Consider the following 56106-nt stretch of genomic DNA (forward strand, 5'->3'; position numbering starts at 1 on the left):
CCTGGCGGAGATCGTCGAACATCTGGCCGGGTCGGCGGAACGGCCCGACGCCCCTACCGACGCCCCTGCCGCCGACCTAGCGGATGCCGCTGAATGAGCGCGCCCATCCGGACCGGGAGTAATGATCGATGCCTGTGAACCCCGATATTGCCGCCTTCCTCGCGCTCGCAGCGGGTGGACGCGAGGACGGCAGGATGAAACCGATGCACGCCCTGTCGCCGGCGGAGGCCCGGCTCGCCTTCGAGCACACCTCCCGCATGATGGACCCCGGCGGCGAGCCGGTGGAGCGGGTGGAGGAGCTGTCCATCCCGACCCGCGACGGTGCCGTGCTGCCGGCCCGTCTCTATTCCGCCGACCGGACGGCGAGCCCGGCTCCGGTTCTGCTCTTCTTCCACGGCGGGGGCTATGTCGTCGGCAGCCTCGACTCCCATGACGGGCTGTGCCGGGCGATTGCGTCGAAGAGCGGGATTGCGGTCCTGTCGGTGGGCTATCGGCTGGCTCCGGAGCATCGCTTTCCCACGGCTTTCGACGATGCGCTGGACGCGCTGGACTGGCTCGGCAGGGCTGGTGCGGGACTGGGGCTCGACGGCGGTCGTCTGGCGGTGGGGGGCGACAGCGTCGGCGGCAGTCTCGCCGCGGCGATCAGCCTGAGGGCCGCCGCAGATCCAGGCCTGCCGCGCCCGCGTCTGCAGGTGCTGATCTATCCGGTGACCGACGCCACGGCCGACACCGCTTCGTTACGCCGGTATGGGGAAGGGCATCTGCTGGAGCGGGCGACCTTGGAGTGGTTCTATCGTCATTATGCCGGTGAGGAGGCCGACCGGCGGGACGGCCGCTTCTCGCCGCTGTTGGCGGAGCCTTCACCCGCTGTCGCGACCTCGCTGGCGCCGGCTCTGCTCGTGCTGGCCGAATGCGATCCGCTGGTCGACGAAGGGATCGCCTACGGGCACAAGCTGGCGGCGGCCGGCGCTCCCGTCGATGCGCGGATCTATGCCGGGATGACTCACGATTTCCTGCGGATGGGGGCCCTGGTGGATGAGGCGGAAGAGGCGCAGGATTTGATCGCCGATGCGATGCGCCGGCATTTGGCCGAGACTGGCTGACGGTCGTCACCAGCTGTAGGACAGGGTGGCCAGAACCGCACGGCGGTTGCCGTAGAAGACGGAGTTCTCGTAGAATCCCGGCGAGAAATAGCGTCGATCGAAAAGGTTGGTCGCGGTCACGGTGAGACCGGCGCCCTCGAGTGCCGGGCGGAGCCGTCCCAGATCGTAGCCGAGGCTGACATCGACCAGCATGTAGGAGGGGACGCGCATGCTGTTCGCGGCATTGTAGGTCGCGCCGACATAGCGCATCCCGATACCGGCGGTCAGACCGCCGGCCGCTCCCTCGTCGATATGCCGCCGCAGCCAGATCGCGGCGGCATGACGCGGCACCGAGGCCACCCGCTTCCCCGTCCTGTCGGTTCCGCCAGGGTAGGGCGTGTCGCGGGTGACCCGCGCGTCGGTGTAGCTGTAGGCCGCCGTCAGGTCGGTCGTGGCATCGAGAGCCGCCTTCGCCTCCAGTTCCACGCCGCGCGACCGCACCTCTCCGGTTTGGATGGAGTAGCCGGGATTGTCCGGATCGGCGGCAGTGAGGTTGCGCTGAACTGCACGGAACAGGGACAGGGTGAAGAGACCGTCGAAGCTCTCTGGCCGGTAGCGCAGCCCGGCTTCCAACTGTGTTCCCCGGCTCGGCGAGAAGGGGTGGCCCTGCACGTCGCTGTCGCTGTTCGGCTGGAAGGAGGTCGAGTAGCCGGCATAGGGCGTCAGGCCGCTTTCGAAGCGGTAGGCCAGCCCGACGCGTTTGGTGAAGGCCCGGTCGAACTGCGTTGTCTCCACCAGAGGACCATCGGACAGCCTGCCGACAGTCCCGGTACGGCTCCAGTCCAGCCGGCCACCGAGCGTCAGCCGCCAATTGCCGGCAGCGATTTCGTCCTGGGCATAGAGGCCGGTCTGGCGGATGCGGTCGGTCAGGTCGCGGGCAAGCGTCGCGTCCCAGCCATAGGAGCCGCCATAGACCGGCTCGAACACGTCGAGCGCATCGGCCACCGTGCCGTTCCGCCGCGTCTCGTGCGCCCGGTAGCGGCCATGATCGATGCCCGCCAGCAGGCTGTGGCGCAGCGGGCCGGTGGCAGCGTTGCCCTGCAGGCTGGTATCCGTCAGCAACGTCGAACTGGTCTTGGGCCGGTCCTGCAGCCCGAAGCGGTAGTAGCGGTCCGCTTCCAGCAGGCCCGACGACGCCCAGCTCGACAGATAGCCGACGCGGCTGCGGCTGTAGCGCAGGGTCTGATTCAGCGTCCAGTCCCCGGTCAGGGCATGCCGGATGTCGTAGCCGGCCGACAGGCTTCGCGAACGGTAGGAACTCAGCCCAGGATAGCCGAGGAACAGGCTCGAGCCCAGGCGGCCGTATGGATTGTCCAGCACCGTCCCCGCTGCCGGAAAGCTCTGCTCCGCCCCCATCTTTCGGAAATCGAGCCAGCTCGCGAGCAGCGTGATGTCGGTTTTTTCGCCAGCGGACCAGGACAGGGCGGGCGCGACATAGAGGCGGTCGTCCGGGGTGCGTTCGATCTGCGTGCCGCTTCGTCGTGACAGCATGGTCAGGCGATAGCGAAGCGTCCCCTCGGCGTCGATCCGGTCGCTGAGGTCGGCCGTGACCTGCCTCCGGTCATGGCTTCCGCCCTGCAGCTGGAGCCGATGGAGCGTGCCGCCGGTCGGGCGCTTGCTGATCAGGGCGATGGCTCCGCCGGGCGGCATGGCCCCATAGAGCGTGGAAGCAGGGCCTTTCAGCACCTCCACCCGTTCCACGCCGAAAGGCTCGTACTCCAGCCCATAGGGGTTGTAGCCGCTGCGCAGCCCGTCGATCATGACGGATTCCGAACTCTGGCGGAAACCGCGAACGAAGACGTCGATGGCACCCTGGCCACCGGGGTAGTCGATGGGGCGAACCCCGGCGCTGTAGGAGAGGGCGGCATTGATGTCCTGGACGTCGCGCCGGTCCAGATCCTCCCGCGTGACGATGGAAATTGCTTGCGGCGATTCCTCGATGGGCATTGCGGTTTTGCCGGCGCTGCCGCTGTGGCTGGGGAGCCGCGCTGCCTGTCCTGCGGACGACGGGCGGCCTTCCACGGTCAGGACCGGAAGAAATCCGGGGTTCTCCTGAAGCCGGCCGATCGTCACCATCCCGTCCCGCATCTCGAAGGCGAGGTCGGTTCCGCTCAGCAGGATGGAAAGGGCGTCCGCCGGATTCATCTTCCCCGACAGCGCACGCGAGCGGCGTTCGGCGAGAAGGTCGGGGCTGTAGAGAATCTGCAAGCCGGTCTGGCGGCCCAATCTGGTCAGCGCCTCCCGAAGGGGCAGGGCAGGGATCTCCAGCAGCATCTCCTGAACTGCCGGCTGTCCAATGTCGGACGGAGCGGGAGCCGGGTCGATGGAGGTCGAAAGGGCAGGGGTGGGCAAGCCCAGCGAGGCCGTCCAGAGCGCCGTCCAGCCGGCCCCGACCCTGCAGGCCGCCAGCCAGCCGAGCGTGGGAGGGTGGTGGCCGGCACCCCGGATTCGGGTGGTTGGGCGGAGCCCCGCGAGACGATCGGTCATCCAAAGCCCCTACAACGCACGCTGGAAACAGCACGGAGAAATTCTGCCGTTTCCTTGTTTGCAAATGATTGTCAGTTGCATTAGCCTGCGGCAGCTTGTCAAGCCAGAGGGATTGCAACCCCAACCGTGGCTTCACTCTGCACAAGGAACTTTCCATGCGACAGGTCGGATCCGTCGAAAGCCAGACCCTGTGCGACGTCTTCACCACGCACCGGCGCTCGTTGATCGGAGTAGCCGAGCGGATCACCGGTTGTCGCCACCATGCCGAGGATGTTGTCCAGGACGCCTTTCTGAAGCTTCTGGGTGCGGAATCGACCAGTTCCATCCGGGCCAAGGCGGGTTACCTGATGATGGTCGTCCGCAACCTGGCAATCGATCATTACCGCCGGAAGGGCATGGAGTCACGCTTGCTCGTAGCGGAGGAGGAAGGGCAGGCGGTAAGCACGCCGGAGGCGGCGTCGCCGGAAAGCGTAAACGTGAACCGTCAACTTCTGCAGACGCTCGAATCCGCTCTGGCCGATCTGCCGGAGCGGACCCGCTATGCCTTCGAGATGCACCGGATCCACGGCCATAGCCAGAAGGACATCGCGGCCACCCTCGGTGTATCGCCGACGCTGGTCAACTTCATGATTCGCGACGCGCTGATCCATTGCCGCAAGACGATGAAGCGAATTGACCCATTGTCCTGAACGGCGGCCCGGTGCCGCGCCGTATCCATCACCGCATGCCCGCAGCATCGACGAATTGCGGAAAGCCGTCGGCTCCATCTGCGACCTCCACACATCCGAGGAGTGCAGGAACCACCTCCGGCACACAACATATGCGTCAGATTAAACGCTCGAAACCTTAAACGCGCTTGGGCTGATCGCCCCGGTATTCGCCGGCCGGCCGGCATGCGCGTGTGCGGGCCCCGGCGTGCCCCGCGGTCTGCACCGCAGGGCGTGACGGGCAGGGGAGGCCCGGGCGGAATGCCGAGAGGTCAGAAGGTCATCGAGAGGGCCAGTTCCGCCGAGCGCGGACGGCCGAGCACCCAGCTGGTGTTTCCTCCGGCCACGGCATAGACCTCGTCGAACAGGTTGAAGGCGCGCAGGCTGAGCTTGGTGTTGTCGGTCGGCCGGTAATCCAGCCCGGCATTGACCACCGTGTAGGAGGGCCGGACGCTGGTGTTGGCGGCGTCGGCGTAGGTCTTGCCGACATACTGCACGCCGGCCCGCACCTCCCAGCCCGGCAGGAAGGACCAGTTCGCCCAGACATTGGCGGTGCGCTCCGGCACGCCGGTCGGCACGTTGCCGGCATAGGACACGGCGCGGCCCGACACCGTCTGGGTGAAGTCGTCATATTTGGCCCGCAGCAGCGCGCCGTTCATGTCGACCCGCACGCCTTCCCACAGGCCGAGCGACAGGGACGCTTCCAGCCCGCGCGAGGACTGCTGTCCGACCTGCACGGTCACCGCCGGCTGGTTGGGGTCGGTGGTCAGCAGCTTGTCCTTGACGATGCGGTAGGCGGCCAGCGTCCACTCGCCACGCCCTTCGAGGAAGGATTGCTTGACGCCGATCTCGATCTGCCGCCCGGTGGACAGATCGAAGTCCTTCTGCGTCGGCGACAGCGAGATCAGATTGCCGACCGGGTCGACGGCGGTGGCGTACTGGCCGTAGAGGGCCAGACCGGGAACGACCTCGTACACCGCGCCGGTCCTCCAGCTGGTGGCGCGGAAGTCCTTGGTGTAGGCGGTTCCCGCCGCCAGATCCCAGCGCTCGACGGTGGGGGCGTCGTAGCGGATGCCGCCGACCAGCGACAGCTGCGGCGTCACCGCCAGCCGGTCCTCGGCGAACAGGGAATATTGGCGGGTGCGCGACCGGCTGCGCGGAGAGGTGCCGGCGGTGTTGAGGAACAGGCCGGGCGCCGGGTCGAACGGATCGACCGTGCTGGACCCGCCATAGGGCGAGTTGTTGGTGTGCTTGAACTCGATCCGGTTCAGGTCGAAACCGCCGACCATCTCGTTCTTCATGCCGAAGACTCTGTTGCGCCAGGTCGCATCGAAGCGGTCACCGACCTGCCGCTGGTCGTGGTAGATCTCGATGTAGCTGCTGCGCTGGATGCGCCGGGTGGCCGCGGTCCAGGCGTAGCTCTCCACGTCCTTCCAGTGGCGGTGGCTGGTCAGGTGGTAGGCGGTGTTGCGCAATGTCAGCGCGTCGGACACCGCCCATTCGGCCTTGAGCTGGGTCCAGTTGTCGCGATAGCGGATGTCACTGTCGGCCACGTTGAAGTTGCGGTGCCGCAGCGCGCGGTCGAGGCTGCCCGCGATCAGCGGCGTTCCGAAATACTCCTGCGGCTGCTGGTCGCCATAGTCGTTGGACAGGGTGAGGGCCAGATCCGGTGTCGCCTGGAGCTTCACCGCGCCGGACAATGCGAGAAGTCTTCGTGTCGCCGCGATCGACCCAGCCGTTGGAGCGGTTGCCGCTGGCGTCGAGCCGGTAGGACAGCTTTTCCCTCAGCGGACCGCCGCTGCCGAAGGCGGCGCGCCGGGTGCCGTCGGTGCCGATGGCGACGGTCGCCTCGTTGCGGACATCGGTGGTCGGGCGCTTGGGCACCACATTGACCACGCCGCCGATGGCACCCTCGCCATAGAGGACGGAGGCCGGGCCGCGCAACACCTCGATGCGTTCGGCCGACCATGCGTCGAACGGAAAGGTGACGGTGCCCGACCCGACATAGAGCCGCGTCCCGTCATAAAGCTGCATCACCGAGCCGTGGCCGGCGAAGCCGCGCGTCGCCAGCGACGATCCGCCGTTGCCGGGAGCCGCCAGCGTGGTGAAGCCGGTGGCGTTCTGGGTGACGGCCTCCGTCACGCTGGTCTGGCCGCGATCGCGGATGGTCCGGCCGTCGATCACCTCGACGCTGGCCGGAGTTTCCAGCGGGGTCAGGCCGAGGCGGCTGCCGCCGGTGTTCGGCCGGTCGAGCGCCAGCCCGGCGGCGTCGTCCGCCGCCCGGCCGGTGACGGTGACCGGGTCCAGCGTCACCGGCGGTTCGGATTCGGCCGCTCCGGCCGCCGCGGGGCCGAAGGAGGCGGCGACCAGGAGCAGTGTCGCCAGGGAACCGGAGCGGTGGCGGTTGTGCCGGCCGGAAACGATGCGGGCAGGATGGGCAGGAAGCATGGACAAAATCCCCCAGGATGAAAAAGGACGAGAAAGGGCATTCCGCGAAGTCGGTGCTTCGCGGCTGACAGGTGTGCGGGGTGCTGGGTGGACGGCGCCGGCGCCGTTCGGTCGAGTTGAAAAGCCGGACGGCCGGCATTCAGGGAGGCAGGATCACCCCATGGGGGCGTCCTCCGCCTGCCCCACCGGGCGGTTGCTGTGGAGGATGTCGGCGGTTTCAGGTGTGTCGGACAGCAGGAGGCCGGTGACGATGCGGTCGATCTTCGCGGGCGTCAGGTCGCCGTACCAGACGGCGTCGGGCTGGACGACCAGCAGCGGTCCGCGGTTGCAGGGGTAAAGGCAGCTCGTCCGCGCGCACATCACCCGGCGTGGACCGGCGTTCAGGGCGCGGTGCCCTTTCATCACCGTGCGCAGATGCTGGTACAGCGGCTCGGCACCGCGATGCAGGCAGCGGGCACCGACACAGACGAAGACCTGACGGCCATGTTCGGGGATTGCCGACCAGCCGGGCTTGCCAAGGCTGGGCTCGGTCTCGCGAACGTCCTTCGCAAGGCTGTCCGACGGCCCTCCGGCGATGCAGGTGAGGGCGATGCGGTCGATGGCGGCGGGCAGGTCGAGCGCGCTTTCCACCGGCGGTGCCAGCCGGACGGCCATCGCCGTTCCGGCCGCCGCCGCCCAATGGCTGAGCGCGCCCGGCAGCCACGCCGACAGGCTGGGATCGGCCGGCACCATGGCGGGAATGACCAAGGCCTCGGCCACGCCCTCCCGCTCCAGAATCCGCGAGCACGCCGGGCAATGCCGGGCCGGACAGGTCGGCGTAAGCGGTCGCCACAGTAACGGCTTCGCCGCGCGCGGTGTGCCGGCCGGCCAGTGCCGTCGCGAGTGCCTTCAGGGCCTGCCCATGGTCGAAGGAGGCGCGTCCGTAGAGGACGATGGCGCGCCTGGACGGCGGGTTTGCCTGGGTCTGCGTCATACCGGGCTTCTCCGCCGCATCAGCCACAGGAAGAATGTGCCGCCGACCAGCGCCGTGACGATGCCGACCGGGATCTCGCGCGGGGCGAACAGGGACCGGGCAGCGACGTCCACCCACAGCAGGAGCAGCGCCCCGCCCAGTGCCGCCACCGGCAGCAGCGCCCGCAAATGGCCCCCGACGAGCATCCGCGCGATGTGGGGCACCACCAGCCCGACGAAGCCGATGCCGCCGCAGGCCGACACCAGCGCTCCGGTCATCAGGGCGGTGACGAGGAAAAGCTCCAGCCGCAGGCGCCCCGGATCGGTGCCGAGCGAGCGGGCGGCATCGTCGCCCAACGCCAGCGTGTTGACGGTCTCCGCCCGCAGCCACAGCCACAGCAGCCCGCCGACGACCAGTACCGCCGGAACGGGCAGGACGCTCCAGCGCGCGGTGCCGAAGCCGCCCATCATCCAGAACAGCGCGGCGTCGGCGCCGCGATCCGTCGCCATGACGATCAGGACATTGGTGACGGCGTGCAGGATGAAGGCGACTGCGACGCCGGTCAGCACCAGCCTTTCGCTGGTCACCACGCCGTCGCGCCCGCGTGCCGCGGCGAAGACGGCCAGCATCGCCGCGAGCGCACCGAGGAAGGCGGCGGCCGGCAAACCCAGCATTCCGGCGACCGCGCCGGCATAGAGCAGAACGGTCACCGCCCCCACCGAGGCGCCAGCCGACACGCCGAACAGATAGGGGTCGGCCAGCGGGTTGCGCGTCAGCACCTGAAGCACGGCCCCAACCGCCGCCAGTCCGGCACCGGCCAGCGCGCTAAGCAGCACGCGCGGCAGCCGCAATTCCCAGACGATGTTGCGCTCGGCCCGGCTGACGTCGGCGGGCGGGGCCAGCGCCGGCCACAGCTCGTGCACGACCACCGCCCAGACCTTGGGGATGGGGACGCGTGCGGCGCCGAACCCGACGGCAGCCACCGCAGACAGGGCCAGCGCGGCGGCCAGGATCAGCGACAGGCCCAGCAGGCGGGAGCGGTTCATGGCGTGAAGCGCTCCGGGTGCAGGGTCCGCGCCATCCGCTCCAGCGCCTCGACATTGCGGGTGGAGGGCGTCTGCTCGGCATAGGTCAGCACGATGAACTGCCGCTTGCGCACGGCCTCGACGTCGGCCAGCTGCGGTGCCGAGGTCAGATGGCGGATGGCGTCCTCGGCCGGGATCCGGTGCGCGCTGACGATGATCCATTGCGGATCGCGCCACACCATCTCCTCCCAGCTCACCCGGACATAGCTGTCAGGGATGTCGTCGAAGATGTTGCGCCCGCCGGCCAGAGCCATCAGCAGGCTGGTCATCCCTTCGCGCCCGACCGACAAGGGGGGCGCGTCTGTGTGGCACTGGTCGCAGTACATCACGCGCGGCCGGTTGGCGACGCCACCGACACGCTCCGTGATGGCGGCGACGCGGCGGCGGAAATCGGCGACCATGGCCTCGGCACGCTCCGTCACGCCGAAGATGGCGCCCAGCGCCAGCAGGTCGGCGTAGAGCGTGTCCATGCTGATCGGCTCGCGCGGGCCGATGCGGATGCAGCTTTCCCGCAGCGTGTAGGTCGCCACGCCCATTTCCGCCAGCCGGGCGGGGGTGAGGCCGCGCGCCTGATTGAAGCCATAGCTCCAGCCGGCGAACAGGAAGTCCGGATTGACAGACAGCACCGCCTCCAGCGTCGGCGCGCGGTCGGGCAGCCGGGGCAGCGCCGCGACCACGCCCGGCGGGGCGACCAGCCGGTGCTCCACCCCCTCGATGCCGGAAACGGCGACCAGGCGGTCGGCGAGGCCGAGATCCAGCATGGTCTGCGTCATGTTGGTGTCGTGGACCATCGGCCGCTTGGGGGCCGCGGCGAAGCGGGCGGTCTCGAAACAGTTGGCGACCTCGACCGGATAGGTTTGGGCGCAGGCGCCACCGGCTTGCAGGGCGAGGGCCAAGGCGAAGACCGTGGCGAGAGGCGGAGCGCCGCGGAGAAAGCGTCTCATCGTGCTGGCTCCGTAAGAGGCGACATCAGGGGCGACAGGTCGATGCGCAGCCGGCCGTCATCGGGGCGGCGGTCAACCGCCGCAGCGACGCGGTAGACGGCGGTCAGCCGGGCGGGGGTCAGTGCGTCCTCCGGCGCGGCATCGGCCTGGAGCCGGCCGTCGGCCAGCAGCAGGATGCGGTCGCACCAGCGGGCCGCCAGCTCGATGTCGTGCAGCGTCGCCACGACGGTGATGCCGAGCGCGCGCACGAGGTCGAGCACGGCGAAGCGGTGGTGGATGTCCAAATGGTTGGTCGGCTCGTCGAGCAGCAGGATGCGCGGACGCTGGGCCAGGGCGCGGGCGATCATCACCCGCTGGCGTTCGCCGCCCGACAGCTGTTCGACTGCCCGCCCGGAGAGCCCGGACAGTTCCAGCCGGTCCAGGGCGTCGGCGACGATGGTGCGGTCCTCCGCCCCGGCTGCGGCGAAGGGGGAACGGCGGTGGGCCAGGCGCCCCATGCCGACCACGTCGCGCACGGTGAAGCCGAGTGCTGCGGTCAAATCCTGCGCCTGGAGCGCCAGCTGGCGGGCCAGCTCGACCGGCCGCAGGGCGCGCGGATCGTCGCCGTCGATGAGAACCCGGCCGGCGGACGGGGTTTGCAGGCCGGCGAGGCAGCGCAGCAGCGTGGTCTTGCCCGAGCCATTCGGCCCGAGAATGCCGAGGATTTCACCGTCGGAAACCGAGAAACCGATGTCCGACAGGACCATGCGGCCGGCCAGCCGGCACCCCAGCCGCTCCACCGCGATGGTGGGGGGAGGGACCGATGCCTCTGTGGGGAGGGACGCTGACGCCATGCGTGCTTCCTGTCTTTGCGGACGGGGAGGCGTGGCGGACGTCTTGCGGAGCATGCGACGCGACCGGAGCGGAATCCGGGCACACGCATGGCAAGCGTTCCACCGGGACACCCCGCCCGAGGACGTTTCGTTGTGGTGCTGGCAGGTCTCCTGGCTTGCGGGTCATCGCCGTTCCGTCCGGCCTTCCCAGCGCCGATGGGCGCCAGTGGCTTGAAATGACGGTACGGCTCGCCGCTCACAGTTGCGGGGGCAGCCCCGGCCTCACCGCATTCCCCTTCGCAGGGTTGGCAGCTCACCGGGTTCCCTCTTAGCTTCCGGTGGCGAACCGCCGGAAGAACCAGAACCGGGACCATTCATGAGCGACGCGGCGCCCGGTCAAGCTTTGCGAACGAACAAAAGCATCGGAGAGTCCATATACAGAACGTTATGTTATAACATAACATAACGTGCCCTCATGCGGCCTGCAAGGAGAAGTTCGCCGGCGAATTTTGGGCCTGCGGGAAAATGCCGCTGATCCCGACTGCGGCGCTTCGGCTAATGTGCCGCACCCAATGCGTGCGGTTGCACGTGCGATGGGCAAGATGGATCGATGCACGGATCGGCATGAGCGCGACCCAGGACAGACTGCGACCCACGCGACGGGCCGGCCTTGCGGCCGGTGCGATTGCGCTGCTGTTGCAGGTCGTCGCCTGGGCCTGGATGCCCGCCGTCATCGCATCCGCCAATGCGGCCGAGAGCAGCCGGATCGTCATCTGCACGCCGGATGGGTTCAAGACCGTGGTTATGGACGACCACGGAATGGCAGGCGATCCGGCAGGCGACGAGAGCAATTCGGCGCAGAACGATTCGGGCCAAGGCGATCTGCTCCGAGGCAATCTGCTGATGTCGGGCGGCTCCTGCCCGCTCTGTCCGCTGATCGGTGGATTGGCGCTGCCGCCGCCGGATCTGCGGATGACGCGCTCGTCGGTCGGGCGCCACAGCCCCGAAGCCTTGCCCGGCGACGTGATCGCCGCCGGCTGGTTCCTCTCCACCCTCCAGGCCCGCGCGCCACCGGTCTGAGGCCGGAATCGCGGGTCGCCGCGCGGGATATCCGCGCGGCGACCCGCCCTTGCCGACCTTTCCTGTTCGCAGCCTTGCACACCCTTCGCACCGATGGCGCGGGGCCGTGTTCGGCTGGCCTCAGATCGAGATGTTCCATGATGTTGCGTTTCGCCGCGGCCGGCGCCCTGCGCGCCGCCCTGCTGTCCGGTGCTGCCCTCACCGCACTGTTTCCCACCGCTCTGTCCGCCCAGACCGTTTCACCGCTTGCCCAATCGCTTCCGGCGATTTCCGTGATCGCAGGCCCGGACGATGCCCTGGCCGCCGGCACCGCCCTGGGCGGGGATGGGCTGGCGGCCCGCCGGCCCACCACCGGAGACGTCGCGGCCCTGCTGCGCGGCCTGCCCGGCGTCAGCCTCTACGGCAATGGCGGCGTGTCGAGCCTGCCGGCGTTGAACGGGCTGGGTGCCGATCGCGTCAATGTGCTGGTCGACGGCGCGCCCGTCGCGCCCGCCTGCCCCAACCAGATGAACCCGGCGCTGTCCACAATCACGCCGACGCGCCTGTCCAAGATCGAGGTTCTGGCCGGGATCACGCCGGTCAGCGCCGGCGGCGACAGCATCGCCGGCACCATCGCCGCCGAAAGCGCGCCTCCGGTCTTCGCTCCGGCGGGGGAGGCGGTGCACACCGAGGGCAAGCTGTCGGCCTCCTACCGGTCGAACGGCCGTGGCGTGACGGGGGCTGCCGAGGCGTCCGTCGCCACCGACAGCCTCAGCCTGGGCTACAGCGGATCCTGGAGCCGGGCCGGCAACTACAAGGCCGGCGACGGCCAGACCGTCCGCTCGACCCTCTACAACGTGCAGGACAATGCGGTGACGTTCGGGGCGCGTCGCGACGGGCATCAGGTCACGCTGCAGGGCGGCATCCAGACCATGCCCTACCAGGGCTTTCCCACCCAGCGCATGGATCTGACCGACAACCGCACCGTCTTCCTGAACGGCCGGTACGAAGGCGCCTTCGACTGGGGAAATCTCGACGCCCGCGCCAACTGGCGGCGGACGCGGCACACCATGAATTTCCTTGAGGACAAGGGCGGCAGCGCCGGCGGCGGCATGCCGATGGACACGCTGACCACCGACGCCGGCTATTCGGTCAAGGCGACGCTGCCGCTGTCGGCGCGCGACACCCTGCGCGTCGGCAACGAGCTGCGCCACACCCATCTCGACGACTGGTGGGACCCGGTGGCCGGCAGCAGCATGATGAGTCCGCTGACCTACTGGAACGTCAAGGACGGCTCCCGCAACCGCCTCGGCACCTTCGCCGAATGGGAGGCAAGCTGGTCGCCGGCCTGGACGACGCTGCTCGGCGTGCGCAACGACGTGGTGTGGATGGACACCGGTGCCGTGCAGCCCTATTCCTGGCAGAACAGCATGGGCATGGGCATGGGCATGATGGCGATGGCCAACCCCGATGCGGCCGACGCCCGCGCCTTCAACGCCCGCGGCCATGGCCGCACCGACGTCAATTTCGACGCGACGGCCCTGGTCCGCTACACTCCCTCCGACACCAGCGCGATCGAAGCCGGCTATGCCCGCAAGACCCGCTCGCCCAATCTCTACGAGCGCTATGCCTGGGGCACCGGCGCGATGTCGAGCAGCATGAACGGCTGGTTCGGCGACGCCAACGGCTATGTCGGCAACCCCGACCTCAAGCCGGAGGTCGCCAACACCGTCAGCACCACCCTGTCGCTGCACGATGCCGCCCGCAAATCCTGGGAGGTCAAGCTGACCCCCTATTACACCTATGTGCAGGATTTCATCGACGTCGAGCGGATCGGCACGCTGAGCAACGGCTTCGTCAAGCTGCGCTTCGCCAACCATGACGCCATCCTGGTCGGCGCCAACCTGTCGGCGGCGGCCGGGCTGTACGAGGACGACAAGATCGGCTCCTTCCGCCTGTCCGGCGTGGTCGGCTGGGTGCATGGCCGCAACCTCGACACCGGCGATGCGCTCTATCACATCATGCCGCTGAACGCCCTGCTGACGATGGAACACCGGCTGGGCGGCTGGAGCAGCGCCGTCGAGGTGCAGGCGACCGCCCGCAAGGACCGGGTGGAAGCGGCGCGCAACGAGCCGAAGACGCCCAGCTATGCGCTGGTCAATCTGCGGACGGGATACGAGTGGGGCAATGTCCGGGTCGATGCCGGCGTCGAAAATTTGTTCGACCGTCAATATTCCCTGCCGCTGGGCGGTGTCGACTATGCCGATTTCCGGGCAGGGGGAAGCCGGGGCACGATCGGCGCGCTGCCGGGAGCGGGGCGGTCCTTCATCGCCGGCATGACGGTGAAGTTCTAAGGCGGACCGTCCGTCGCACCGCGCCTTACCCTGCCGAAGGTCCGCTCCATGCCCAAGCACCGGACGATTGCAGCCTTGCCCCGTCTCGCTGCGGAAACGGCCCCTGTTCCATCGGCCGCCCGGAGCTGGGCGGCGCGGTGGAGCCTGCCGTTGTCGCTCGCCTTGCACGCGGGGGTGATCGCCCTTGCGGTCGGTCTGCAATCACCGCCGGCTCCCCTGCCGGCGGTGATTGCGGTGGAGCTTTCCTTCGTCGCGGCTGCGGCAGAACCGGTGCCGCCGTCGGAGCCCGTTGCGGAAAGCATCAAGGCCGCGGAGGAGGGTGTCCGTCCGGAGCCGGTTCCGGACCCTGCGTCCGAGCCGCCGCAGCAACGGGAATCGGAGCCGCCTCCCGATGCCCCGATGCCACCGCTCGCCGACACACCAATCGCCGACACACCGGTCGCGGAGCAACCCGCGCTGGTCCCGGCGGAGCCGCTCAAGCAGGAAACCCCGCCGCCCGTCCGGCCGCCAATTCCGGCACGCCGGCCATCGCCCGGCCTCCCGCAGCGGACCCCGTCTCCCACCAGGGCCCTGCCGGCCGCACTCCCCCCGACGGACAGAGCCGGGCGCGCCGCTCAGCCGGCGGCGCAGGCGTCATCCGCACCGGCAACCCAACCAGCCGCTCCGGCGGCGGATTCGGCACCACCCTCGGACCCGCCTGCCAATTCCGACAGGCAGGCGGCCGATTACTTCGGCACGATCCAGGCCAGGCTGGCCCGTCACAAGATCTATCCGCAGGCCGCGCGCCTGAAGCGGGAGGAAGGCACCGTGCTGGTCCGCTTCACCATCGTCGCCGACGGCACCATCACGGGCTGGGCGATTGTCCAGGGATCGGGGCATGGCAGCCTCGACCGGGCTGCGGAGGAGATGATCCAGCGTGCGTCGCCGCTTCCCGCCATCCCTGCCGGATTGGGCCGCAACCGGATCGACATCACGCTTCCCGTTCGCTACGCGCTGCAATGAGCGCTTGCCGCTCACCGTGACAAAGCGGCCCGTCCGGCGCCGGTCAGGATCATGTCGTTCTGCGGGGCATGGACACGGGCGCACAGGACATCGCGGTGATGGCGCTCCAGCGGGTTGTCGCGTGACAGGCCGGGATTGCCGGTGACTTCCAGCGCCTTCGCCACCGCGTCGATGGCGTTGTTGGTCACCGTGTATTTCACCAGCAGGGCGTCGCTCTGCGAGGGCGGCGTGCCGCTGTCCACCGCCGCCGACAGGGAGCGCAGGAGGATGCGGTTGGTCAGCAGAAGTCGACTCGATCCCGCCCAGAGCCTCTTGCAGGCGGGGGACGGTGGCGAGCGACGCACCGTTCAGCCCCGTCGGCTTGCGGGCGTGCAGGAAGCTGACCAGCCAATCGCGGGCGGAGCGGGCGATGCCGTCATAGACACCGCTGAACAGGGCGGCCATCCAGGCGGTGGCGACCGCGTCGGGGGCGGCCCAGCCGGCGGGCGGGCGCAGCTCGCCGGCATGGTCGTCGGGAACGAAGACGTCGTGGAACACCACCTCGTGGCTGCCGCTGGCCCGCATGCCGATGTGGTTCCAGCTTTCCCGCACCTCGATCCCCTGTTCGGCGAGGCCGGTGCCGCGCGGGACCACCCAGGTGCCGACCAGCGGTTCCACATCGTCGGTGCGGGCCCAGACACCGAGCCAGGACAGCGCCGGAATGCCGGTGGAGTAGATCTTGGTGCCGGAGATGCACCAGCCGCCCGGCACCTTGCGCGCCACTGTCGCCGGCAGCCCGCCGCGGTGCGGCGTGCCCAGTTCCGGCTCCACCCGCAGGATGTTGATCAGCGCGCCGTCGGTCGCGGCGGTGCGGGCGATGCGCTCACGCAGCGCCTCCGGCCAAGCGGACCCGCGCCAGAGCTGGTTGTGGATAACGTATTGCAGCACCAGGACCAGCGCGGTGGACGGTTCGCCGGCGGCGATCCCGTTGACCACAGCAAGCGCATCGCGCAGCCCGCCGCCCTTGCCGCCCGCCGCTTCCGGGGTGACCAGCGCCGGAAGCCCGAATGTTGCCAGCCGCTCGAAATTCTCGAAGGGGAAGCTGGCGGTGGCGTCATGTTCCGCGGCTCGCGTCGCGAACTCCGCCGACAGGGTGGCGATCAGCGAGGGGTCGACCGCCGGGGCGGGGACGGTCCCGGCGAACGGAGAGGCCGGAAAGGGCAGGTCGTCAAAGGGCATGGCAGGCAATCCCGCTACAGTGGAGCCGGTTCAGGCGAGGTCGACCGTGATGCGCCCGGCGAAGCGCTGGCTGTCGGTCGAACGCTTGATGACCGACACGCTCTTCAGCTCGTCGGTGTAGAGCGCCAGCTGCTGGCGCAGCTCGTCGCCGATGGGGGTGACGTTGTGGGCGTGGCTGCGCAGCATCGCCTCCAGCTCCTCCACCGGGAATTTGGGGGCGAAGGGGGCATAGGCTGCGGCGGCGGCGCGCAGGTCGGCGTAAGCCGCGTGCTGCGCCTCGATCAGCGCTGTGGTCAGCGCCTTGGCCGCCGGGCGGTTGTCTCGCAGCAGGCTGCCGCGCACGCCGACGAGGCAGCAGGTGCGGGTGGCGAACTCGCCGCAGACGTTGTTGGTGATTTCCACCATCTGCGGGTTCTTGGTCTGGCTCCACACCAGCGGGTCGCCGTCGGCAATGGCGTGGATTTCCCCCTTCTCCACCGCCAGCCCGAGCAGGTCAGCGGGGAACTGGCGCCATTCGACGTCCTTGTTGGGGTCGAGGCCGAACTTGGTCAGCACGACCGAGAAGAAGTTCTTCGACGGGCTGGCCATGTCGCTGACGCCGATGACCTTGCCCGGCAGGTCGAGCACCGTCTTCACCCCGGCTGCCTTGGCCCCGAACAGCCGCATGCAGCCGCCATGCAGGCCGGCGGAGATCTTCACGTCGAAGCCCTGCTCCAGCGGCTTCAGCCAGCGCAACGCCATGCCGACGCCGGCATCGGCCTTGCCGGTGGCGATGGCCTCCAGCAGCTGGTCGGTGGAGCCGGTGAAGTTGACCAGCTCGACCTCCAGCCCGTGCTTCTTGAACAGGTCGAGCTGGAAGGCCAGCGGCACGGCGGAGAAGCAGACGGCCCCGGCGTTCCACGACAGGCGCAGCGGTTCCGCCGCCGCCGCCCGACGGCGCAGCACGAAGGGGGCGGCGAGGGTGATGGCGCCGGCGGTGATCAGGCCGCGGCGGGACAGGGGACGGGAAAGGGGAGGTGCCGGATTTCGCGGTCATTGGTCTTGTGCTTTCGCGAAAGGTGGGACGGGAACGGTTCAGTCGAGCAGGTCGGGTTCGGCCGCGACGATCCACTCCCACAGCGGGTGGAAGTTGTAGGCGCCGCCCTGGTGGGTGCCGACCTGGGAGCGGGTCAGCAGGGCCGTCTCATGGTCAATGGGCTGGGGCCGGCCGGCGGCCTCGGCCAGCAGCTGGGTGTGGGCGGCGTTGTCGGCGCTGATGAACCACCATGCGGCGGCTTCCACCGTCGGGCCCACGGTGAGCAGGCCGTGGTTCTTCAGGATCGCCAGCTTCCGGTCGCCCAGCGCCTCCACCAGCCGCTTGCCCTCACCCTCGGTCAGGACGACGCCGGAATAGGGGTCGAAGATCACCTGATCCTCATAGAAGGCCGCCGCATCCTGGCTCAGCGGGGCGAGCGGCTGGCCCAGCGCCGACCATGCCTTGCCGTAGGTCGAATGGGTGTGGGCGGCGGCCACCACGTCGGGACGCGCCCGGTGGATGGCGGAATGGATGGTGAAGCCGGCCTGGTTGATGGCGCGGTCGCCGTGCAGGATGGTGCCGTCGCCGTCGACCAGATGCAGGTCCGACACCCGGATGGTGCGGAAATGCTGGCCCAGCGGGTTGATCCAGAAGCGGTCGGGATGCTCCGGATCGCGGGCGGTGACATGGCCGGCCAGTCCCTGGTCGAAGCCGTAGCGGCCGAACAGGCGGAAGGTGGCGGCGAGCCGCTGCTTGCGGTGCTGCCGCTCCTCCTCGACGCTGGTGTAACTGACCGGATCGACCGGCGGCCAGAATTTGCGCGGTCTCGGCTGGATATGGGTCATCGGGCGGGGGCTCCGTCTGGAAAGGGTCAGTAGCCGGTGCCGGCGTCCACCACGTCGCGCAGCGGTTCGCCGCGCGCGTAGGCGTCGAGGTTGGCGAGGATGCGGTCGGCCAGCCGCCGCTCGAAATCCGGGGCGGACCACGAGACGTGCGGCGTCAGCCGGATCGCCGGATGGCGGTAGAAGGGGTGACCGGCGGGCAGCGGTTCGGGGTCGGTGACGTCGAGCGTGGCGTGGGCGACCCGGCCGCTCTCGATGGCGGCGAGCAGGGCGTCCTGATCGACCAGCGCGCCGCGGGCGACGTTGACCAGATGCAGCCCCGGCTTGGCCTGCGCCAGCAGGCCGGCACTCACCAGCCCGCGGGTGGCGGCAGTCAGCGGCAGTGCGAGCACCAGATGGTCGCTGACCGCCGCCAACTCCTCCAGCCGGTCGAACGGTTCGACGCCCGGTTCCGGCTCGGCCCAGCCGGAGCGGCGCACCGCCCCGACGGCCATCCCGAAAGCGAGCGCCCGCTCGGTCACCGCCCGGCCAATGGCGCCGAAGCCGGCCAACCCCAGCCGCTTGCCGGAGATGCTGCCCAGCGTCTCACGCCGCCAGTCCTCCGGTCCGGCAAGGCGGATGGCCTCCCACCGCTTCTCAACGGTCAGGATCGCCGTCATCGCGTAATCGGCGATGGCCGCCGCCGACACGCCGCGGGCGCAGGTGACGACCGGGGCGCCACCGAGCAGCCAATGCGGGTAGAAATCCATGCCGGTGGACGCCGACTGGATCCAGCGCAAGCCCTTGCCCCAGCCGGTGGGAGGGGCGGCGGGCGCCTCCTCCCACCCGATCAGCGGACGGGTCAGCAAAACCTCGACCCCGGTTGGGACCTGCCACGGTGCGTGGCCGGCCTCATGCGTCAGCACCGTGGGGCGCGAGGGGTGGGCGGCGATGCGCTCCCCCACAACGGGGCCAAGCTGGTTGAGGATGACCGGAGACCGCGCTGGCACGATGCCTCACTCCGCAGCGACGGCCTGGGCGCGCTGGCGCTCGGCCACCAGCTGGCGGACGCGCGGCAGCAGGTCGCGGCCATAGGCGATGGCGTCTGGCAGCGGGTCGAAGCCGCGGATCAGGAAGGTGGTGACGCCGAGGTCGTAATAGTCGAGCAGGGCGTCGGCGACCTGATCCGGCGTGCCGACCAGCGACGTGGAGTTGCCCTTCGCCCCGGTCAGGGCGGCGATGGCGGTCCACAGGCGCTTGTCGTGGCGATGCCCCTTGTCGGCGATGGCGAGCAGGCGGCGGGCGCCCTCGTTGTTCGGCAGGTCGCCGCGGGTGAAGCCGGTCTTCTCCAGCAGCGCCTTGGCCTTTTCGTAGATGGCCTCGGCCTTGGCCCAGGCGGCGTCCTCGGTCTCGGCCAGGATCGGGCGCAGCGACAGGCTGAAGGCCGGCTGCGGACGGCCCGCCTTGGCGACGGCGGCACGCACGCGGGCCAGAAGTTCGCGCACCTGATCGTGGGTCTCCCCCCACACCGCATAGGTGTCGGCATGGCGTCCCGCCACCTCGACCGCCGCGGCGGAGGCGCCGGCGATCCACACCGGGATGCCCGACGGGTTGTAGGGCTTCACCTGCGAGAAGGCCTTCTCGACCTGATAAAAGCGGCCCTGATAGTCGAAGGGCTTGTCGCTGGTCCATTCGGCGCGGACGATGTCGAGGAACTCGGAGGTGCGGGCATAGCGGTCGTCCTTGTCGTCCACAAGGTTGCCGTCGCGGGCAAGCTCGCTGCGCTCGGCGCCGGTGATGACGTTGATGGCGACGCGGCCGCGGCTCAGCTGGTCCAGCGTGGCGAACTGGCGGGCGAGGATGGTCGGCGCCTGGAAGCCGGGGCGGTGGGCAATCAGCACGCCCAGCCGGTCGGTGACGCTGCTGATGTGCTGGCTGACCTGAAGGCTGTCCGGCGCATCGGCATGGAAGGCCTGGAGTACGGAATCGAAGCCGCCCAGCTCATGCGCCTTGGCGACCGTCTCGATATAGTCGCGGTCCACCACCGGGCCCTGGCGCGGGATGATCTCCGATGCATTGTGGTTGCCGACGAAGCCGACGAAGCGGAGCGGATGGGCGGAGGCACTGTGGGAGGCGGTCATGGCGGTGGTTCCCTTTTTATGGCTGGCGAGGGATTGGGGTGGCGCCAACTGGCCGATAGGGCTCAGCTGAGCGGACGCGACAGGATGTCGGTGAAGCGGCGGTCGAAGGCCGGGGCAATGTCGATGCGCTTCGGCAGGACGCCGAGCTGGTGGAAGGTGTCGGCGACGTTCTGGGCCGAGGCGATGTCGGCATCGGTGATCGGCGCCAGATCGCGCTGGCGTGAATTCTTGCGCAGGATTTCCAGGTCGGTTTCGACCGGCACGCCGATGGCGGTGGAATGGACCTGTGCCCAGCGCTCCAGATTGGCGGCGCGCCAGGCGAAGGCGCGGCGCAGCCGCAGGAAGTAATCGCCGATGGCGGCCGACTTGCCAGGATCGGCCAGCGCGTCGGGCGAGGCGAGATACAGGTAGTTGCCCGACAGGTAGCCGTTGGAAGTGACGAGGACCCGCGCGCCCTTCTTGATGGCGAAGGGCACCGAATAGCCGTAGATCGCCCAGGCATCGAGCGCGCCCTGCTCGAAGGCGGCCTGTCCCTCCGACGGGGTCAGGCTGATCGGCTGGATGTCGGTAAAGCGCAGCCCGGCTTCGCCAAGCATCTTGGCGAGATAGTATTGCGTGGTGGTTGCGCGGACATAGCCGACGCGCTTGCCCTTCAGGTCGGCGACCGATTTGATCGGGCTGCCGGGCGGCACCAGCACCACCTGCCAGTTGACGTCGTCCTTGACCACCGCGACGATGGACAGGCGGGCGCCGGCGGCGATGCCGAAGGCGGGCGGGATCTCGCTGCTGGAGCCGACGTCGATGGAGCCGGCGTTGATCGCCTCGACGATCAGGTTGCCCGATGCGAACTCGGCGAACTGCGACCGGAAGCTGGACCCGGCATTGCCGGACGCCTCCAGCGCCAGCCCGTCCAGCGCCTTGTAGTCGGCGATGTGCAACACGGTTTCGGAGGCTGGGCCGGAGGCACCCTGTGCAAGGCCGGGCAGGGTGCCCAGCGCCAGGGCGCCGCAGGCTCCGCGCAGCAGAGTGCGGCGGCTGAACGGGGAGGCGGGGAGGCGGACAAGATCGGTCGTCATGGCGTCGGGTCCGTCGGCGTAGAGGGTCAGAGGCTGGGTGCGGCGGCGGCACCGGCGGGCAGGCCGTAGCCGCCGGGCCTTGCACCGGCTGTCTGGGCGCCGGTTGCCTGGGTGCCGCTTGTCCTGGTGTCGGTTGCCGTGGCGTCGGTGCGCTGCGGTTCCCGTGCGGCCAGATGCTCCTCGTCGACGCCCAACTCGGCCAGCAGGCGAGAGCGCAGCGCGATGAAGCCGGGGTCGCCATGGCGCCGCGGACGGGCGAGCGGGATCGGGATGTCGGCGGCGATCTTGCCGTCCGCCATCACCACGGCGCGGTCTGCCAGCAACAGCGCCTCGTCCACGTCGTGGGTCACCAGCAAGACGGCGGGGGAATGGGCGCGCCACAGCGTCTCCACCAGACCCTGCATGCGCATCCGGGTCAGCGCGTCCAGCGCCGCGAAAGGCTCGTCCAGCAGCAGCAGGCGCGGTTCACGGACCAGGGCGCGGGCCAGCGCCGCCCGCTGCGCCTCGCCGCCCGACAGGGTCAGCGGCCAGGCATTGGCGCGGTGGGACAGCCCGACCTCCGCCAGGGCCGCGAGGCCGCGGGCTTCGGCATCCGGACGGCGCAGGCCCAGCGTGACGTTGCGCAGCACCCGCATCCAGGGCACAAGCCGCGGCTCCTGGAACACCACGGCGCGCTCGTCCGGCAGTTGCACCGTGCCCTCCGGCGCCGGGTCCAGCTTGGCCAGGGTGCGCAGCAGCGTCGACTTGCCGCAGCCGGATCGGCCGAGCAGCGCGGTGAAGGAGCCGGGCTGAAGGTCGAGCGACAGGCCGTCCAGCACATTGCCGTTGCCGAAGTTGCGGACGAGGCCGCGGACGCTGACGACAGGCTTGCCGATGGTGGACTGGGAGGCGGGGATTCGGGAAAGGGCGTGGCTCATGGAGGGTCACTCCTTGATGAAGGCCGGGCGCCAGACCAGTGCCCTGCGTTCGATGACGCGGACGATCAGGTCGGCGAGCAGGCCGAGGATGGCGTAGACGATCAGGGCGACGATGATCACGTCGGTGCGCAGGAACTCCCGCGCCGTCATCGCCAGATAACCGATGCCGCTGGAGGCGTTGATCTGTTCGCCCACCACGAGGCTGAGCCACGCCACGCCGAGCGCGTAGCGCAGGCCGGTCAGGAAGGCGGGCAGGGCCCCCGGCAGGATGACCTGGGCGATCATCTCCCCCCTTGTCAGGCCCAGGGTGGAGACCGCCTCCACCACCTTGGCGTCGACGGTGCGGATGCCGGCGGACAGGTTCAGGTAGATCGGAAAAGCGGTGCCGAGTGCGACGAGCGCGATCTTCGGCGTCTCGCCGATGCCGAACCACAGGATGAACAGCGGAACCAGCGCCAGATGGGGCAGGGTGCGCAGCATTTGCAGCAGCGCATCCAGCGCATCCTCCCCCCGCCGTGACAGGCCGGCGATCAAGGCGCAGACGGTGCCGACCGACACGCCGATCGCGAGCCCGGCGCTGACCCGGCCGAGCGAGACCAGCAGATGCACCGCCAACTCGCCGCTGACCGTCAAGTCCCAGAAGGCCGTCAGGATCTGGCTGGGCGAGGGGATGGTGCGGGTGGAAATCCAGCCCAACCCGACGCTGGCCTGCCAGAGGACCAGCAGGGCCAGCGGCACCGCACAGCGGCGCAGACCCGCCGGAAGAGCCCCCGCCGGAAGCGTCCATCTCCGGGATCGGGATCCCGTTCGTTGGGTTGCGGTGGCTGCCGTCATGTTCCCTCCCGATGCCGGTCATTGCGGTGGCTACGGGAGAAAGCCTATTCCTATTGCGTGAATAGGAAAAACAAAAAACACAAACTGCAATGTTGAGAAAAACTTAAGTAACGTGAATTTTGTGTTGTTAATGTGCGCCCGCGTCACGCAGGACCGCGGCCAGCGAGTCCGCCAGAAATCCCGTGCAGACGGTCGACCGCCGGGTTGGCGGCGGACGGCGCGCGATGCAGTTCCAGCGGGACCGAGCCCAGTTCCGGCAGGTCATGATGCGGCTCGAGGGGCGCCAGCGTTTCGGGCAGGCCCAGCGGTGTGCGGATCGTGACGCCCAGCCCGGCTTCCACCGCCGCCCACAGGCCGGACAAGCTGGGGCTGGTGAAGGTGATGCGCCACGGGCGCCCGCCACCGTCCAGCCGCTCGATGCCGTGCTGGCGGAACATGCAGGGCGCGTCGAGCAGGGCCAGCGGCAGGGTGCTTTCCCGGTCGGCGCGGAATCCGTCCGGTGCGACCCAGGCCACCGGCAGATGGGCCAGAGTGGCCGCTCCGGTCGTCGTCCTTGCGGAATCGCCGCCGATCTCACCGAAGGCCAGGGCGAGATCGAGCGCCCCTTGCGCCACCCGCTCGCGCAGTTCGCGCCCGCGGCCGACCTGGGCCTCGACATGGATGCGGGGATGGGCGCGGTGGAAGGAGCCGAGCACGGATGGCAGCCAGCGTTCCGCCAAATCCTGGGGAAAGCCGACCCGCACGGTGCCCTCCATCGCCCGGCCGCGGGCGGCCGATAGCGCCTCGTCATTCAGGGCGACGATGCGGCGGGCATAGCCGAGCAGCAGGTCGCCCGCATCGGTCAGCGCCACCGTGCGGCCGGCCTTGCGGAACAGCGGCTGGCCGACCTGCTCCTCCAGCTTCTTCATCTGCAGGCTGATCGCCGACTGGGTCCGCCCCAGCCGTTCGGCGGCGCGGGCGAAACCGCCATGCTCCATGGCGATCACCAGCGCCCGCAGCACATCCATGTCGAGGTTGGTCGGAAGCATCGCCATCCCGCATCGCCTCCCTGCGGTTCGCCGCCGTCAGGCCGGCAGCGCGCTGTTGAAGCCGGGATCGAAGATCGCCGCCGCGTCCAGCCGCTTGGGAATGATGCCGAACTCGCGCCAGACGTCGGACGTCGCCTGCTGATCGGCGATGACCGAGGCGTCGATGGCGACCGGCCGCGCCCGCTCGACGCCGAAGGTGTGGCGGGCGATGGTGGGATCGACACCGACCGTCCTTGCCCAGATGCCGGCATAGGCGTCGCTGTTCTCCAGAGCCCACAGCCGGGCGGCGGCGAAGCGGCGGATCAGGTCGGTCAACGCCTCGCGCTTGGTGGAGATCGCCTCCAGCGTGGCGGATTGATAGGACAGACCGCTCATCAGGCCGGTGCCGGTGACGACCGCGCGGGCGCCGTCGACCAGCAGCGCCTGCGAGACATAGATGCCCCAGCTCGACCAGGCGTCGATGGAACCGGCGGCCAGAGCCGATTTGGCGTCGGACGGCAGCAGGAAGGCGATCTTCACGTCGTCCGGCTTCAGTCCGTTCGCCTTCAGCGCCGCCAGCACGAGGTAATGACCGATGGAGCCGCGCCCGGTGCCGATGGTCTTGCCCTTCAGGTCGGCGACGCTGCGGATGGGGGAGGAGCCCGGCACCAGGATGGTGGTGCTCTGCGGGTTGGAGCGGACGGCGCCGATGATCTTTGCCGAGGTGCCGGCGGCCAGCGCGAAGGTGGTCGGCGCGTCACCGGCATAGCCGACCTCGATGGCACCGGCGTTCAGCGCCTCCAGCAGCGGGGCGGCGGCCGGGAACTGGCTCCATTCGATGCGGTAGGGCAGGTCGGCCAGAAGCCCGGCCGCCTCGATCACCGATTGGACGCCCCCCTTCTGGTCGCCGACCTTCAGCACGGTGCCGGCGGGAATGGCAGCGTTCGCCGGCCGCAGGGGCGCGAGCCCGGCGGCGAGCGCGCCGACACCGAGGCCGAGAGCATGACGGCGGGTGAGGGAGAACGGTCGATCAAGGCTCATGATGGTCTCCTGCGGAGCGTGGCTCCGGGACAAGGGAGGGAGGGTTCCGCGCCGTCAGCAGCGCGTCGGCCAGCTCGACGAAGCCGTCGCCGCCGGGGCCTCGCGTGATCCAGGCCGGCGGCCGGGGGATCTCGGACAGGAAGTCGATGACCGTGCTGACGCCGACGGAGGTCGGGAAATGGGCGAACATCGGCGCGTCGTTGACCGAATCGCCGGCATAGGCGACGGTCTCCGGTGCGGCGTCGATGTCGAGGCCATGAACCTCGCGCATCACCCGGCGCGCCATGCCGAGCTTGTCGTAGCCGCCGAACCAGCCGAGCACCCATAGGGAATTGACCGTCACCTCCGCTCCGGCGTTGCGGAAGTGACGGACCAGCGCCGTTCGCAAGGCGGGATCGGAAGGAACGCGGAAGGCGAGGCTGCACAGGCGGAAAGGCTGGTCGCTCGCCAATTCCACCTCGGGCAGGACGGCGTGGATGGCCTGCCGCAGACGCTCCAGCCGCCTTGCGGCCACCGTGCGCTCCTCCTCCCCGTGCCAATAGCGCCGCTCGACATCGCCGTCGGCGGTACGGCGCAGGAACAAGCCGCCATTCTCGGCGATCACCCCGTCCACCGGCCACATGCGCGCCATCTGGTCGGCCCAGCCAGCCGGGGCGGCAGTGACCGGCAGGACCGGAATTCCGGCATCGCGCAGCCGCTCCAGAGCGTCGTAGGTTCGGGCGGACAGGCGGCCCCGGTGGGTGAGGGTGTCGTCCATGTCGGTCAGGACGAACCGCACGCGGGCCAGGGCCGCCGCCGGAGCCTTCGCCAGCGGACGCAGGGCGGCGATGACGGTCATGCGGCCACCGTCCGCCGCGGGTCCTGGCGACGATCCGCCGGCACGGCGATCTGGGTGCGGTGCATGCGGCGGCGCTGGTCCTCGGGGAAGGGGTCGCGGCGGTGCATGGTCCAGCGGTTGTCCCACATCACCAGATCGCCGACACGCCAGCGGTGGTGCCAGGCAAGCTCCGGCCGCACTGCCGCCGCCCAGATTTCATCCAGCAGCGCCTCGCTCTCCGCCACCGACAGGCCGGGGATGTGGGCATGGGGACGGCGGCCCAGCAGCAATGCCCTGGCCCCCGTCACCGGGTGGGCGATGACCAGCGGATGCACCGTGCCCGGCGAGGTGGCGACATCGGTCGGCGGGAGGAACCCCTGGCGCAGGTAGCCGCCGCTGTTGGTGGTGCTGTCATGCTTGATCGACAGCCCCTCCACCCGCCGTTTCAGCGTCGCCGGCAAGGCGTCATAGGCGGCGAACATGCTGAGGAAGCCGGTGTCGCCGCCCTCCGCCGGCACCTCCAGCGCATAGAGGCTGCTGGCGTAGGGAGGGGTCTCCAGATAGGTCATGTCGGCGTGCCACACCAACTCCCCCGCGCCCAGCGCGCCGATGGGCCGGCCATTCTCCGTGACGTTGGAGATGACGTAGACCTCCTCATGGCCCGGCGCGTGCAGCCGTCCATTCTCGGTGATCGGTGCTTTGTCGAGCGGACCGAAATGGGCGGAGACGCGGACGAGGTCTGCGTCCGACAGGGTCTGGTCGCGGAAGACCAGCACCAGATGGCGGTCCAGCGCGTCGGCAAGGGCCGAAGCCGTGCCGGTGCTGAACGGCTGCGACAGGTGGAGATTGCGGATCTCGGCACCCAGCGTCGGGGTCACCGGATGGATGGTGAGGTCTGGATCGGACATGCGAACCCTCAGCTGCCAGCGCGGTCGTGGATGTCGGTGAAGAACAGGTCGCGCCAGTCGGCCGGCCGGTTGCGGATCGAGCCGATGCGCGCCATGAAGTCGGTGAAAATGCCGATGCCGCGCGGGGTGAGATCGTAGGAAATCTCCGGATGCGCGATCATCGTTGCCACCTCCTCCACGCCGAGCTTGGAGTTCTCGATGCGGATGTAGGCGCGCGCCGCCTCCTGCGGGTCGGCCTTGATCTGCGCCACCGCGTCCTCAAGCGCCGCCAGCACCGCTTTGGTCAGCTTCGGGTTGGCGTCGTGGAAGGCGGCGGAGGTCCACAGCGCGCTGAAGGAGGCGGGGCCGCCCAGAACGTCGTAGCTGCTCAGCACCTTGTGGATCTTGGGATCGCGCAGCTGCTGGTCCTGGAAGGGCGGGCTGGTGAAATGGGCGGTGATCTCGGTCTTGCCGGACAGCAGGGCGGCGGTGCCGTCGGGATGGGCCAGCGAGACGGTCTGGGGATCGAGCTTCGCATGCTGGCCGGGGCCGAAGGTCTTCTCCGCCGCGATCTGCAGCACGATGGCCTGATAGGAGGCGCGGACCGACGGCACGACGATGCGGTCCTTCTCGGTGAAGTCCGTCAGGCTCTTCACTTCGGGCCGGTTGGTGTTGAGATAGGCCGGCTGGGCGTTCAGCGCCGCCAGCCCCCGCAGGTTGGCATTCCCCCTCGTTTTATCCCAGGCGATGATGAAGGCGGGCACGCCGGCCGCGCCGAAATCGGCATTGCCGGACAGGGTGGCTTCGGTGATCGTCGTCGGATTGCCGAGCGGGGTGTAACTGGCCTTCACCTCCCCCAGCCCGGCGGCGCGCGCCCGCAATTCCACCAGCCCTTTGTCCTGCATGACATAGAGCGGCAGATAGCCGAGGCCGAGATTGCGGGCGAAGCGAACCTCGGTCGCCTCTGCCTGTGCCGTCTGCGGCATCGAGGCGGCGATCCCGCCGGCGAGAAGCAGAGCGGAGCCCAGCAGGGTCCGCCGCCGAATGGAAAAGGGCTTGGTCATGAGCTGTCCCATCCGGTGCGTCAGATGACGTGGAAATTGTGGGCGCCGTCGCGCTTCAGCTGATCGACCAGCTCAAGCTCCCAGTCGATGTAGCCCTGCATGGCGGCGGCGCTGTTGTCGGTGCCCTCGTAGGGGCGCTTGTAGACGTCGTCGGGTTCGCCCCCAAGCCGGTCGAGATCGGTGCTGAGCGGCAGTCCGGCTGCCACCCAGCCCTTGGTGCCGCCCGCCAGCAGAAGCGGACGTTGCTCGCCAGACAAATGGGAAAGGGTGAAATCGGCGACGGCATAGCGGGTCAGCGTGCCGTCGCCGCAGGTCAGCACCGGGCGGACCCCCTTGGGCAGGAGGGCAATGGTGCCGGCCAGCCGGGCGCGGGTGGAAAAATAGGCCCCCGGAATGTGCCCGGCGCGGTAGCGCGGGCTGCGGGTGATGTCGATCACCGTCGCCTCGCCATTCTCCAGCAGGGCCAGCAGGTCGCGCGGCGCGATGGTCTCCGCTCCCACCTCCGGCTCCGGCGGCAGGCGGCGGCGGTCGGGGCCGCTCTCGCTGCCCAGCTCGGACACGTCGCCCTCCAGCACATGCACCTCCCAGCCAAGCTGCGACAGCCAGGATGCGGTCATGTCGGCGCGCGGACCGCCGCCGCCGGCCGGATCGTCGGCCAGGACGATGCGGGCGCCGCGCACCCCGACATATTCGTCGGTCGCCTGGACCAACTGGCCGCCGGCAGCGTGGCGGAAGCCGGGCAGATGACCGGCCTCATACTCCTCCGGCGTGCGCACGTCGAAGAGATGGAGCGTCCGGCGCTCGTCACCGCGGAAGCGGTCGAGCGTCTTCGCATCGAGCCTGCCGACCCCGGCGCGGTCGGCAACTGCCCGCGCCGCCCGGCGGCCGGCGGCGTCGCCGTCTGCCGAGACTTCCGGGAAGCGGCCCTCGCGTCCGCTGTCCAGCGTCAGCCCGGCCAGCGTCCAGCCGATGGTGCCATTGCGCAGGGCGGCGACCCGGTTGGGGATGCCGGCATTCACCAGGGACTGGGTGCCGATGATCGACCGCGTGCGGCCGGCGCAGTTGACCACCACCAGGGTCTTGGGATCGCGAGCGATGTCGTGGACGCGCTTGACCAGTTCGGCGCCCGGCACGCTGATGCCGCCGGGGATCGACATAGTGCGGTATTCCTCGAAGCGGCGGGCGTCGAGGATGACCAGATCGGCCTTGGCGTCGATCAGTGCCTTCACCTCCGCAGCCGGCAGCGAGGGGGTGTGGCGATGGTGCTCGACCCACTCGCCGAAGGCCTTGCTCGGCACGTTCACGTCCCGATAGACCTCGAATCCGGCGGCGATCCAGCCGGCCAGCCCGCCCTCCAGCAGCGTCACGTCGCCGTAGCCCAGCGCCTGGAGCCGGCGGGCGGCCGGCTCGGCATAGCCTTCGCCATCGTCATAGACGGTGATCGGCACGTCGCGCCGCGGCAGCAGGTCGTAAGCGAGCAACTCCACGCGGCTCAGCGGGACGGAGACGGCAAACAGCGGGTGGGCCAGCGAATCGGGGCCTTCCTCCCGCGCGTCGAGCAGGGCGACCTCGTCGCGTTCGATCCAGGCGCGGCGGATGTCGGCGGGGCGGCGGGTGGCGAGCGGAGCGGTTGCGGTGACGGCTGCGGTCATGGCGGTGACGGATCCTCAGGCGGCGTGGGGGACGGGCTGCGAGCGGTCCCAAAGGTTGGGCAGGGCGCTGTTGGCATAGCCGGAGATGAAGGGCTTGCGCTGGCCGGTCAGCGGGTCGAACACCGACCGCCGGACGGCGCCGATGTTGCCGCCATAGATGTGGATGCTGATGGACGGCCGGTCAGCCAGCGCGTTGGAGATCGCATGGACATCGCCGATGCGGGGCGACACCGCCTCGACCGACCCGGCCTTCAGGATTTCGGGCTGATGGGCGACCGGCGGGCCGCCCTGCGGCTGGAGGTCGTAGCGTTGCGACCGTTCCGCCCCGCGTAGGATGCCGACGAGGCCCCAGACAGTGTGGTCGTGGATCGGCGTCCGCTGCCCCGGTCCCCAGACGAAGCTGACGACGGAGAAGCGCTCGTACGGGTCGCAATGCAGCAGATACTGGCGATACTGCACCGGGTCGGGCTGGGCATAGGCGTCGGGCAGCCAATCGTCGACGGCGATCAGCCCGGCCAGCAGGGCGCGGCCGACATCGAGCACGGCGAACTCGTCGTCGCCCTGCCGCTCCACCAGCCGGGTGAAATCGGCGATGAAGCCGCGCAGACGAGACAGGTTCGGAGTGGTGGAGGCGGGGGGGAGGTTGTCGGGCATGGTCGGGTGTCCTCACCAGGTCTCGGCAAGGCCGAGCAGTTCGAGAATGCGGTGACGAAGCTCGGTCAGGACCGGATCGCCGCGGTGGCGGGGATAGGGGCGGTCGATGGACAGGTCGGCCTTGATGCGGGCCGGGCGGCCGCTGAACACGATCACGCGGGTCGCCATGAACAGCGCCTCTTCGATGTCGTGGGTCACCAGCAGGCCGGTGAAGCCCGAACTGCGCCACAGATCGACCAGTTCGCTCTGCATCGCCAGCCGGGTCAGGCTGTCCAGCTTGCCCAGCGGTTCGTCGAGGATCAGCAGGCGGGGGTCGTTGACCAGGGCGCGGGCCAGCGCCGCGCGCTGGGCCATGCCGCCCGACAGCTGATGCGGATAGGCCTTCTCGAAGCCGGTCAGTCCGACCAGCGCCAGAGCCTTGTCGATCCGGTGGCCTTGGGAGCGCAGCAGGCCGCGGGCCTCCAGCCCCAGGGCGACATTGTCGCGCACGGTGCGCCAGGGATAGAGCGTCGGGTCCTGGAAGACGACGACGCGCGACGGGTCGGGACCGTCGATGGGGCGGCCGTCGGCCAGGATGCTGCCGCGGCTGGGCGGCTCCAGTCCGGCGACGAGGCGCAGCAGGGTGGATTTGCCGCAGCCGCTCGGTCCCAGCAGGGCGACCAGCTCGCCCGGCTCGACCCGCAGTTCCACCCCGTCCAGCACCGGCAGCGGCGCGCCGTGCAGCTCGAAGCTGTGGCTGACCGCCTGCACGTCGATGGTCATGCCGGCGGTGTCGACGGTCTCAAGCGCTACCATTTGAGCATTCCTTTCTGCCAGGCGAGCAGGCGGTCGCGGACGCGGAACAGCAGCGTCACCAGACCGGAGCAGAGCAGCGCCATCACCAGCAGTGCCGCATACATGTTGCCGTAGGCGGCCCAGCCCTGGGCCCATTGCAGGTACCAGCCGACCCCGGATTTCACGCCCAGCATCTCCGCCACCACCAGGACGGCGAAGGAGGCGCCCAGCCCCATGAAAAGCCCGACGAAGACATGCGGCATCGCCGCCGGAACGGCGACCTTCAGCACCATGAAGCGCGGGGAGGCGCCCAGCGTGCGGGCGATGTCGTAATAGGCGCTGTTGACCCCGGCCACGCCGGACCAAGTGAGGACGGTCACCGGCACGCCGCTGGCCAGCGCGATCAGGAAGACGCTGGCGCTCCAGCTGGTGGGAAAGGCGAAGAAGGCGATGGGCAGCCACGCGGTGGCCGGCAGCGGGCCGATCAGCCGCAGAACCGGGTGCACCCAATAGCCGACCGCGCGCGACCAGCCGATGGCGACCCCCGTCACCACGCCAAGGATCGAACCCACGGCATAGCCGGTGACCAGCAGCCTCAGCGACGCGGCGAAGCAGTCGAGCAGCCGCGGCCAGTCGTCGAGATAGACCTCCAGCAGCGCCTGCGGCGGCACGAAGAAGGGGCGCGGCAGCAGATTGAGCTTGGCGGTCAGGATTTCCCAGCCGGTGACGCCCAGCGCCAGGGCGATCAGCCAGGGAACGGACGCCGACAGGCTGGCGATGGCGGCCTCCAGCCGGCTGCGCGGTGCAGGGCGGATCGCCGCGGCCAGCAGGGCGGCCAGCACAAGCAGCCCGGCCGCGACTGCCAGCAGGCTGGCGAACTCGCCGGTCCGCTCCCACTCCTGGGCATCGGCGGCGTCGGGCCACAGGGCCGTCACCCCGGACGCGGCGAACCACAGCAGGGCGGCGGCGGAGAAGCGCAGGAGGAGGTTGGATGGGAGGCCGCCGCCGATTGGCAAAGCTCCGCCGTTGGCCGCCGGCAGGGCGGCGGCCGTGTCGTTCACGCTCATGATCGATCTCCCGTTCGGCCGGGATTTGCCGGCCGCTACGGCGTTGGGCTCAGAGGATCACCACCGCCTTCGATGCGTCCAGCCGCGGGGCGCGCGGGCGCGACGGCGGTCCGTCGGCATGGCCCAGCGCCACCAGCAGGTTGGTGCGGAGACGGCCGTCGGCGAAGAACTCCGCATCGACCGCTTCGGCATCGAAGCCGGACATCGGCCCGGCATCCAGACCCAGCAGCCGGGCGGCCAGGATCAGGTAGCCGGCCTGGAGGCTGCCGTTGCGGAAGGCCGTGGTCTCGGCCAGCGACGGCTCGTCGACGAACATCGGCGAGGGGTCGTAATGCGAACTCAGCAGCGGCAGATGCTCGAAGAAGCGGCGGTCATAGGCGACGATGGCGATGGCGCCGGCCGTCAGCTTGGACTGATTGCCGCGGCTCAAGGCTGGCCGCAAGCGCTCCTTTGCATCCGGCGTGGTCAGGAAGACGAAGCGCGCCGGGCTGCCGTTGAAGGCGGTCGGCGGCAGCCGGACCAGTTCGTAGAGGCGATGCAGGGTCTCCACCGGAACCGGCCTGTCTGACCAGCTTTGCGGCGTGCGGGCGTTGATGAACAGGCGGCCGGCCGCCGCCTGGGAGAAGTCGTCGGGCAGCTGTTCGGTGACGGGAAGATGGGTATCCGGCATGGGAGCGGGCTCCGTCAGGGGATTGGGTCACGACCACACATGCTGGCGGCGGTCGTCGATTCGCTTGGCCTTGTGGACGGCGCGGGGCAGCGTGCCGGGGGCGAGCAGGGCGACCTCCGCCCCGACGCCGGTGGCAGCCTTCAGCTGGCGGCGCAGCCGGCCCCGCAGCTCTTCCAGATCGCCGTTGAAGCCGTGGGTGTGTTCCGCCTCGACCGTCAGGCGGTCCAGCCGGTCGACCCGGTCCAGCACCAGCCGGTATTCGCCGGTCAGCGCCGGGTCCTGGCGCACCACCGCCTCCACGTCGCCGGGGAACAGGTTGACGCCCTTGACGATCAGCATGTCGTCGAGCCGCCCATGCACGCCTTTCAGTCGCAGGGAGGTCCGGCCGCAGCGGCAGGGCTCCGTCGTCACCGACACGATGTCGCCGGTGCGGAAGCGGATGATCGGGCGGGCGCGCTTGCGCAGGGTGGTCAGCACCAGCTCGCCGCGCTCGCACTCCGCCACCGGTTCGAGGGTTTCGGGGTTCAGCACCTCGACCAGGATATGGTCCTCGGCCCAGTGCAGCCCGTCCTTCTCCACGCACATGCCGGCGCAGGAGCCGAAGATGTCGGACAGGCCGTAATAGTCGTAGACCTCCGCCCCCCACAGCGCCTCGATCCGTTCGCGCGTCTCGGGGATCGAGCCGCCGGGCTCGCCCGCCACGAACAGGCGGCGGACCGCGAGATCGCGGGCGGGGTCGATGCCCTCGCTCTGGGCGGTCTCGCCGAGATGCCAAGCGTAGGACGGTGTCGTCCACAGCGCCGTCGCCTTGAACTGGTTCAGCACCGCCAGCAGCCGTTCCGACGGCAGGGTTCCGGCATGGATGCTGAGCGCGCCCAGCTTCTGCGCCCCCAGCACGCAGGGGCCGCCGACGAACAGGGAGAAGTTCAGCGCATGGGCATAGCGGTCGGCCGGCCGCAGGCCGCTCGACCAGAACTGCCGCGCCTCATAGTCGATCCACTCTTCGAAGTCCTTGGCGGTAAAAGGCGAGGCGGTCGGCACCCCGGTCGATCCGCTGGAGGCGGAGATGTAGACGATCTCCCGTTCCGGCACGGCGACCAGATCGCCGAAGGGCGGCACCGCGACCTGACGGTCGCGGATGGTCGCCTTGTCCAGGAAGGGAAACCGCCGCAGATCGTCCAGCGTGCGCAGGTCTCCCGGCGACACCCCCTGCGAGTCGAAGGCGGCGCGGTAGTAGGGCGAGCCTTCGTAGGCGTGCCGCAGATGGTCCTTCAGCAGGTCGAGTTGCAATTGCCGCCAGTTGGCACGGCTCTGGGTTTCCAGACCGGGCTGCCAATATGCGTCATGGTCCTGAACCGCCACTTTTTCTTATCCTTCGAGAGTTTGGCGGCCGCTGCCGGCCTGATCAGGCCAGCGCTGCCAGCGATGCCAGGAGAATGGCCGAGACGATGCCGAGGCCGAGGGGAAGCAGGCCGCGGTCCGGACGCTCATCGTCGCCAGAGCAGTCTGTCATGTCCGCCGGGTGACCGTCGGGCGGGAGAAGCGGCAGCACCAGCGTGCCCGAGGGGCAGAGCGACGCCATCACCATCCGGTCGAAATCACTCAAACCCTGCATGGCTGAACTCCTTAGGTCAGGTGGTTTGGGGTCAGGTGGTTTTGGCGTGGCGCTTGCCACTGGCTGCAAAATTCAACAGATTGAGTCTGTTCAAATATCTTATTGTCTATAGGAAAATGGGAAAAATTGCTGAGGTCAAGCGTCTGCTTCGTATCGGCTGAAATTTTTCAGCGGAATCGGTACCGCCCTTGGCGAGCCGATGGCGGGAAAACCTTGCGTCCAGCGCCATACGGACGGCAATGCCCGCAGAATTTAACAAAAAAGAAACGTGTTTACAATCTATTTCCCTGTAGGAATGTAGATTTTATGATGACAACAGCGCGGGCGTCGCTTTAGAGTTCACGCACATTCGGATTCCCGGTCCTCGCAGGCCGGCATCCACACCGTGACGGGGGAAACGACGATGAAGACCAATCTGCATATTCTCCTCTCTGCCGCGCTGGCGGCGGTCGCCCCCTTTGCCGCCTCTACCATCGCCGAAGCCGCGTCCGGCAAGGTCGTGGTCGGCTATCAGAACCGACGCGCTGCCCTCCTCGGTCGCCATCGCCAACGGTGACTTCGCCAAGGCGACCGGCGCCGAGATCGACTTCCGCAAATTCAACTCGGGTGCCGAGATCTTCGCCGCCATTGCCTCGGGCGACGTGCAGGTCGGCTATGTCGGCTCCAGCCCCTTCGCCGCCGCGGTCAGCCGCGGGCTGGACGTGAAGGCCTTCCACCTCGCCACCATCTCCGGCACCGACGAGGCGCTGGTGGTGCGCAACGGCTCCGGCATCGAGAAGCCGTCGGACCTGAAGGGGAAGAAGCTGGCGGCGGCTCCGGTCTCCACCGACCATTACCAGCTGCTCGCCGTGCTGAAGCAGGAGAAGCTGACGGAGCGCGACGCCCAGGTCTTCGCCATTCCGCAGCCGGACATCGTCGCCGCCTGGAACCGCGGTGACCTGGACGGCGCCTTCGTCTGGGATCCCGCCCTGACCGAACTGAAGAAGACCGGCAAGGTGCTGCTGACCTCGCGCGAGGTGGCCGACCGCGGCGCCCCGACCTTCAGTGCCTGGGTGGCGACCGCGGCCTTCACCAAGGACAATCCCGCCTTCCTCAAGAGCTTCGCCGGCACCATCGAGCGCTACAGCGCCTCCTTCCGCAACGACAAGGCGGCGTGGGGGCCGGATTCCGAGAATGCGAAGACGCTGGCGAAGCTGCTGGGCGGCACGCCCTCCGATCAGGCGTCGGCACTGACCAACCTGTCGCTGGTCCCGGCGGAGGTGCAGGCCTCCACCGCCTGGCTGGCCGGCGGCGAGGGAAGCGGTGCCGCGAAGATCCTGAAGGACACGGCGGAGTTCCTGAAGGAGCAAAAGAAGATCACCACCGTGCTGCCCAGCTACGGCGGCTTCGTCACCGCCGACTACGTCAAGGACGTCCGCTAATCTTATCGCCGACGGGAGAGCGTCCATGCTCCAGGTCCGCAACGCCAGCGTCTTCTTTTCCGCCCGTGACGGGCGGGTGGTCCATGCGCTGGACCGCGCGTCGCTCGACATCGACGCCAACAGCATCGTCGTGGCGCTGGGGGCATCGGGCTGCGGGAAATCGACGCTGTTGAACGCCATCGCCGGCTTCCTGCCCCTGTCGGAGGGGTCGATCACGCTGGACGGCCAGCCGGTCGCCAGCCCCGGCGCCGACCGCGGCGTGGTGTTCCAGAAGGACACGCTGCTGCCCTGGAGCAGCGTCGCCGACAATGTGGCGCTCGGCCTGCGCTTCGCCGGGGTTCCCGCCCGGGAGCGGCGCGAGCGGGCGGAGGAACTGCTGGGGCTGGTCGGGCTGGAAGGCTTCGCCGATGCTTTCCCGCACGAGCTGTCGGGCGGAATGCGCCAGCGCGTCGGCATCGCCCGCGCGCTGGCGACCGACCCGAAGATCCTGCTGATGGACGAGCCGTTCGGCGCGCTCGACAGCCTGACCCGCGAGCAGATGCAGGAACTGCTGATCGACGTCTGGGCACGCACCGGCAAGCGCATCTTCTTCATCACCCATTCCATCGAGGAGGCGCTGTTCCTCGGCACCACCGTGGTGGTGATGTCGCCACGGCCGGGCCGGATCGTCGCCCGTTTCGACCTGGATTTCGTCCGCCGCTTCGCCGCCGAGCGCGACGTGCGCGCCATCCTGTCGGCACCGGAGTTCGCAGAATCTCTATGACGAAATCCGGTCCCTGGTGCATCGCCCGCATGCCGAGGCGGAACTCCCGCCGGGCGGTGCTGCAATGACCGACCTCGCCCGCGCCGGAAGCCGCGCCTCCGATCCGGCTGACCGGCCGAAGATCGTCCGGCTCCATCCCTTCGGGCTGGACGGGGCGCGCACCGGCCCGATCAGCCTCGCCACCGCGCTCCTGCTGCTGGCGGCGTGGTTCCTGGCGACCCATTACCGGCTGGTGCCGCCGCTGTTCCTGCCGACACCGCAGGAGGTGGCGACCCAGTTCCTGGCGGTCGTCGAGGACGGCTATGCCGGCGCCACGCTGTGGGAGCATGTTTCGGCCAGCCTGTTCCGCATCTTCTCCGCCGCCGTCATCGCCGCCTCGCTCGGCATTCCGCTGGGGCTGGCGATGGGGCTGAACCGCTGGGCCAAGGGGGTTTTCGACACGCCCATCGAGTTTTACTGGCCGTTGCCGCCGCTGGCCTATCTGCCGCTGATGATCATCTGGCTCGGCATCGGCGAGGTTTCGAAGATCGTCCTGCTGACGCTGGCAATGTTCGCGCCGGTCTGCCTGTCGGCGCAGGCCGGGGTGCGGGCGCTGCCCATCGAGCGGGTGAATGCCGCCCTGTCGCTGGGCGCCAGCCGCTGGCAGCTGTTCCGCACCATCGTGCTGCCCAGCGCCCTGCCGGAAATCCTGACCGGCCTGCGCATCGGCATCGGCGTCGGCTGGAGCACGCTGGTCGCGGCGGAGCTGATCGCCGCCACCCGCGGCATCGGCTTCATGATCATGTCCGCCTCGCATTTCCTCGCCACCGACGTGGTCTTCGTCGGCATCGGCATCATCGCCGCCTTCGCCTTCGCCTTTTCCTACGGCATGCGCCTGCTGGAAGCGTGGCTGGTGCCGTGGAAGGGCAAGTCCTGAGAACTGCAACTGCCGGAATTTATAAACCGCCAAACAAAAAGATTGGGGAACCGCCATGCCAGACATCGCCTTGTCCGCCCTGACCGTCACGCCCGTCAGCCCCGCTATCGGTGCGCGGGTGGAGGGTGTCGACCTCTCCCGCCCGCTGTCGGACAGCGAAGCGGAGGCGCTGGAGCGGGCGCTGGTCGCCCATCAGGTGCTGTTCTTCGAGAACCAGCCGCTGACGCCGCAGGCGCAGCGCGACTTCGCCGCCCGTTTCGGCCAGTTGCACGTCCACCCGATCTATCCGAAGGTGCCGGAGCAGCCGGAGATCATGGTGCTGGACACCGGGCCGCACAACCCGACCGACAACGACGTCTGGCACACCGACGTCACCTGCATCGAAACGCCGCCGGCCATCGTCGCCCTGTCGGGCAAGCTCATTCCGCCCATCGGCGGCGACACGGTGTGGGCCAGCAACATCGCCGCCTACAACGGCCTGTCCGAACCGATCCGCCGCCTGCTGGAGCCTTTGAAGGCGCTGCACGACTTCACCCGCTCCTTCCCGGAATGGCGGCACAACGGCGATCCCGAGACCCATGCCCGCTGGAAGACGGCGCGCGACAAGCATCCGGCGGTGGTGCATCCGGTCATCCGCACCCATCCGGTCAGCGGCGCCAAGGCGCTGTTCGTGAATGAGAACTTCACCTCCCGCATCGTCGGGCTGAGCGACCGTGAAAGCGCCGCGATCCTGGAGTTCCTGTACGACCACATCAGCCGCCCGGAATTCACCGTGCGCTGGCGCTGGAAGGCGGACGATCTGGTGCTGTGGGACAACCGCTCGACCCAGCACTATGCGGTGAACGATTATTCACCGCACCGGCGCGTCATGCACCGCGCCACCGTGCTGGGCGACCGGCCCTATTGAGGGTTGGAGCGGAGGCGTGGCTTCAGTCCGCGCCCTTCTCCCGCACGACATAGGTGTAGAAGCGGATCGACCCGTCGGGCTCCGTCTCGCGGTACAGGCCCTGGATCTCGTTGTCGAAGCCGGGGAAGCGGTTGGCGCCCTCCTGGAAGACCTGGAGATATTCGATCATCGGCCGGGCGTGGTCGTCCAGCCGCTCGCCCGGAACGATGGTGGCGATGCCCGGCGGGTAGACGACCCACAGGGTGGTGGCGATCCGCCCGGCGATGCGGTCGATGGGCAGGTAATCCACGTCGTTGCGCACCAGATGCCGCACCGCTTCGCGCGGCGGCATGACCATGGCGGGCAGATGGTCGGGGCGGAACATGCGGCGCTGCAGGTCGTTGGTGCCGCGCTCGCGGTAATAGGCGTGCATCTCCGCGCACAGGTCGCGCAGCCGACGGCCGGTGTAGCGGGCCGGGCGGCGGGCGACGAATTCCGGGATCACGTCCTCCAGCAGCGCATTGTCGTCGTGCAGCCGCTTGAACGCCACCAGGGCGCTCAGCAGCGTGCCGGCCTTGCTCGATTCCACACCGGGCGTCAGCAGGAAGAGGATCGAGTTCAGGTCGTTCTTCTCCGGAACGATGCGGTTCTCGCGCAGATACTGCGCCACCACCGGAGCCGGGATGCCGTGGTCCTCATAGGCCCCGGTGCGGCGGTCGAAGCCGGGGGTGAGCAGGGTCAGCTTGTTGGGGTCGGTCATCGCATAGCCGGCCGCCACATGGCGGAAACCGTGCCAGTCGGCACCCGGCACGAATTCCCAATGCCGCACGTCGGACGCCAGCGCGTCGGTCGGCACATCCTCCCAGGCCGAGGTGGTGCCGCCGACCTCCACCCGGTCGGGCACGAAGGGGTCGAAGAACCAGCGGCGCGCCGGATCGCTCTCGCGCTCGTCGAATTCGCGGCGGATGGCGCGCAGCTTCTTGCGCAGCTCGATGCCGAGCCGGATCGTGTCGTCCCACAGCACCTCGCCGGACTTACCCTTCATCATCTGCGCGCCGACATCGAGCGAGGCGAACAGCGGATAGAAGGGCGAGGTCGAGGCGTGCAGCAGGAAGGTCTCGTTGAAGCGGCGATGCTCCACCCGGCGGCGTTGGCCCTTGATATGGCTGTCCTTCACATGGATTTGCGAGGCCTGGGAGAAGCTGGCCAGCTGCTTGTGGGTGGACTGGGTGGCGATGATGCCGGGGTGGCCGTCATGCAGGCTGTCCAGCCCCATGGCGAAGCGGCCCTTGAACAGCGGATGGAACTTCAGGAAGCCGGCCCACGCCTCGTCGAAGAGGATGTAGTCGCAGAGATGGCCGATCTTCGCCAGGATGGTCTCGGCACTGTAGATGGTGCCGTCGTAGCTGCATTGCTGGATCACCGCGGCGCGGAACGGCCGCTCGCGCTTCCAGGCGTCCTGGTCCTTGACCAGGGGATTCTTGCGGATCTTCTCGCGGATGCGTTCCTCGTCCAGCGCCTCGTGGTCGATGGGACCGATCAGGCCGTAGGGGTTGCGGTCGGTCTCCAGGAAGATCGGGATGCCGCCGCCGAGGAACAACCCGCCATGGTGGGCGGCCTTGTGGTTGTTGCGGTCGAACAGGACGAGGTCGTCCTCCGCCACCAGAGCCGACAGCACGATCTTGTTGGAGGCGGACGTGCCGTTCAGCACGAAATAGGTGCGCTCGGCCCCGAAGATTTTGGCGGCTTCCTTCTGCGCCTTCAGCGCCGGTCCCTCATGGACCAGCAGGTCGCCCATCTCCAGCACCGAGTTGTCGATGTCGTCGCGGAACACCGCTTCGCCCAGATGCTCGACGAAGATGCGGCCGATGGGACTGCGGCTGTAGAAGATGCCGCCATTATGGCCGGGGCAGGTCCACAGCTGGTTGCCTTCCTCGGCATAATCGACCAGCTCGCCGAAGAAGGGGGTCTTCAGCGTCTCGGCATACTGCTTCAGGCGGGAAACGAGGTTCTTGGCGATGAACTCCGGCGTTTCCTCGGCCAGGAAGACATAGCCGTCGACTTGGTTCAGCACATCGACCGGGATGTTCTCCAGCCGCTGGCGGCGGACCAGCAGGATGATCGGCATCTCCAGACCGCGCTTGCGCGCCAGCGCGATCAGCGAGGCCGGCTTGCCCTCCAGCCCGCGCTTGCCCCAATCGACGATCATGCAGCCGATGGCGGCATCGGTGCGGATCGCCAGCTCGGCATCCTCGACGCGGCGCGTCCGCACAACCTCGAAGCCGATGCGCTCGACCTCGGCGACGATCTGCTGCACGCGCACGCCTTCCAGCTCGTCGGCGTCGAAGGCCGGGGCGCAGACGAGGAAGGAGAAGCGTCGAAAGAAATCCATGGGGGAACTCCGGGGGAGGGAAAGCTGTCAGTCGCCGGCCTGGACGGTGCCGCCGCGATGGTCGTCGGGCAGCGCGCCGTCGGCAGGGCCGAGCGCGCGCTGGAGGAAGACGCTGTCGGTCCAGCGGCCGAACTTGAAGCCGACCGAGCGCAGAATGCCGGCCTGCTCGAAGCCGCAGGATTCATGCAGGCGCAGCGACGGGGCGTTGGCGCTATCGACGACGGCGACCATCTGGCGGCAGCCGGCGACGGTGCAGGCGTCGACCAGCGCCGACAAAAGGCGGCGGCCGATGCCGAGGCCCTGGAAATCCTTGTGGACGTAGATCGAGTGTTCGACCGTGTAGCGGTAGGCCGGGCGCTTGCGGAAGGGGGCCGCATAGGCGTAGCCGGCGATGGCGCCGTTCAGCTCGGCCACCAGATGCGGCAGGCGGCGCTTCAACATCGCCTTGCGCCGGCGCTTCAGCTCTTCCGGATGCAGCGGCTCGATGTCGAAGGGGCCGAGCCCGTGCTGGATGTGGTAGCCGTAGATCTCCAGCATGGCCGGCACGTCCGCCTCGGTTGAGGGACGGACGACGGGAACCTGCAGAGTCGGACCGCATCGGGCCGACGGCGGCCTCGCGCGCGGGGAAATGGCTGGCGATATCGCAGGCGTCCATGTCGTGGGCGCCGGCGGCGGTCTCGGTCCTCACGGTCATGCCTCTGTCGAATGATGACGCCCCGCGCGTTCTTGCCGCAAACGCGCGACAGGGTGATGACGGTTTCAAGACGGTCTTGTTGCAGTTGCTCCAGGCGCCCAAGGACGAGGTTGCGCCGCACGTCGGCCGGCGTATCCTGCCCGCCGGCCGGCACCCAGCCGGCGAAGAGGCAATGGAAGGTTCGCCGGGCATGGCAGTTCCAATCAAGCTCGATACCGGGACCGACCTGATCTGCGGCTATTTCCTCACCACCGATGCACCGCCGGTGCCGGTGTCCTTCGAGGAGATCGACACGGCGCAGCGGCGCAGCGGCGGCGTGCTGTGGCTGCACTTCAACCTCGCCTCGGCGCGGGCGCGCGACTGGCTGGACCGCAAGAGCGGGCTCGACGAGTTCGCCCGCGAGATTCTGCTGGACGCCAACGACGACCGGACGCGGCTGGAGCCGTTCGATGACGGCTTCCTCGCCGTGCTGAGCGACATGCATTACGACTTCAATTTCGAGCCGTCGGACATCGGCACCCTGCGCCTGTTCATGGATGAGCACCGCATCGTCAGCTGCCGGCGGCATCCGCTGAAGGCCATCGACCGGCTGCGCAAATCCCTGCACGACCAGGGCCGTTATGGCAGCACCGCCGCCCTGATGGCCGAGCTGATCGACATGCTGGCCGACACGCTGGGCGAGGTGGTGACGCGCGCCGAAGCCGATCTGGACAAGGTGGAGGACACCGTCCTTGCCGAACGCTACCAGCTCGCCCGCAAAAGGCTCGGCCAGCTGCGCCAGCTGATCGTCCGGCTCCGCCGCCATGTCTCGCCGCAGCGTGCAGCGCTGGGCCGGCTCGCCACCGGCAGCGTGCCCTGGATCGACGACGACGACCGCGCGCGCCTCGGCCATTCGGTCGAGAAGTTCGGCGGCGTCCTCTACGACATCGAGGCATTGCAGGACCGCGCCAAGGTCTTGCAGGACGAGCTTCTGGCCCGCGTCGCCGACCAGCAGAACCACAGCCTGCATGTGCTGGCGGTGGTGACCGTGATCTTCGCGCCGATGACGCTGATCTCCGGCATCTTCGGCATGAACGTCGCGGGGGTGCCGGGGGTCGGCGGCATTGAGGACCACGTCTCGCCGCATGCCTTCTGGTGGGTGATGCTGTCGATCCTGCTGTCCGGCCTCGCCATGCTGTTCTTCCTGCGCCCGCGCAAGTGAAACCGTGGCCTTGCCCGCATGCGGCCTTCATTTCCTATTGTGCAAAGCGGCAATCGGCTTTGAAAATCCAGCATTGCATGGGAAAATGAGGGTTATTCGATTCGAGCAGTGACAGGAGCGAGAAGGATGGGGCAGCAGAGCGCAGGGCGGTTGGTCGTCGGGATCACCGACCACATGATTCCGCCCCCCGATCTGGAGGCCGCCGTGCTGGATGGCTTGGCGGAGGTCGATTTCCTCGACTGCCGGCGGGAAGAGGATCTCGACCCGGAGCGCCTCGCCCGCCTGGATGCCCTGCTGGTGTGGAGCACGCGCATCGGCCCGGCAACCGTCGAGCGGTTGAAGCGTTGCCGGATCGTCGTGCGGTTCGGCGTCGGCTATGACCGGGTCGATGTCGCGGCGCTGGAGGCCGCCGGGATTCCCTTCTGCAACAACCCCGATTACGGGACGGAGGAGGTCGCCGACCATGCGGTCGCCATGATCCTGTCGCTTCAGCGCCGGCTGTGGGAGCATGACGCCCGTGCCCGCGCCTATACGACGACGTGGCAGGCGAACACCTTGACCCCGCTGCACCGGTCCGATGCCGCGACGGTCGGGGTGGTCGGGGTCGGGCGGATCGGCACCGCGGTGGTGAACCGGTTGAAGGGCTTCGGCCACCGCATCCTGGGCTATGACCCGTTCCAGCCAGCTGGGCACGAGAAGGCTGTCGGCTATCGCCGCGTCCGCCGGCTGGAGGAGCTGCTGGCCGAGTCCGACATCGTCACCTTCCACTGCCCGCTGAACGGAGAGACGCGCGGCCTGCTGAACGAGGCCACCCTGACGGCGATGAAGCCGGGCGCCATCCTGGTCAACACCGCGCGCGGCGAGCTGTTCGCCGGGCTGGACCCACTGGAGGCGGCCCTGCGCAGCGGCCGGCTCGCCGCCGTCGGGACCGACGTGCTGCCGGTCGAGCCGCCGGCCCCCCATCCGTTGCTGGATGCGTGGCGGGCGCGGGAGGATTGGCTCGCCGGGCGGCTGGTGGTGACGCCGCACAACGCCTTCCACTCCGACCAGGCGGCGGTCGAGATGCGGCGCAACGCGGCGGAAACGGCGCGGCTGTTCCTTGAAGACGGCGTCTTGCGGAACCGCATCACCGCTTGAGCGGATGGGGCGGAACTCCGCCCCGTTCAGCCCTCCAGCAGGGCAGCCACATCCAGCCCGAGCCCGCCGCCGATGCCGTGCAGTGCCGCGACGGTGTCGGGGTCGAGCGCGATGCCGCGGTCCATCGCGGCCATGCGGTGCAGGGCCTCCGGCTCGCCGGGGATGCTGACGCCGTCGCTGCCGGGGGCGACGGGCGTGTCGGCGACATGGTCGAGCACGGCGTCGGTCAGGGTCTGCCATTCCGGCCCGGCCACCCGGTTGGGGTCGATGACGAAGGCCAGCGCGTTGTTGACCACCCGTCCCGGCCGCAGGTTTTCCGGCAAGGCGGGCAGGCCGCCGGCCAGGGCGCCCGCCAGGATTTCGCAGGCCAGCGCCAGGCCGTAGCCCTTGTGGCCGCCGAAGGGCAGGATGGCGCCGGTCGGTTCGGTGAACATCACGGCCGGATCGCGCGTCGGTCGTCCGTCGGGATCCAGCAGCAGGCCGTCCTCCACCTCCTTGCCCAGCGAGGCGGCGACCCGGCATTTGTTGGCGGCGATGGCGCTGGTGGCGAAATCGAGCAGGAAGGGCGCATAGCCCGGCGTGCCGGGAACGGCGATGCAGACCGGATTGGTGCCCAGCCGCGGCCGGCCGCCGCCATGGGGCGCCGCCAGCGGCCGGCTGACCACATTGACGAAGAACAGGCCGATCAGCCCGGCGGCGATGCACTGCTCGCCATAGGAGCCGACGCGGCCGATATGGTGGGCGTTGCGCAATGCCAGGATGCAGGCGCCGCCGGCCTTGGCGCGTTCGATGGCGAGGTCGGTCGCCTCCTTCGCGATCACCTGCCCATAGCCGACATCGCCGTCCACCACCAGAAAGGGAGCCTCGTCGCGGACGATGCGGGCGTGGCGGTTGGGCTGGAGATGGCCAAGTTCAAGGCTGCGGGCATAGACGGCGATCTGGCAGACGCCGTGGCTGGCATGGCCGCGGGCGTCGGCCTCCACCAGATTGGCGGCGACGATGGCTGCCTCCTCCGCCGAGCTGCCGCTGCGGCGGAGAATGGCGTCGAGCGTCGCGACCAGACGGTCCGGGCGGTAGCGGACATCGCTCATCGTCCGCTGTCCTGAAAGAGCGAATAGTCGATGGGCCGGGTCCGGTCGAGCGTGCGGTGCACCGGCGGCAGCGGGTATTTCAGGCCGGTGGCGCAGTTGAACAGGACGGCGCGCTCCTCCTTGCCGACCCGGCCGTCGGCCAGGGCTTGGCGGTAGGCGGCGTAGGTCGCGGCCCCTTCCGGGCAGAGCAGGAAGCCCTCCTCGCGCGCCACCTCGTTGAGCGCCGCCTGGATGGCATCGTCGGGCACGGCGATGGCGAAACCGCCGCTTTCTCGCACGGCGCGCAGAATCAGGAAATCGCCGACCGCCTGCGGCACGCGGATGCCGGACGCGATGGTGTGGGCATCCTCCCAGCGCGGGGCGTGTTCTTCCCCCTGTTCCCAGGCGCGGACCATCGGCGCGCAGCCGGCGGCCTGGACCGCCACCATGCGCGGGCGCTTCGCGCCGATGAAGCCGATGGCCTCCAGCTCGGCGAAGGCCTTCCACATGCCGATCAGGCCGGTGCCGCCGCCGGTGGGATAGAAGATGACGTCCGGCACCTCCCAGCCCAGCTGTTCGGCAAGCTCCAGCCCCATCGTTTTCTTGCCCTCGATCCGGTAGGGCTCCTTCAGGGTGGAGACATCGAACCAGCCAACCTTGGCCTTGCCCTCGCCGACGATCTTCCCGCAATCGTCGATCAGGCCGTTGACGCGGTAGACGGTGGCGCCCTGCAGTTCGATCTCCGACACGTTCACCTCCGGCGTGTCGGCCGGGCAGAAGATGGTGGTGCGGATGCCGGCGCGGGTGGCGTAGGCCGCCAGCGCCGCCCCGGCATTGCCGTTGGTCGGCATCGCCATGTGCGCGATGCCGAAGGCCTTCGCCATCGACACCGCCATCACCAGCCCGCGCGCCTTGAAGGAGCCTGTCGGCAGCCGCCCCTCGTCCTTCACCAGCAGCTCGGCCGCGCCCAGCCGCTTCGCCAGCCGGGGCAGCGGCACCAGCGGGGTCACCGCTTCGCCCAGGCTGACGATGTCCTCGACCTTGCGGACGGGCAGAAGCTCGCGGTAGCGCCACAGGTCCTGCGGGCGTTCGGACAGCGAGCTTTTGGTCAGCGCCTGCTTCACGCCGTTCAGGTCGTAGCGGACCAGCAGCGGCTTGCCGGCGCGCGACAGGTTGTGGATTGTGTCGGCCTCGTACCGCTCGCCGGTGTAGGCGCATTCAAGGTGGGTGACGAAGGTCGGGCGCTCGACCGTCAGGTTGGAATCGAAGCGCACCGGGTTGATGTCTTGGAAAGCCATTTAGCGGACCATGCCCCATTTGCGGACCGTGTGGACTTCGATCCACCGGAAGACGACATTCTCGACCAGCAGGCCGATCAGGATGACGGTGACGAGGCCGGCGAAGACCTTGTCGATGTACAGCTCGTTGCGGTTCTGGAAGATGAACCAGCCGAGCCCGCCCTTGCCGGACGACACGCCGAACACCAGTTCCGCCGCGATCAGCGTCCGCCAGGCGAAGGCCCAGCCGACCTTGAGGCCGGTGAGGATCGCCGGGAAGGCCGCCGGGATCAGCAGCGTGACGACGTAGCGAAAGCTCCCCAACCCGTAGTTCCGCCCGGCCATCCGCAGCGTTTCCGACACCGAGGTGAAGCCGGCATGGGTGTTCAGCGCCAGTGGCCACAGCACGGCATGGACCAGCACGAAGATCAGGCTGACCTCGCCCAGCCCGAACCACAGCATGGCGATGGGCAGCAAGGCGATGGCCGGCAGCGGGTTGAACATCGAGGTCAGCGTCGACAGCAGGTCGTTGCCGATGCGGGTGGAGACGGCGACCGTGGTCAGCAACACGGCAAGGACCACCGCCACCGCATAGCCCTTCAGAAGCACCGCCAGCGAGGTCCAGGCCATCGACAGCAGATTGTCGCGGCGGATGGCGTCCCACAGCGCCGCCGCGGTGTCGGTGAAGGTCGGGAACATCAGCGGGTTGTTCTGCCAGACCGCCGCCGCCTGCCACAGCGCCGCAACCGCCGCCAGGACCAGCAGCCGGCGCAGTGCCGTGACGTTGCCGAGCCGCTCCCACGGGGACAGCGGGCGGGCGACATCGCCGATGGGGCCGGTGGCGGTGACGGTGCGCTCATATTCCGGGCGCAGCGGCGGTTCGCGCCTGCCAATGGGGGGGCTGCCGGGGGGACGGGAGCGCGGGGAAAAGGACAGGTCGGTCATGCACGGGGCCCCTTCACGCCGCTTTCGACATCCTCGGCGAACAGCATGGTGTGAATGCGGCTGGCGAGCGCTTGGAACTCGGCCCCGCCGACGGCACCATGGTCGTAGCCGTCGCAGTTCACCTCCGCCTTCACCTGTCCCGGATGGGGCGACAGCACCAGGATGCGCGAACCGACGACCAGCGCCTCCTCGATGGAATGGGTGACGAACAGCACGGTGAAGCGCAGGTCGTCCCACAGTTGCAGCAGCTCCTCCTGCATCTTGCGCCGGGTCAGCGCGTCGAGTGCCGCGAAGGGCTCGTCCATCAGCAGGATGTCCGGCTCCATCGCCATGGCGCGGGCGATGGCGACGCGCTGCTTCATGCCACCCGACAGCATGTGCGGGTGGACGTCGGCGAACTTGGTCAGGTTCACCCGGGCGATGCAGTCGAGCGCCTTCTCCTCCGCCTCCCGCCGCTTCGCCTTGCCGCTGGCGAGCAGGGGGAACATCACGTTCTGCTTGACCGTCTTCCAGGGCGGAAGCTGGTCGAATTCCTGGAAGACCATCATGCGGTCGGGGCCGGGCTTCGTCACCGTGCGGCCGTTCAGGCGGATCGCTCCCTCCACCGGCTGGAGGAAGCCGCCGACCGCTTTCAGCAGGGAGGATTTTCCGCAGCCCGACGGTCCCAGCAGGACGTAGCGTTCGGACTGGAACACCTGGAAATCGACGCGGTAGGTGGCGGTGACGAGATGCCGGCGCGTCTTGTATTGCAGGGTGACGCCGGAGACGTCGAGCAGCGGCCGTTCGGACAGGCCATCGCTGTCGATGCTCTGCGGGTAGGTAAGCGCGTTCATCGCGTCAGCTCCCGGTGCCGTCATGCAGGTCGTCGAAAAAGTAATCCTTCCACGAGGCCGGCTTGTTCTTGATCGCGCCGACCTTGTGCATGAAATCGGCGAAGGCCTCCGTCCGGTTGGGCGTGACGGTGAAGCGGATGTCGGGGTCGTTCAGCAGGCGCAGGATGTAGGCCTTGTCCAGGCTGCCCTTGTTCTGCGCCAGATAGGCGTCCGCCGCGGCGTCATGGTTGGCGTTGATCGAATCCATCGCCTCTTTCAGCGCATCGAGGAAAGCCCGGTAGGTCTTCGGGTTCTCGTCGCGGAAGGACTGCTTGCTCCAGATCAGGTTGAAGCTGTGCGGCCCGCCCAGCACGTCGTAGGAGCTGACGACCTTGTGGATCTTCGGGTCGTCCAACTGCTGGTACTGGAAGGGCGGGCTGGAGATGTGGGCGGTGATGCCGCCGCTGCCCGACAGCAGGGCCGCCGTGGCGTCGGGATGCGGCATCGACACGGTCAGCTTGTCGAGCGCGTCGAATTTGCCGGCGCCAAGCTCTTTCTCCACCGCCATTTGGAGGACACGGGCCTGCACCCCGACCTTCACCGCCGGCAGCGCGATCTTGTCCGCATCGGTGAAGTCCTTCAGCGTTTTGACCTTCGGGTTGTTGGTGGTCAGGAACAGCGGCATGTCGTTCAACGACGCGATGGCCTTGACGTTGGCGCTGCCCTTGGTGCGGTCCCAGATGGTCAGCAGCGGTCCGACCCCGGCGGACCCCAGATCGATGCTGCCGGACAGCAGCGCATCGTTCATCGCAGCACCGCCGGACAGCTGGACCCAGTCCACCGTGACGTCGAGGCCAAGAGCCTTGCCGTGCTTCTCGATCAGCTGGTTGTGGCGCAGCACATGCAGCGGCAGATAGCCCAGGCCATATTGCTCGGCGATCCGGATGCGCCCTTCGGCAGCCGCGGGCGTCGCGATGGCCGACGTCACCAGCAGCCCCATCACCGATGCGGCGACCGCCGCTAAGGCACGGCGGCTGAGGCGTCCTGACTGTCGCATGGCGATGCTCCCCCTATCTCCATAAATCTACTAGAAAATATGGGAACATGATTCTGTTGCGTGGTCAACAGTGTAGAAATTTATCGGGCTTCTCAGATAATCAGCAATTATTTAGTGTAATTTTTTGTGAAGCGTGGTTGCGTCCTGCCATCGGGCCTGCGCCCGCAGGGTTCTCCGACTGTGCGGCTTGACTCCATGGTGGACCGGCCGGTACGGGCCGTGGCAGGCTTCGGTCCGCCGGCGGCCGGCAGAATGAGCATCGACCCCGATGCCTTCCCGCCGGTCTCAAGCCGCGCAGGAAATGGGGAGACGGGCATGGATCTCGGTCAGATCATCCGCAGTCACCAGCAGGGCGATCTGACACAGGCGGAGGCGGGATACCACGCATTCCTGACGGCCATACCCGGCCATCTCCAGGCGCTCCAGATGCTGAGCCTGCTGCTGATGCAGACCCGCCGTCCCGCCGAGGCGGCTGACCATTTCCGCCAGGTGGCGGCGGCCCAGCCCGACAGCCCGGATCATTGGGCCAATTATGCCAGCCTGCTGCGCGGGGCCGGCCGGCCGGAGGATGCCGACTATGCCTGCCGGCGGGCACTGGCACTGGCGCCGGCCCATGCGGCGGGGGCCTACAATCTGGCGAATCTCCTCGCCGCCCCACCGCCGGCCGGCACCGGATCGCCCCTGGAGTCGGCCGTTTGGTACCAACGCATCCTGGCCGTGGTTCCCGATCACAAGCAGGCGCGGAACAACCTGGAGGTTCTGCGCCGCAAGGAGGCCGGCCGGCTGGAGGTCGCCGCCCGCCGTGCCGTGGCGCTCGACCCGCAGTCGGTGCGCGGACATGACGCCCTTGCCCGGCTGTACCAGTACCGCAGTGGGCTGCTCGACTGGACGCCGGGGAAGGCGATGACGCTCGATCTCGGTCTCGCGGTGAAGGCCTTCGATCATCTGCACCGGGTCCAGACGGTCCATCCCGACGAGCCGGGCAGTCTGCGCCTGTGGCTGGCGCTGGCGCTCGACCTGTTCCAGCTGGGTGCACTCGACGACCGGCGGCTTTCATGGGCGGCGCGGGCGGCGTGGCGGCGCCTGCGCGGCGATCCGAAGGATGCGTTGGCCGCCTCGATTGTGGGTTATCACGTCTATCGCCGGGGCCGCCTGACCCTTGCATCGAGGCTGCAGAGGAGATTCGCCGCGCGCTTTACGGATGCGGAACTGGACGGTGCCGGCGAACTCGGATCCTGGTCGATGCTGCGGGCGGACGATGCGTTCTTTGAACGCTTGGCTTCGCTGGACAGCGTCATCGCCCAGCTGCCGGAGATGAGCATTGTGGCGGATCTGCCGGAGGGAAACGGCACCGTCATCATGGTGAGCGGCGATGAACATTATGTCCGCCGCTTTGCGCCCGACCTTCTCCGCTCCATCGGCCAATCGAGCCCGGGGGCATCCATCGTGCTGAACGTGGTGTCGCCGACGCCTTCGCTGCTGGGGATGCTGGGCGAATGGCGGCGGCTCTATCCGCTGTCCATCGGCCTGTCGACCGAGCAGCCGGACCTGACCGGATGGTCGCACGCGCAGCGCGTCACCTATTACGCCTGCGCGCGTTTCATCCGCGTCCAGCAATGGCATCGGCATCTTGGCCGGCCGCTGATCCTGGTCGATCTGGACGCCACCACCCGGAGCGATCTACGGACGCTCGCCGGGGACATGGACGGCTTCGACCTCGGCGTCCTGCACGACCGGCGCCGGCGCGGACCGTTTCGCGAGATCGTCGTCTGCTTCGTCTATTACAACGACACGCCGCTCGCCGGGCAGTATCTGGCGACGGTGGCGGCCTATATCGGCCATTTCCTGCTGGAGGGCCGGCCGCAGTGGATGCTCGACCAGACCGCCCATCTGGCCGTGCTGGACTGGTTGAGCCGCCATCGACCGGACCTGCGCATCCACCGCTACGACTTCCAGAATTTTCCCCACTGCGCCTTCATCGGCGAGAAATAGCGTCGGCGCCTCACGCCGCAACGCTGCTCCTCAGCGCGCAGCGGGCGGCGGCGAGGTCCCAGGCGGCGCAGCCGACGCTCTTGAACAGGCGGGGCCGGTCGGTGAGGCCGGTGCCGTCCAGCGCATCGGCCAGCGACCGTCCGGTCGTCCAGTCGAAGCCGGACTGGATCAGGTCGCCGGCCTCATGCCGCGCGCCGGCCGGGTCGTCGATGAAGACGTCGCTGCCATGGATGGAGATTGGACCGTATTCGGCCATCTCGGGCTTGAAGGCACCGACACCGACCAGCAGCCGGTCAGGCCGCGGTGCTTCGTCATAGACCGGCACGAGGCTGGTCGTCAGGGTGATGACGACATCGACGGCGGGGTCCACCGCCCCGGAGGCCGGACGCAGATCGATCCCCGCCACGCCGGAGGTCCGGCAGAAGGACCGGCAGGCCTCGTCCCGCCGGCCATGCACGTCGACCCGGATCCCGGGATAGAGCGATGCCAGCGCCTCGACATGATAAGCGGCCTGCTTGCCGGTGCCGAACAGGGCGACCCGCTGCGGAGGGCGCCGGGCGAGCGTCCGGATCGCCAGCATCGACACCGCGGCGGTGCGGCGTCCGGTGACCGTCGGCCCGTCGAGGATCGCCAGCGGGGCCCCGGTGGCGCCGTCATAGGCGGCGACCACGCCATGGATGGTCGGCAGCCCGAGCGTTCCATTGCCCGGACAGACGTTGACCAGCTTGTGGATGCCGATATCGCCGGCCGTCGCCGGCATGGACAGCAGGACGCCGTTCTGCGGCAGCGGCAGGACCTGCCGTTCCGGGCTGTGAATCCGGCCGGCGGCATAGTCGCGGGCGGCATCGGCGATGGCGTCGCACAGGGGAGCGAATGGCAGGAGTTCGGCCGTTTCCGCGGGCGACAGCATGGACAGGGCGGCTGTGGTCAAGGCGGTGCTCTCCTCGCGACGGATGGGCCTTCAGGGACCGTCACGCTATATCCGCTTCGGATCATGCGCCACAAAATTTTCGTATAAGAAAAATTTCGGCCGGCTATACTCTGCCGGACGGCCGTGCGGGTTGGATCAAATCAGGAAAACACTGTGGGCGGATCATCGCGGCGAACCCGAGGGGACGGACAAGGGGCGAACGGCACCGTGGGCATCCTTGCGCCGACGCTGAAGCGCCTGCGTACCGCGGCACGGCTCACGCTTCAACAGTTGAGCGAGCGGTCCGGGGTCTCGGTATCCACTCTGTCGAAGATCGAGAACGGGCAGCTGTCGCCGACCTACGAGAAGATTGCCGCACTGGCCTCCGGCCTGGGGGTGGAGGTGGGAGAGCTGTTCGGTCAGGTTCCGAAGCCGACCCCGCTTGGCCGCCGCAGCGTCACCAGGGCCGGTGACGGTGCGGTGCACGAAACCGACCAGTACCGGTACGAGGCGGTGAACGCCGACCTGCCCGACAAGCGGTTCGTCCCGCTGGTGACCACGATCAAGGCGCGCAGCATCCAGCAATTCGGCGGGCTTTCCCGCCATGATGGCGAGGAGTTCATCTATGTGCTGGAAGGCGAAGTGACGCTTCACAGCGATTGCTACACGCCCCTGATCCTGTCCAAGGGCGATTCCTGTTATTTCGACAGCGCCATGGGGCATGCCTGCATCTCGGGCGGCGAGGGGGATGCGCGGGTTCTCTGGGTCTGCTCGCACACCTCGCTCTCCTGATCCATCGATGCCCGGCACATAAAAATACGGAGGACAGCGGAAAAGTTGCAGACCCGCGCAGGAGTCCGATGTCGTCGCCGTAACAAGGAACAGACGCGGCCATGGATGCCGCTGACCAGTTCATTTGACGGAACGGCGACGACATGGACGGGAACGCGACACGGCGTACCGACGGATTGCTGCGCCTTGCGGTCCAGCACCACAATGCCGGACAGACCGAGCGGGCGGAGCGTTTCTATCGCGAGATCCTGCGGATCGACCCGTCGCATGGCGACGCCGCCCATCTGCTGGGCCATATCGCCTTTCAGGATGGGCGGCGGACCGACGCCACCCGTCTGTTCGACACCGCGGCGCGCTCCAACGCGTTGGTCGGCTCCTACCATCTGGCATTGGGGCAGGCGCTAATGGAGGAGGGGCGGGTGACCGCGGCGCTTGCCAGCGCCCGCCGGGCTCTCGCCGTCAATCCGGACGATGCCGATGCGCTCTGCCTGCTGGGCGCCATCGCCGGGCGGCAGGCGCGGCCGGTGCCCGCCCTGCGCTGCTACCGCGCGGCGGCCCGTCTGGTGCCGGGGGCTGCCGAACCGCGGCTCGGCATGGGCCGCGCGCTGGAGGATTTGCGGCAGGCCGGTGCCGCCATCGGCTGCTACCGCTTGGCGGCGAAGTTGCGGCCACAGGATGCCGCGACCCGCGTCACCCTGGCAAACGCATTGCGCCGCTGGGGTGCGGTGGCCGAGGCCGCCGCCGCGTATCGGGAGGCCATCGGGCTGGGGGCCGACACCGGATCGGTCTGGGCCAACCTGGGTGCCGCACTTCAGGGATCGGGCCGGCTGGCCGAGGCGGAGAGCGCCTATGGCGAGGCGTTGCGGCGCCAGCCCGACCATGCCGAGACACGCAACAATCTGGGCCTGCTGCTGCACGCGCTCGGCCGTCATGCGGAGGCGCGCGACCGGTTCCGGAGCGCGCTGGTGCTCGACCCCGGCCATGTGCCGGCGCTCGTCAATCTCGGGCTGGCGGAGTCCGCGCTTGGGGACTATGGCCGTGCCGAGCGCTGGCAGCGCCGCGCCATCGCACGCGACCCCGGTCAGGCGGAGGCCTGGAACAATCTCGGCAACGCCTGCAAGGCGCAGGCGCATCAGGCGGAGGCGGAAGCCTGCTGGAAGCGGGCGCTGGCGCTCAACCCCGCCTTCGCCGATGCGCTGGGCAATCTCGGTGCCGACCTGTCCGACCGAGAGGCCTTCGTTCCGGCGACGGTGCAGGTGCGCCGCGCCATCCGGCTGATGCCCGGCCATGCGCCTTTGCATGCCGTGCTGGCCTATGCGCTGAACGGCGCCCAGAACCCCGTCGACGCCGACGCCGCCTGCCGCCGGGCACTGGCGCTGGCGCCATCGCTGGCCGACCCGCTCTGCACCCTGGGTTTGGCGGAACAGCGGCAGGGCCGCACCAATGCCGGCCGCTGGTTCGAGCGGGCGGTCGCCGCCACGCCCGGCCATGCGCTGGCCCGTTTCAACCGCGGCCTGCTATCGCTGGAGCGCGGCACGCTGAGCGCCGGCTGGGCCGACTACGCCTTCCGCTTCAAGGCCGGCCGCGTCCGCCCGGAGCGGCGCTTCACCATTCCCGAATGGATGGGCGAGCCGCTGGCCGGCAAGCGCCTGTTCGTCTGGCGCGAGCAGGGGGTGGGCGACGAGTTCCTGTTCGCCTCCTGCTATCCCGACCTGATCAAGATGGCGGGGCATGTGGTGATCGAGTGCGAGCGCCGGCTGGTGCCGCTGTTCGCCCGTTCCTTCCCGAAGGCGACCTTGCGGGCCGAACAGCCGCCCTGCGGGCTGATGGAAGCCGAGACGGTCGATTGCGACTATCACATCCCGGCGGGCTCTGTCCCCCGCCTGCTGCGGGACCGGCTGTCGGCCTTCCCGACGCGGTCCTGCTGGCTGTTCGCCGAGGGTGGCCGCGTCGCCGATTGGCGCGAGCGGCTGGACGGTGCCGGCGACGACCTGCGTGTCGGCATCAGCTGGCGCAGCCAATTGATGACCGCCGACCGCCGCAGCGCCTATCAGCCGCTGGAGTCCTGGGGCTCGATCTTCGCCGTGCCCGGCGTCACCTTCGTGAATCTGCAATATGACGAGTGCCAGCGCGAGATCTTGGCGGCGGAGCACCGGTTCGGGCAGCCGATCTATGGCTGGACCGGGCTCGACCTGCGCGACGATTTCGAAGAAACGGCGGCGCTGGTCTCGACACTCGACCTCGTCATCGCGCCGGCGAACTCGGTGGCGGAACTTGCCGGTGCGCTGGGGGTGCCGGTCTGGCGCTTCGGCCACCGCGACTGGACGCAGCTCGGCACCGCCGGCCGGCCCTGGTACCCGTCGATGCGCCTGTTCCAGCCGCTGGGCGGCCAGGGGCTGGAGCAGGCGCTTGAGCGCATCGCAGTGGAACTGCGCCGGGTGGCGGGGCGCTGATGGCTAAATCAACCGGCTACATCAACCGGGGCGGCTGATCGCCATCCTCGTCGAAGCCGCGGTCGGACGGCGGCAGGCGGAAAGCCGCGGCGAAGATGCGGTCGGCGAGACCGGGCGACGGGCGGTCTTCCGAATGGCCCAGCGCCAGTTCCATCGTCACCATCTCATCCAGCATCGCCTGCGCCTTGACCGAACGCAGAAGAAGGCGCCGCGCGTCCCTGGCCACGTCGGCAGGCCAAAGGGCGAGGTCGCCTCCGTGACGATCGAGCCGATCGCGAAACTCCTCATCCGTCATCGAAGGAATCCCTGGCCGCCTGCGCACTGGCGCGCAGAAGCAGCCGGAGCTGCTGGCGCGCACGTTTCAACAGCGACTCTACAGCACCTATGCTGATTTGCATAACGCTGGCGATGTCGGCGTTGCTTAAATTCTCGTAATAAAACAGGGTCACGGCCGCGCGCTGCTGCGGGGTCAGCCTGTCCTGGGCCTCCAGCAGCCGGGCGGCGACCTGCCGGCGATGGATGGTGCTGACCGCATCGGGTGCAGTGTCCGACGGCTCCGCCACGGTTTCCAGATCCTGGCCGACCGGCCGCCGCTTGTGGTCGATGCAGCGGTTCACCACCACCCGGTAGAGCCAGGTGGTGAAGCGGGCGCCGCCGTCGTCGCTCCATTGGCTGCGGCGTTGCCAGACCTGGAGGAAGGCGTCCTGCACCACATCCTCGGCCTCCGCCTCGTTGCCGGTCAGGCGGCGGGCCAGGGCGTAGGTGCGTTTCAGGTGGCGATGAACCAGCGTCCGGTAAGCCGTCTGGCTGCCGGAGCGGATTTGCGCCATCAGTGCTTCGTCGCTGTCCTCGTCCGCAGGGACGATGACGCCGGAGGCTGGCCCCCGGCTCAGATCCCCGGACATGGAGCGCCCGGCACCGGAATCCTCGCAAGGACGGTCAAGCCGAGAGTCCGCCATTTGCATGATCCATCGCTCTCCCGACGACGGATGCATGCGGCCCTTTGGCCGTGGCACCGACGACAGTGGATGGCCCGCCGCGTTCTGCGGCCACGGCCTGCCAAGCCTTCAGCATGAAGGACGTCTGGCGGATGATCGAGTCACAGGCCGCAACCGGATCCTTCCGG

General features: G+C 68.8%; 52 protein-coding genes, 1 pseudogene and 1 riboswitch (2 of these 54 cut by a window edge). Of the genes and pseudogenes, 15 read left to right on the forward strand and 38 right to left on the reverse strand.

The window, feature by feature from the left end; all coding sequences use genetic code 11:
• Together ACWPN3_RS10280 and ACWPN3_RS10285 are read left to right on the forward strand one after the other, a co-directional pair.
• A protein-coding gene (locus ACWPN3_RS10280) for an amino acid adenylation domain-containing protein (RefSeq protein WP_492261329.1) crosses the window boundary here: on the forward strand, window positions 1-97 show its final stretch. It extends 10691 nt beyond the left edge of the window; only the last 97 of its 10788 coding nucleotides appear in the window; the start codon falls outside the window, past its left edge; it ends in the stop codon at window positions 95-97.
• A 31-nt stretch (window positions 98-128) separates the two neighbouring features.
• A complete protein-coding gene (locus tag ACWPN3_RS10285; RefSeq protein WP_492261330.1) occupies window positions 129-1103 on the forward strand; it encodes an alpha/beta hydrolase in 975 nt (324 codons plus the stop codon).
• A gap of 6 nt (window positions 1104-1109) precedes the next feature.
• Here ACWPN3_RS10285 and ACWPN3_RS10290 read toward each other — a convergent pair whose 3' ends face one another.
• Window positions 1110-3629, reverse strand: coding sequence for a TonB-dependent siderophore receptor (locus tag ACWPN3_RS10290; protein WP_492242688.1), 2520 nt, complete (start codon window positions 3627-3629; stop codon window positions 1110-1112).
• 155 nt (window positions 3630-3784) lie between these two features.
• Here ACWPN3_RS10290 and ACWPN3_RS10295 point away from each other — a divergent pair, with 155 nt between their 5' ends.
• Window positions 3785-4318, forward strand: a complete 534-nt coding sequence (locus ACWPN3_RS10295; RefSeq protein WP_109447244.1) for an RNA polymerase factor sigma-70 — start codon at window positions 3785-3787, stop codon at window positions 4316-4318.
• 290 nt (window positions 4319-4608) lie between these two features.
• Here ACWPN3_RS10295 and ACWPN3_RS10300 read toward each other — a convergent pair whose 3' ends face one another.
• The 6 genes from ACWPN3_RS10300 to ACWPN3_RS10325 all read right to left on the reverse strand — a co-directional run bounded on the left by ACWPN3_RS10300 (window position 4609) and on the right by ACWPN3_RS10325 (window position 10598).
• Window positions 4609-5988 carry a TonB-dependent receptor gene (locus tag ACWPN3_RS10300; RefSeq protein WP_492261424.1) on the reverse strand — a complete coding sequence of 460 codons (1380 nt, stop codon included), beginning with the start codon at window positions 5986-5988 and terminating at the stop codon, window positions 4609-4611.
• Window positions 5876-6784, reverse strand: a complete 909-nt coding sequence (locus tag ACWPN3_RS10305; protein ID WP_492261331.1) for a TonB-dependent siderophore receptor — start codon at window positions 6782-6784, stop codon at window positions 5876-5878. Before ACWPN3_RS10305 ends, ACWPN3_RS10300 begins: the two co-directional genes overlap by 113 nt.
• Before the next feature lie 153 nt (window positions 6785-6937).
• The gene (locus ACWPN3_RS10310) at window positions 6938-7543 is read right to left on the reverse strand and encodes a (2Fe-2S) ferredoxin domain-containing protein (RefSeq protein WP_492261332.1); all 606 of its coding nucleotides are present in this window, start codon (window positions 7541-7543) and stop codon (window positions 6938-6940) included.
• Window positions 7544-7753: 210 nt separating this feature from the next.
• Window positions 7754-8782 (reverse strand): FecCD family ABC transporter permease, encoded by a 1029-nt coding sequence (locus tag ACWPN3_RS10315; protein WP_492242691.1) that lies wholly within the window; start codon window positions 8780-8782, stop codon window positions 7754-7756.
• Window positions 8779-9765: an ABC transporter substrate-binding protein gene (locus tag ACWPN3_RS10320; RefSeq protein ID WP_109447236.1), complete on the reverse strand. Its 987-nt coding sequence runs from the start codon at window positions 9763-9765 to the stop codon at window positions 8779-8781. Before ACWPN3_RS10320 ends, ACWPN3_RS10315 begins: the two co-directional genes overlap by 4 nt.
• Complete coding sequence (locus ACWPN3_RS10325) at window positions 9762-10598, reverse strand: ABC transporter ATP-binding protein (protein WP_492261333.1); 837 nt, start codon at window positions 10596-10598, stop codon at window positions 9762-9764. The genes ACWPN3_RS10320 and ACWPN3_RS10325 overlap by 4 nt, the downstream gene beginning before the upstream one ends.
• 123 nt (window positions 10599-10721) lie before the next feature.
• Window positions 10722-10955: riboswitch (cobalamin riboswitch) on the reverse strand.
• Between the two features lie 147 nt (window positions 10956-11102).
• Between ACWPN3_RS10325 and ACWPN3_RS10330 the strand changes: the two genes are divergently transcribed.
• From ACWPN3_RS10330 to ACWPN3_RS10340, 3 genes are all read left to right on the forward strand, one after another.
• Window positions 11103-11657, forward strand: coding sequence for a DUF2946 family protein (locus tag ACWPN3_RS10330; protein WP_492261334.1), 555 nt, complete (start codon window positions 11103-11105; stop codon window positions 11655-11657).
• 137 nt (window positions 11658-11794) lie between these two features.
• Window positions 11795-13990 carry a TonB-dependent receptor gene (locus tag ACWPN3_RS10335; protein ID WP_492242694.1) on the forward strand — a complete coding sequence of 732 codons (2196 nt, stop codon included), beginning with the start codon at window positions 11795-11797 and terminating at the stop codon, window positions 13988-13990.
• Window positions 13991-14389: 399 nt separating this feature from the next.
• Window positions 14390-14992: an energy transducer TonB gene (locus ACWPN3_RS10340; RefSeq protein ID WP_492261425.1), complete on the forward strand. Its 603-nt coding sequence runs from the start codon at window positions 14390-14392 to the stop codon at window positions 14990-14992.
• 582 nt (window positions 14993-15574) lie between these two features.
• Here the strand turns inward: ACWPN3_RS10340 and ACWPN3_RS10345 are convergent.
• From ACWPN3_RS10345 to ACWPN3_RS10440, 20 genes and pseudogenes are all read right to left on the reverse strand, one after another.
• A pseudogene (locus ACWPN3_RS10345) lies at window positions 15575-16210 on the reverse strand (acyl-CoA dehydrogenase family protein); the annotation flags it as partial.
• Window positions 16211-16240: 30 nt separating this feature from the next.
• Window positions 16241-17155 (reverse strand): ABC transporter substrate-binding protein, encoded by a 915-nt coding sequence (locus ACWPN3_RS10350; RefSeq protein ID WP_492261335.1) that lies wholly within the window; start codon window positions 17153-17155, stop codon window positions 16241-16243.
• Window positions 17156-17284: 129 nt separating this feature from the next.
• Window positions 17285-18070 carry a class II aldolase/adducin family protein gene (locus ACWPN3_RS10355; RefSeq protein ID WP_492242698.1) on the reverse strand — a complete coding sequence of 262 codons (786 nt, stop codon included), beginning with the start codon at window positions 18068-18070 and terminating at the stop codon, window positions 17285-17287.
• Between the two features lie 26 nt (window positions 18071-18096).
• Window positions 18097-19056, reverse strand: coding sequence for a D-isomer specific 2-hydroxyacid dehydrogenase family protein (locus tag ACWPN3_RS10360; protein WP_492242699.1), 960 nt, complete (start codon window positions 19054-19056; stop codon window positions 18097-18099).
• Between the two features lie 6 nt (window positions 19057-19062).
• Complete coding sequence (locus tag ACWPN3_RS10365; protein ID WP_492242700.1) at window positions 19063-20187, reverse strand: LLM class flavin-dependent oxidoreductase; 1125 nt, start codon at window positions 20185-20187, stop codon at window positions 19063-19065.
• A gap of 62 nt (window positions 20188-20249) precedes the next feature.
• On the reverse strand, window positions 20250-21263 hold the full coding sequence (locus ACWPN3_RS10370) for an ABC transporter substrate-binding protein (RefSeq protein ID WP_492242701.1): 1014 nt from the start codon (window positions 21261-21263) through the stop codon (window positions 20250-20252).
• A gap of 26 nt (window positions 21264-21289) precedes the next feature.
• Window positions 21290-22180, reverse strand: a complete 891-nt coding sequence (locus ACWPN3_RS10375) for an ABC transporter ATP-binding protein (RefSeq protein WP_492242702.1) — start codon at window positions 22178-22180, stop codon at window positions 21290-21292.
• Between the two features lie 6 nt (window positions 22181-22186).
• Window positions 22187-22918, reverse strand: a complete 732-nt coding sequence (locus ACWPN3_RS10380; protein WP_492242703.1) for an ABC transporter permease subunit — start codon at window positions 22916-22918, stop codon at window positions 22187-22189.
• Between the two features lie 239 nt (window positions 22919-23157).
• Window positions 23158-24048, reverse strand: coding sequence for a LysR substrate-binding domain-containing protein (locus ACWPN3_RS10385; RefSeq protein WP_492261336.1), 891 nt, complete (start codon window positions 24046-24048; stop codon window positions 23158-23160).
• A gap of 30 nt (window positions 24049-24078) precedes the next feature.
• The gene (locus ACWPN3_RS10390; RefSeq protein WP_492242705.1) at window positions 24079-25062 is read right to left on the reverse strand and encodes an ABC transporter substrate-binding protein; all 984 of its coding nucleotides are present in this window, start codon (window positions 25060-25062) and stop codon (window positions 24079-24081) included.
• Window positions 25052-25900 carry an HAD-IIB family hydrolase gene (locus ACWPN3_RS10395; protein ID WP_492242706.1) on the reverse strand — a complete coding sequence of 283 codons (849 nt, stop codon included), beginning with the start codon at window positions 25898-25900 and terminating at the stop codon, window positions 25052-25054. The genes ACWPN3_RS10390 and ACWPN3_RS10395 overlap by 11 nt, the downstream gene beginning before the upstream one ends.
• Window positions 25897-26787 (reverse strand): TauD/TfdA dioxygenase family protein, encoded by an 891-nt coding sequence (locus ACWPN3_RS10400; protein WP_492261337.1) that lies wholly within the window; start codon window positions 26785-26787, stop codon window positions 25897-25899. The genes ACWPN3_RS10395 and ACWPN3_RS10400 overlap by 4 nt, the downstream gene beginning before the upstream one ends.
• Before the next feature lie 8 nt (window positions 26788-26795).
• The gene (locus tag ACWPN3_RS10405) at window positions 26796-27830 is read right to left on the reverse strand and encodes an ABC transporter substrate-binding protein (protein ID WP_492261338.1); all 1035 of its coding nucleotides are present in this window, start codon (window positions 27828-27830) and stop codon (window positions 26796-26798) included.
• Between the two features lie 20 nt (window positions 27831-27850).
• Complete coding sequence (locus ACWPN3_RS10410) at window positions 27851-29482, reverse strand: rhodanese-like domain-containing protein (protein ID WP_492261339.1); 1632 nt, start codon at window positions 29480-29482, stop codon at window positions 27851-27853.
• Window positions 29483-29497: 15 nt separating this feature from the next.
• Window positions 29498-30136: a cysteine dioxygenase family protein gene (locus ACWPN3_RS10415; protein ID WP_492261340.1), complete on the reverse strand. Its 639-nt coding sequence runs from the start codon at window positions 30134-30136 to the stop codon at window positions 29498-29500.
• A gap of 12 nt (window positions 30137-30148) precedes the next feature.
• On the reverse strand, window positions 30149-30931 hold the full coding sequence (locus ACWPN3_RS10420) for an ABC transporter ATP-binding protein (RefSeq protein WP_492242712.1): 783 nt from the start codon (window positions 30929-30931) through the stop codon (window positions 30149-30151).
• Window positions 30925-31977: an ABC transporter permease gene (locus ACWPN3_RS10425; protein WP_492242713.1), complete on the reverse strand. Its 1053-nt coding sequence runs from the start codon at window positions 31975-31977 to the stop codon at window positions 30925-30927. Before ACWPN3_RS10425 ends, ACWPN3_RS10420 begins: the two co-directional genes overlap by 7 nt.
• A gap of 49 nt (window positions 31978-32026) precedes the next feature.
• Window positions 32027-32647 (reverse strand): malonic semialdehyde reductase, encoded by a 621-nt coding sequence (locus tag ACWPN3_RS10430; protein WP_492261341.1) that lies wholly within the window; start codon window positions 32645-32647, stop codon window positions 32027-32029.
• A gap of 27 nt (window positions 32648-32674) precedes the next feature.
• Window positions 32675-34009, reverse strand: coding sequence for a phenylacetate--CoA ligase family protein (locus tag ACWPN3_RS10435; RefSeq protein ID WP_492242715.1), 1335 nt, complete (start codon window positions 34007-34009; stop codon window positions 32675-32677).
• A 43-nt stretch (window positions 34010-34052) separates the two neighbouring features.
• A complete protein-coding gene (locus tag ACWPN3_RS10440; RefSeq protein ID WP_492242716.1) occupies window positions 34053-34262 on the reverse strand; it encodes a hypothetical protein in 210 nt (69 codons plus the stop codon).
• Window positions 34263-34720: 458 nt separating this feature from the next.
• Here ACWPN3_RS10440 and tauA point away from each other — a divergent pair, with 458 nt between their 5' ends.
• From tauA to tauD, 4 genes are read left to right on the forward strand one after another with little or no spacing between them, the layout of a single operon-like run.
• On the forward strand, window positions 34721-35683 hold the full coding sequence (tauA, locus tag ACWPN3_RS10445) for a taurine ABC transporter substrate-binding protein (protein ID WP_492261342.1): 963 nt from the start codon (window positions 34721-34723) through the stop codon (window positions 35681-35683).
• Window positions 35684-35708: 25 nt separating this feature from the next.
• Window positions 35709-36446 (forward strand): taurine ABC transporter ATP-binding protein, encoded by a 738-nt coding sequence (locus ACWPN3_RS10450; RefSeq protein ID WP_492261343.1) that lies wholly within the window; start codon window positions 35709-35711, stop codon window positions 36444-36446.
• A 16-nt stretch (window positions 36447-36462) separates the two neighbouring features.
• Entirely contained in the window at window positions 36463-37362 is a 900-nt protein-coding gene (locus ACWPN3_RS10455) for an ABC transporter permease subunit (protein WP_492261344.1), read from the forward strand.
• Window positions 37363-37417: 55 nt separating this feature from the next.
• The gene (tauD, locus tag ACWPN3_RS10460; RefSeq protein WP_492242720.1) at window positions 37418-38269 is read left to right on the forward strand and encodes a taurine dioxygenase; all 852 of its coding nucleotides are present in this window, start codon (window positions 37418-37420) and stop codon (window positions 38267-38269) included.
• A gap of 22 nt (window positions 38270-38291) precedes the next feature.
• Here the strand turns inward: tauD and ACWPN3_RS10465 are convergent, their stop codons facing one another.
• Window positions 38292-40640 carry an Orn/Lys/Arg family decarboxylase gene (locus ACWPN3_RS10465; RefSeq protein WP_109447178.1) on the reverse strand — a complete coding sequence of 783 codons (2349 nt, stop codon included), beginning with the start codon at window positions 40638-40640 and terminating at the stop codon, window positions 38292-38294.
• A gap of 27 nt (window positions 40641-40667) precedes the next feature.
• The gene (locus ACWPN3_RS10470; RefSeq protein WP_492261426.1) at window positions 40668-41282 is read right to left on the reverse strand and encodes a GNAT family N-acetyltransferase; all 615 of its coding nucleotides are present in this window, start codon (window positions 41280-41282) and stop codon (window positions 40668-40670) included.
• Between the two features lie 242 nt (window positions 41283-41524).
• On the opposite strand from ACWPN3_RS10470, the gene ACWPN3_RS10475 reads away from it, so the two are divergent.
• Window positions 41525-42535 carry a CorA family divalent cation transporter gene (locus ACWPN3_RS10475; protein ID WP_492242722.1) on the forward strand — a complete coding sequence of 337 codons (1011 nt, stop codon included), beginning with the start codon at window positions 41525-41527 and terminating at the stop codon, window positions 42533-42535.
• Between the two features lie 126 nt (window positions 42536-42661).
• Window positions 42662-43672 (forward strand): C-terminal binding protein, encoded by a 1011-nt coding sequence (locus tag ACWPN3_RS10480; RefSeq protein ID WP_492242723.1) that lies wholly within the window; start codon window positions 42662-42664, stop codon window positions 43670-43672.
• A 26-nt stretch (window positions 43673-43698) separates the two neighbouring features.
• Here ACWPN3_RS10480 and ACWPN3_RS10485 read toward each other — a convergent pair whose 3' ends face one another.
• The 5 genes from ACWPN3_RS10485 to ACWPN3_RS10505 are packed head-to-tail and all read right to left on the reverse strand — an operon-like array spanning window position 43699 to window position 48833.
• Complete coding sequence (locus ACWPN3_RS10485; protein WP_492261345.1) at window positions 43699-44763, reverse strand: malate/lactate/ureidoglycolate dehydrogenase; 1065 nt, start codon at window positions 44761-44763, stop codon at window positions 43699-43701.
• Window positions 44760-46040 (reverse strand): threonine synthase, encoded by a 1281-nt coding sequence (locus ACWPN3_RS10490; RefSeq protein WP_492242725.1) that lies wholly within the window; start codon window positions 46038-46040, stop codon window positions 44760-44762. The genes ACWPN3_RS10485 and ACWPN3_RS10490 overlap by 4 nt, the downstream gene beginning before the upstream one ends.
• Window positions 46041-46964, reverse strand: coding sequence for an ABC transporter permease (locus tag ACWPN3_RS10495; protein WP_492242726.1), 924 nt, complete (start codon window positions 46962-46964; stop codon window positions 46041-46043).
• Window positions 46961-47797 carry an ABC transporter ATP-binding protein gene (locus ACWPN3_RS10500; protein ID WP_492242727.1) on the reverse strand — a complete coding sequence of 279 codons (837 nt, stop codon included), beginning with the start codon at window positions 47795-47797 and terminating at the stop codon, window positions 46961-46963. The genes ACWPN3_RS10495 and ACWPN3_RS10500 overlap by 4 nt, the downstream gene beginning before the upstream one ends.
• Window positions 47798-47801: 4 nt before the next feature.
• Window positions 47802-48833, reverse strand: a complete 1032-nt coding sequence (locus ACWPN3_RS10505; RefSeq protein ID WP_492261346.1) for an ABC transporter substrate-binding protein — start codon at window positions 48831-48833, stop codon at window positions 47802-47804.
• 315 nt (window positions 48834-49148) lie between these two features.
• Here ACWPN3_RS10505 and ACWPN3_RS10510 point away from each other — a divergent pair, with 315 nt between their 5' ends.
• Window positions 49149-50825 carry a tetratricopeptide repeat protein gene (locus tag ACWPN3_RS10510; protein WP_492242729.1) on the forward strand — a complete coding sequence of 559 codons (1677 nt, stop codon included), beginning with the start codon at window positions 49149-49151 and terminating at the stop codon, window positions 50823-50825.
• 10 nt (window positions 50826-50835) lie between these two features.
• On the opposite strand, the gene lhpI is transcribed toward ACWPN3_RS10510, so the two are convergent.
• Complete coding sequence (lhpI, locus tag ACWPN3_RS10515; RefSeq protein WP_492242730.1) at window positions 50836-51756, reverse strand: bifunctional Delta(1)-pyrroline-2-carboxylate/Delta(1)-piperideine-2-carboxylate reductase; 921 nt, start codon at window positions 51754-51756, stop codon at window positions 50836-50838.
• Window positions 51757-51963: 207 nt separating this feature from the next.
• On the opposite strand from lhpI, the gene ACWPN3_RS10520 reads away from it, so the two are divergent.
• Window positions 51964-52527: a helix-turn-helix domain-containing protein gene (locus ACWPN3_RS10520; RefSeq protein WP_492242731.1), complete on the forward strand. Its 564-nt coding sequence runs from the start codon at window positions 51964-51966 to the stop codon at window positions 52525-52527.
• 143 nt (window positions 52528-52670) lie between these two features.
• A complete protein-coding gene (locus tag ACWPN3_RS10525) occupies window positions 52671-54980 on the forward strand; it encodes a tetratricopeptide repeat protein (protein WP_492242732.1) in 2310 nt (769 codons plus the stop codon).
• A 16-nt stretch (window positions 54981-54996) separates the two neighbouring features.
• Here ACWPN3_RS10525 and ACWPN3_RS10530 read toward each other — a convergent pair whose 3' ends face one another.
• The 3 genes in view from ACWPN3_RS10530 to ACWPN3_RS10540 are tightly spaced (at most 58 nt apart) and all read right to left on the reverse strand, a layout consistent with a single transcriptional unit that may run on beyond the window.
• Window positions 54997-55206: a hypothetical protein gene (locus ACWPN3_RS10530; RefSeq protein WP_492242733.1), complete on the reverse strand. Its 210-nt coding sequence runs from the start codon at window positions 55204-55206 to the stop codon at window positions 54997-54999.
• A 58-nt stretch (window positions 55207-55264) separates the two neighbouring features.
• Window positions 55265-55885 carry an RNA polymerase sigma factor gene (locus ACWPN3_RS10535; protein WP_247873023.1) on the reverse strand — a complete coding sequence of 207 codons (621 nt, stop codon included), beginning with the start codon at window positions 55883-55885 and terminating at the stop codon, window positions 55265-55267.
• Window positions 55886-55919: 34 nt separating this feature from the next.
• Window positions 55920-56106 carry the end of a flagellar export chaperone FliS gene (locus ACWPN3_RS10540; protein ID WP_109447158.1) on the reverse strand. The gene runs 293 nt beyond the window's last position, so the window shows 187 of its 480 coding nt (coding positions 294-480); its start codon lies beyond the right edge, outside the window; it ends in the stop codon at window positions 55920-55922.

This window comes from Azospirillum sp. UENF 111221 (assembly GCF_058780625.1).

What these genes read in the sequence shown, in the direction of transcription:
- ACWPN3_RS10295 (WP_109447244.1), top strand. Translation starts at nt 3,785, where the DNA reads ATGCGACAGGTCGGATCCGTCGAAAGCCAGACCCTGTGCGACGTCTTC.
- ACWPN3_RS10495 (WP_492242726.1), bottom strand. Translation starts at nt 46,964, where the DNA reads ATGACCGACCTGTCCTTTTCCCCGCGCTCCCGTCCCCCCGGCAGCCCC.
- ACWPN3_RS10465 (WP_109447178.1), bottom strand. Translation starts at nt 40,640, where the DNA reads ATGGATTTCTTTCGACGCTTCTCCTTCCTCGTCTGCGCCCCGGCCTTC.
- ACWPN3_RS10320 (WP_109447236.1), bottom strand. Translation starts at nt 9,765, where the DNA reads ATGAGACGCTTTCTCCGCGGCGCTCCGCCTCTCGCCACGGTCTTCGCC.
- tauD (WP_492242720.1), top strand. Translation starts at nt 37,418, where the DNA reads ATGCCAGACATCGCCTTGTCCGCCCTGACCGTCACGCCCGTCAGCCCC.
- ACWPN3_RS10510 (WP_492242729.1), top strand. Translation starts at nt 49,149, where the DNA reads ATGGATCTCGGTCAGATCATCCGCAGTCACCAGCAGGGCGATCTGACA.
- ACWPN3_RS10305 (WP_492261331.1), bottom strand. Translation starts at nt 6,784, where the DNA reads ATGCTTCCTGCCCATCCTGCCCGCATCGTTTCCGGCCGGCACAACCGC.
- ACWPN3_RS10480 (WP_492242723.1), top strand. Translation starts at nt 42,662, where the DNA reads ATGGGGCAGCAGAGCGCAGGGCGGTTGGTCGTCGGGATCACCGACCAC.
- ACWPN3_RS10355 (WP_492242698.1), bottom strand. Translation starts at nt 18,070, where the DNA reads ATGACCCATATCCAGCCGAGACCGCGCAAATTCTGGCCGCCGGTCGAT.
- ACWPN3_RS10500 (WP_492242727.1), bottom strand. Translation starts at nt 47,797, where the DNA reads ATGAACGCGCTTACCTACCCGCAGAGCATCGACAGCGATGGCCTGTCC.
- ACWPN3_RS10490 (WP_492242725.1), bottom strand. Translation starts at nt 46,040, where the DNA reads ATGGCTTTCCAAGACATCAACCCGGTGCGCTTCGATTCCAACCTGACG.
- ACWPN3_RS10430 (WP_492261341.1), bottom strand. Translation starts at nt 32,647, where the DNA reads ATGCCGGATACCCATCTTCCCGTCACCGAACAGCTGCCCGACGACTTC.
- ACWPN3_RS10385 (WP_492261336.1), bottom strand. Translation starts at nt 24,048, where the DNA reads ATGGCGATGCTTCCGACCAACCTCGACATGGATGTGCTGCGGGCGCTG.
- ACWPN3_RS10505 (WP_492261346.1), bottom strand. Translation starts at nt 48,833, where the DNA reads ATGCGACAGTCAGGACGCCTCAGCCGCCGTGCCTTAGCGGCGGTCGCC.
- ACWPN3_RS10325 (WP_492261333.1), bottom strand. Translation starts at nt 10,598, where the DNA reads ATGGCGTCAGCGTCCCTCCCCACAGAGGCATCGGTCCCTCCCCCCACC.
- ACWPN3_RS10370 (WP_492242701.1), bottom strand. Translation starts at nt 21,263, where the DNA reads ATGACGACCGATCTTGTCCGCCTCCCCGCCTCCCCGTTCAGCCGCCGC.
- ACWPN3_RS10485 (WP_492261345.1), bottom strand. Translation starts at nt 44,763, where the DNA reads ATGAGCGATGTCCGCTACCGCCCGGACCGTCTGGTCGCGACGCTCGAC.
- ACWPN3_RS10340 (WP_492261425.1), top strand. Translation starts at nt 14,390, where the DNA reads ATGCCACCGCTCGCCGACACACCAATCGCCGACACACCGGTCGCGGAG.
- ACWPN3_RS10330 (WP_492261334.1), top strand. Translation starts at nt 11,103, where the DNA reads ATGCCGCTGATCCCGACTGCGGCGCTTCGGCTAATGTGCCGCACCCAA.
- ACWPN3_RS10420 (WP_492242712.1), bottom strand. Translation starts at nt 30,931, where the DNA reads ATGGTAGCGCTTGAGACCGTCGACACCGCCGGCATGACCATCGACGTG.
- ACWPN3_RS10285 (WP_492261330.1), top strand. Translation starts at nt 129, where the DNA reads ATGCCTGTGAACCCCGATATTGCCGCCTTCCTCGCGCTCGCAGCGGGT.
- ACWPN3_RS10365 (WP_492242700.1), bottom strand. Translation starts at nt 20,187, where the DNA reads ATGACCGCCTCCCACAGTGCCTCCGCCCATCCGCTCCGCTTCGTCGGC.
- ACWPN3_RS10535 (WP_247873023.1), bottom strand. Translation starts at nt 55,885, where the DNA reads ATGTCCGGGGATCTGAGCCGGGGGCCAGCCTCCGGCGTCATCGTCCCT.
- ACWPN3_RS10390 (WP_492242705.1), bottom strand. Translation starts at nt 25,062, where the DNA reads ATGAGCCTTGATCGACCGTTCTCCCTCACCCGCCGTCATGCTCTCGGC.
- ACWPN3_RS10425 (WP_492242713.1), bottom strand. Translation starts at nt 31,977, where the DNA reads ATGAGCGTGAACGACACGGCCGCCGCCCTGCCGGCGGCCAACGGCGGA.
- ACWPN3_RS10395 (WP_492242706.1), bottom strand. Translation starts at nt 25,900, where the DNA reads ATGACCGTCATCGCCGCCCTGCGTCCGCTGGCGAAGGCTCCGGCGGCG.
- ACWPN3_RS10400 (WP_492261337.1), bottom strand. Translation starts at nt 26,787, where the DNA reads ATGTCCGATCCAGACCTCACCATCCATCCGGTGACCCCGACGCTGGGT.
- ACWPN3_RS10410 (WP_492261339.1), bottom strand. Translation starts at nt 29,482, where the DNA reads ATGACCGCAGCCGTCACCGCAACCGCTCCGCTCGCCACCCGCCGCCCC.
- ACWPN3_RS10440 (WP_492242716.1), bottom strand. Translation starts at nt 34,262, where the DNA reads ATGCAGGGTTTGAGTGATTTCGACCGGATGGTGATGGCGTCGCTCTGC.
- ACWPN3_RS10405 (WP_492261338.1), bottom strand. Translation starts at nt 27,830, where the DNA reads ATGACCAAGCCCTTTTCCATTCGGCGGCGGACCCTGCTGGGCTCCGCT.
- ACWPN3_RS10335 (WP_492242694.1), top strand. Translation starts at nt 11,795, where the DNA reads ATGATGTTGCGTTTCGCCGCGGCCGGCGCCCTGCGCGCCGCCCTGCTG.
- ACWPN3_RS10450 (WP_492261343.1), top strand. Translation starts at nt 35,709, where the DNA reads ATGCTCCAGGTCCGCAACGCCAGCGTCTTCTTTTCCGCCCGTGACGGG.
- ACWPN3_RS10475 (WP_492242722.1), top strand. Translation starts at nt 41,525, where the DNA reads ATGGCAGTTCCAATCAAGCTCGATACCGGGACCGACCTGATCTGCGGC.
- ACWPN3_RS10375 (WP_492242702.1), bottom strand. Translation starts at nt 22,180, where the DNA reads ATGAGCCACGCCCTTTCCCGAATCCCCGCCTCCCAGTCCACCATCGGC.
- ACWPN3_RS10315 (WP_492242691.1), bottom strand. Translation starts at nt 8,782, where the DNA reads ATGAACCGCTCCCGCCTGCTGGGCCTGTCGCTGATCCTGGCCGCCGCG.
- ACWPN3_RS10415 (WP_492261340.1), bottom strand. Translation starts at nt 30,136, where the DNA reads ATGCCCGACAACCTCCCCCCCGCCTCCACCACTCCGAACCTGTCTCGT.
- ACWPN3_RS10290 (WP_492242688.1), bottom strand. Translation starts at nt 3,629, where the DNA reads ATGACCGATCGTCTCGCGGGGCTCCGCCCAACCACCCGAATCCGGGGT.
- ACWPN3_RS10525 (WP_492242732.1), top strand. Translation starts at nt 52,671, where the DNA reads ATGGACGGGAACGCGACACGGCGTACCGACGGATTGCTGCGCCTTGCG.